At 61.4% G+C, this 57671-nt stretch carries 43 protein-coding genes and 1 pseudogene (2 of these 44 cut by a window edge); 25 read left to right on the forward strand and 19 right to left on the reverse strand.

Annotated features, from left to right (window positions below):
• From A6A03_RS01180 to A6A03_RS01190, 3 genes are all read left to right on the forward strand, one after another.
• Positions 1 to 77, forward strand: the final stretch of a protein-coding gene (locus tag A6A03_RS01180) for a hypothetical protein (RefSeq protein ID WP_066782768.1). It extends 787 nt beyond the left edge of the window; 77 of the gene's 864 nt are visible here — the last part of the coding sequence; its start codon lies beyond the left edge, outside the window; it ends in the stop codon at positions 75 to 77.
• 107 nt (positions 78 to 184) lie between these two features.
• Positions 185 to 646, forward strand: a complete 462-nt coding sequence (locus A6A03_RS01185) for a hypothetical protein (protein ID WP_066782770.1) — start codon at positions 185 to 187, stop codon at positions 644 to 646.
• 29 nt (positions 647 to 675) lie between these two features.
• The gene (locus A6A03_RS01190) at positions 676 to 1674 is read left to right on the forward strand and encodes a ribose-phosphate diphosphokinase (protein WP_066782772.1); all 999 of its coding nucleotides are present in this window, start codon (positions 676 to 678) and stop codon (positions 1672 to 1674) included.
• A gap of 87 nt (positions 1675 to 1761) precedes the next feature.
• Here A6A03_RS01190 and radC read toward each other — a convergent pair whose 3' ends face one another.
• The 3 genes from radC to A6A03_RS01205 form a co-directional block, all read right to left on the reverse strand.
• The gene (gene radC, locus A6A03_RS01195) at positions 1762 to 2451 is read right to left on the reverse strand and encodes a RadC family protein (protein ID WP_066782774.1); all 690 of its coding nucleotides are present in this window, start codon (positions 2449 to 2451) and stop codon (positions 1762 to 1764) included.
• A 440-nt stretch (positions 2452 to 2891) separates the two neighbouring features.
• Entirely contained in the window at positions 2892 to 4604 is a 1713-nt protein-coding gene (locus A6A03_RS01200; protein ID WP_066782775.1) for a universal stress protein, read from the reverse strand.
• Between the two features lie 389 nt (positions 4605 to 4993).
• A complete protein-coding gene (locus A6A03_RS01205; RefSeq protein WP_066782776.1) occupies positions 4994 to 6595 on the reverse strand; it encodes a complex I subunit 4 family protein in 1602 nt (533 codons plus the stop codon).
• A gap of 664 nt (positions 6596 to 7259) precedes the next feature.
• On the opposite strand from A6A03_RS01205, the gene A6A03_RS01210 reads away from it, so the two are divergent.
• Positions 7260 to 8060, forward strand: coding sequence for a TatD family hydrolase (locus A6A03_RS01210; RefSeq protein WP_066782781.1), 801 nt, complete (start codon positions 7260 to 7262; stop codon positions 8058 to 8060).
• A 311-nt stretch (positions 8061 to 8371) separates the two neighbouring features.
• On the forward strand, positions 8372 to 10741 hold the full coding sequence (locus tag A6A03_RS01215; RefSeq protein ID WP_066782783.1) for a DUF4129 domain-containing transglutaminase family protein: 2370 nt from the start codon (positions 8372 to 8374) through the stop codon (positions 10739 to 10741).
• A 207-nt stretch (positions 10742 to 10948) separates the two neighbouring features.
• Here A6A03_RS01215 and A6A03_RS01220 read toward each other — a convergent pair whose 3' ends face one another.
• The 3 genes from A6A03_RS01220 to A6A03_RS19915 form a co-directional block, all read right to left on the reverse strand.
• Positions 10949 to 11443: a Crp/Fnr family transcriptional regulator gene (locus tag A6A03_RS01220; protein WP_066782785.1), complete on the reverse strand. Its 495-nt coding sequence runs from the start codon at positions 11441 to 11443 to the stop codon at positions 10949 to 10951.
• Positions 11444 to 11476: 33 nt separating this feature from the next.
• Positions 11477 to 12523 carry a lysylphosphatidylglycerol synthase transmembrane domain-containing protein gene (locus tag A6A03_RS01225; RefSeq protein ID WP_066782787.1) on the reverse strand — a complete coding sequence of 349 codons (1047 nt, stop codon included), beginning with the start codon at positions 12521 to 12523 and terminating at the stop codon, positions 11477 to 11479.
• Positions 12524 to 12650: 127 nt separating this feature from the next.
• Positions 12651 to 12929 (reverse strand): acylphosphatase, encoded by a 279-nt coding sequence (locus A6A03_RS19915; protein WP_076798201.1) that lies wholly within the window; start codon positions 12927 to 12929, stop codon positions 12651 to 12653.
• Between the two features lie 252 nt (positions 12930 to 13181).
• Here A6A03_RS19915 and A6A03_RS01235 point away from each other — a divergent pair, with 252 nt between their 5' ends.
• Both A6A03_RS01235 and A6A03_RS01240 read left to right on the forward strand, forming a co-directional pair.
• Positions 13182 to 14420, forward strand: coding sequence for an MFS transporter (locus tag A6A03_RS01235; protein WP_066782791.1), 1239 nt, complete (start codon positions 13182 to 13184; stop codon positions 14418 to 14420).
• A gap of 10 nt (positions 14421 to 14430) precedes the next feature.
• Positions 14431 to 14979 carry a shikimate kinase gene (locus A6A03_RS01240; protein WP_066782793.1) on the forward strand — a complete coding sequence of 183 codons (549 nt, stop codon included), beginning with the start codon at positions 14431 to 14433 and terminating at the stop codon, positions 14977 to 14979.
• Here A6A03_RS01240 and A6A03_RS01245 read toward each other — a convergent pair.
• From A6A03_RS01245 to clpB, 3 genes are all read right to left on the reverse strand, one after another.
• Complete coding sequence (locus tag A6A03_RS01245; protein ID WP_066782795.1) at positions 14976 to 15428, reverse strand: type II toxin-antitoxin system VapC family toxin; 453 nt, start codon at positions 15426 to 15428, stop codon at positions 14976 to 14978. The two genes, A6A03_RS01240 and A6A03_RS01245, sit on opposite strands and share 4 nt — an antisense overlap.
• Positions 15425 to 15703: a hypothetical protein gene (locus A6A03_RS01250; RefSeq protein WP_066782797.1), complete on the reverse strand. Its 279-nt coding sequence runs from the start codon at positions 15701 to 15703 to the stop codon at positions 15425 to 15427. Before A6A03_RS01250 ends, A6A03_RS01245 begins: the two co-directional genes overlap by 4 nt.
• 144 nt (positions 15704 to 15847) lie before the next feature.
• Positions 15848 to 18433, reverse strand: a complete 2586-nt coding sequence (gene clpB / locus A6A03_RS01255) for an ATP-dependent chaperone ClpB (protein WP_066782799.1) — start codon at positions 18431 to 18433, stop codon at positions 15848 to 15850.
• 169 nt (positions 18434 to 18602) lie between these two features.
• On the opposite strand from clpB, the gene A6A03_RS01260 reads away from it, so the two are divergent.
• The 11 genes and pseudogenes from A6A03_RS01260 (at position 18603) to solA (ending at position 32014) form a co-directional block, all read left to right on the forward strand.
• On the forward strand, positions 18603 to 19199 hold the full coding sequence (locus tag A6A03_RS01260; protein WP_066782803.1) for a ComEA family DNA-binding protein: 597 nt from the start codon (positions 18603 to 18605) through the stop codon (positions 19197 to 19199).
• Between the two features lie 1222 nt (positions 19200 to 20421).
• Positions 20422 to 21846, forward strand: coding sequence for a pyruvate kinase (gene pyk, locus A6A03_RS01265; protein WP_066782805.1), 1425 nt, complete (start codon positions 20422 to 20424; stop codon positions 21844 to 21846).
• Positions 21847 to 21915: 69 nt separating this feature from the next.
• Positions 21916 to 22827, forward strand: a complete 912-nt coding sequence (locus A6A03_RS01270) for a cobalamin-binding protein (protein WP_066782807.1) — start codon at positions 21916 to 21918, stop codon at positions 22825 to 22827.
• A gap of 48 nt (positions 22828 to 22875) precedes the next feature.
• Positions 22876 to 24657 (forward strand): hypothetical protein, encoded by a 1782-nt coding sequence (locus A6A03_RS01275; protein ID WP_066782809.1) that lies wholly within the window; start codon positions 22876 to 22878, stop codon positions 24655 to 24657.
• 64 nt (positions 24658 to 24721) lie between these two features.
• The gene (locus A6A03_RS20230) at positions 24722 to 25420 is read left to right on the forward strand and encodes a transposase (RefSeq protein WP_172812270.1); all 699 of its coding nucleotides are present in this window, start codon (positions 24722 to 24724) and stop codon (positions 25418 to 25420) included.
• A 35-nt stretch (positions 25421 to 25455) separates the two neighbouring features.
• Entirely contained in the window at positions 25456 to 27213 is a 1758-nt protein-coding gene (locus A6A03_RS01285) for a M61 family metallopeptidase (protein ID WP_066782812.1), read from the forward strand.
• A 111-nt stretch (positions 27214 to 27324) separates the two neighbouring features.
• A pseudogene (rpiA, locus tag A6A03_RS01290) lies at positions 27325 to 28031 on the forward strand (ribose-5-phosphate isomerase RpiA); the annotation flags it as partial.
• Between the two features lie 240 nt (positions 28032 to 28271).
• On the forward strand, positions 28272 to 28943 hold the full coding sequence (gene rpe / locus A6A03_RS01295; RefSeq protein ID WP_066782817.1) for a ribulose-phosphate 3-epimerase: 672 nt from the start codon (positions 28272 to 28274) through the stop codon (positions 28941 to 28943).
• Positions 28944 to 28999: 56 nt separating this feature from the next.
• A complete protein-coding gene (gene glk, locus A6A03_RS01300) occupies positions 29000 to 29980 on the forward strand; it encodes a glucokinase (RefSeq protein WP_066782819.1) in 981 nt (326 codons plus the stop codon).
• Between the two features lie 60 nt (positions 29981 to 30040).
• On the forward strand, positions 30041 to 30760 hold the full coding sequence (locus A6A03_RS01305; protein ID WP_066782821.1) for an NUDIX hydrolase: 720 nt from the start codon (positions 30041 to 30043) through the stop codon (positions 30758 to 30760).
• Between the two features lie 96 nt (positions 30761 to 30856).
• On the forward strand, positions 30857 to 32014 hold the full coding sequence (gene solA / locus A6A03_RS01310) for an N-methyl-L-tryptophan oxidase (protein WP_076798203.1): 1158 nt from the start codon (positions 30857 to 30859) through the stop codon (positions 32012 to 32014).
• 751 nt (positions 32015 to 32765) lie between these two features.
• Here solA and A6A03_RS01315 read toward each other — a convergent pair.
• The 6 genes from A6A03_RS01315 to A6A03_RS01345 all read right to left on the reverse strand — a co-directional run bounded on the left by A6A03_RS01315 (position 32766) and on the right by A6A03_RS01345 (position 42891).
• Positions 32766 to 33146: a thiol-disulfide oxidoreductase DCC family protein gene (locus A6A03_RS01315; protein ID WP_066782826.1), complete on the reverse strand. Its 381-nt coding sequence runs from the start codon at positions 33144 to 33146 to the stop codon at positions 32766 to 32768.
• 300 nt (positions 33147 to 33446) lie between these two features.
• Positions 33447 to 34493: a serine hydrolase domain-containing protein gene (locus A6A03_RS01320; protein ID WP_066782828.1), complete on the reverse strand. Its 1047-nt coding sequence runs from the start codon at positions 34491 to 34493 to the stop codon at positions 33447 to 33449.
• Positions 34494 to 34508: 15 nt separating this feature from the next.
• The gene (locus A6A03_RS01325; protein ID WP_066782830.1) at positions 34509 to 37037 is read right to left on the reverse strand and encodes a VWA domain-containing protein; all 2529 of its coding nucleotides are present in this window, start codon (positions 37035 to 37037) and stop codon (positions 34509 to 34511) included.
• Positions 37034 to 38881: a vWA domain-containing protein gene (locus tag A6A03_RS01330; RefSeq protein WP_066782832.1), complete on the reverse strand. Its 1848-nt coding sequence runs from the start codon at positions 38879 to 38881 to the stop codon at positions 37034 to 37036. The genes A6A03_RS01325 and A6A03_RS01330 overlap by 4 nt, the downstream gene beginning before the upstream one ends.
• 1906 nt (positions 38882 to 40787) lie before the next feature.
• The gene (locus A6A03_RS01340; protein ID WP_066782836.1) at positions 40788 to 41708 is read right to left on the reverse strand and encodes a DUF58 domain-containing protein; all 921 of its coding nucleotides are present in this window, start codon (positions 41706 to 41708) and stop codon (positions 40788 to 40790) included.
• The gene (locus A6A03_RS01345; RefSeq protein WP_066782837.1) at positions 41680 to 42891 is read right to left on the reverse strand and encodes a hypothetical protein; all 1212 of its coding nucleotides are present in this window, start codon (positions 42889 to 42891) and stop codon (positions 41680 to 41682) included. Before A6A03_RS01345 ends, A6A03_RS01340 begins: the two co-directional genes overlap by 29 nt.
• 151 nt (positions 42892 to 43042) lie before the next feature.
• Between A6A03_RS01345 and A6A03_RS01350 the strand changes: the two genes are divergently transcribed.
• A complete protein-coding gene (locus A6A03_RS01350; protein ID WP_066782838.1) occupies positions 43043 to 44398 on the forward strand; it encodes an NAD(P)H-dependent oxidoreductase in 1356 nt (451 codons plus the stop codon).
• Positions 44395 to 45246, forward strand: coding sequence for an NAD(P)-dependent oxidoreductase (locus A6A03_RS01355; RefSeq protein WP_066782840.1), 852 nt, complete (start codon positions 44395 to 44397; stop codon positions 45244 to 45246). The genes A6A03_RS01350 and A6A03_RS01355 overlap by 4 nt, the downstream gene beginning before the upstream one ends.
• 27 nt (positions 45247 to 45273) lie before the next feature.
• On the opposite strand, the gene A6A03_RS01360 is transcribed toward A6A03_RS01355, so the two are convergent.
• A complete protein-coding gene (locus A6A03_RS01360) occupies positions 45274 to 45972 on the reverse strand; it encodes a response regulator transcription factor (RefSeq protein ID WP_066782842.1) in 699 nt (232 codons plus the stop codon).
• Positions 45969 to 48392: an ATP-binding protein gene (locus A6A03_RS01365; protein ID WP_245668752.1), complete on the reverse strand. Its 2424-nt coding sequence runs from the start codon at positions 48390 to 48392 to the stop codon at positions 45969 to 45971. Before A6A03_RS01365 ends, A6A03_RS01360 begins: the two co-directional genes overlap by 4 nt.
• A 215-nt stretch (positions 48393 to 48607) precedes the next feature.
• Here A6A03_RS01365 and A6A03_RS01370 point away from each other — a divergent pair, with 215 nt between their 5' ends.
• The 5 genes from A6A03_RS01370 to A6A03_RS01390 all read left to right on the forward strand — a co-directional run bounded on the left by A6A03_RS01370 (position 48608) and on the right by A6A03_RS01390 (position 52231).
• Positions 48608 to 48859, forward strand: a complete 252-nt coding sequence (locus A6A03_RS01370) for a ribbon-helix-helix protein, CopG family (RefSeq protein ID WP_066782844.1) — start codon at positions 48608 to 48610, stop codon at positions 48857 to 48859.
• Positions 48856 to 49206, forward strand: coding sequence for a type II toxin-antitoxin system PemK/MazF family toxin (locus A6A03_RS01375; protein ID WP_066782846.1), 351 nt, complete (start codon positions 48856 to 48858; stop codon positions 49204 to 49206). The genes A6A03_RS01370 and A6A03_RS01375 overlap by 4 nt, the downstream gene beginning before the upstream one ends.
• Positions 49207 to 49338: 132 nt before the next feature.
• The gene (locus tag A6A03_RS01380) at positions 49339 to 50385 is read left to right on the forward strand and encodes an amidohydrolase family protein (protein WP_066782848.1); all 1047 of its coding nucleotides are present in this window, start codon (positions 49339 to 49341) and stop codon (positions 50383 to 50385) included.
• 12 nt (positions 50386 to 50397) lie between these two features.
• Entirely contained in the window at positions 50398 to 51174 is a 777-nt protein-coding gene (locus A6A03_RS01385) for a metal-sulfur cluster assembly factor (protein WP_066782850.1), read from the forward strand.
• Between the two features lie 13 nt (positions 51175 to 51187).
• Positions 51188 to 52231, forward strand: coding sequence for an NAD(P)-dependent alcohol dehydrogenase (locus A6A03_RS01390; RefSeq protein WP_066782852.1), 1044 nt, complete (start codon positions 51188 to 51190; stop codon positions 52229 to 52231).
• Positions 52232 to 52330: 99 nt separating this feature from the next.
• Here the strand turns inward: A6A03_RS01390 and A6A03_RS01395 are convergent, their stop codons facing one another.
• Complete coding sequence (locus A6A03_RS01395; RefSeq protein WP_066782854.1) at positions 52331 to 53173, reverse strand: peptidase associated/transthyretin-like domain-containing protein; 843 nt, start codon at positions 53171 to 53173, stop codon at positions 52331 to 52333.
• Positions 53174 to 53522: 349 nt separating this feature from the next.
• A protein-coding gene (locus A6A03_RS01400; protein WP_066782856.1) for an SdrD B-like domain-containing protein crosses the window boundary here: on the reverse strand, positions 53523 to 57671 show its 3' portion. 2181 nt of this gene lie beyond the right edge of the window; 4149 of the gene's 6330 nt are visible here — the last part of the coding sequence; the start codon falls outside the window, past its right edge; its stop codon occupies positions 53523 to 53525.

A 57671-nucleotide genomic window follows, 5' to 3' on the forward strand; every position in this document is an offset into this window, starting at 1 on the left:
GCTTGTTGGGATCAGCGCTCTACTTCGGCGAGCCGCGCCCGCAAACGGTACAACCCCGGCCAACGCCGGTACCGTAGCATCCATGTTAGAGGAGTTTGGTCGATTGCGATAGAAAGACCAGAAGCGCTTGCAGCATACGATCCGCAGCCAGCGGCGATGGGTGGATGCGCGCAATGGAGGGGGTATGGCGGCAACGCAAGTTGATCTCGCAATCTTGGCCGCAGCCGTGCGACAGGCTGGCGGTGAACCGGCGCACGTAGCGCAGGTGTTAGCATCGTTCCGCCAGCGGCTTATTGCCGATGGCCAGCCTTCGCCCCAGACGCTGTATGTCTACCGCGCTACCGGCGCCGCTGCTAGTTCTGATACTCCAGCACCGGCGCCGTCTGCCCGTCCTCGCCTATTGCTTGCGTTTCTCAGCGCCGATGCTGCCGTGAGTTTCGCCCAACGCACCGGTTTGGCTCGCGTGCCGCGCTTGCTGACGCTCTCGCTGGCGCGCGTGCTGGCGATTATCTTGCAACAACCGGCGATGCGGGCACTGCATATTGCGTATGATGACATTCCGGCTGCCAACGGTTTGCCGTCTGGTTGGCATTTGTCCCGCGCCGAAGTGCTGGCGCTGTTTGCAATTGATTCGGGCGTTGTCTGAGTTGCGCCTCACAGGGTAAGGAGGAAGGAATGGGAAGCCGCTTCGACGAGATGCGGATCTTTGCCGGTAATGGAAACCCGATGCTTGCACGTGCGATTAGCGAGCGTTTGGGGGTTCCGCTCGGTGATGTGACGATTGTGAAGTTTAGCAATGAGAATATCTTTGTCAAGCTCAACGAAAGTGTGCGCGAAAAAGATGTGTTTGTGATCCAGTCGCTGGCGATGCCCGATCTCAGTGATCGGATTATGGAGCTGTTGATTATGCTCGATGCCTGCAAACGGGCATCGGCAGGCCGGATCACGGCGGTGATTCCCTATTATGCGTATGGCCGTACTGACAAGAAGGATCAGCCGCGGGTGCCGATTACGGCCCGTCTGCTGGCCGATATGATCCAAGTGGCCGGCGCCCATCAGGTGATGACGATTGATCTGCACGCCGGGCAGATACAGGGCTTTTTCTCGATCCCGATGGATGAATTGACGGCCATGAATTTGCTGGTGCGCTACTTTGCCGATAAAGGCTGGGACGACATGATCGTCGTGTCGCCCGACGTCGGCTTTGCCAAGCGCGCGCGCAACTTTGCCGAAGCGTTGAACGCACCATTGGCGATTGCCGAAAAGCGACGGGTACAGTACTTTGATCGCAAAGATGGCTCGCTCACCGCGCCCGAAGTGCTCAACCTGATCGGTGATGTGCGCGGTAAGCGTTGTATTGTGGTTGATGATGAAATCGCCACCGGCAGTTCGATCCTCGAAGTAGTGCAGTTGCTCGAACAGCAAGGAGCGCGCGAGATTTACGCCTGCTGCGTGCATCCGGTTTTCGCCGGCAATGCGGTTGAACGGCTCCGTGCCAGCTCGATTCGCGAGTTGGTCGTGACCGATACCCTGCCGGTGGCCCCGGAACGGCGCTGGCCCGGTTTGACGATCCTCTCGGTCAGTACCTTGATCGCCGAAGTGATCCAACGCATCCATAGCGGGGTCAGTGTCGATACCATCTTCCAACACCGCCGCCATCCGGCCCTCAGCTAGGGGCAACGCATCCGTTGCCCCCGTATCCGTTCACCTCACCCGCCCTTCGTCCCGGCGCATACGCTAGAGTGGCGTATGCGCCGTCTGTTATTCAAACCCTAAGCCCCGCTCGCGCAGACTGACATAATGCCCGCGCCCAATAATGAGGTGATCGAGCACCTCGATATCGAGCAAGCGACCGGCAGCCACCAATTGGCGCGTCACCTGAATATCTTCCGGCGAAGGAGTGGCCTCGCCCGATGGATGGTTGTGGACGACGATAATCGCGGCGCTATTGCGCCGCACGGCGTCTTTGAAGACTTCGCCGATGCGAATGGTGGCCGAATTAAGGCTGCCGATGTAGATCGTGCTGATCTGCTGCACTCGATTCTTGGTGTCAAGCAAAACGGTGCGCAGATGTTCTTGGTCGAGGTGGCTCATCTCAACCATCAAGAGGGCTGCGACATCGGCTGGCGAGCGGATCGGAAATCGCTCGTCAACGCTAATCCGCGCCAGCCGGCGGCCAATTTCCAGCGCCGCCTTGATGCTGGCAGCTTTGCTCGCCCCAATGCCGGCCCGCCGGCAGAGATCATTGTATTCGGCGCGCTGCAAGCCGAGCCATCCGCCATAGTCACTGAGGAGTTGTTGGGCCAGTTGCAAGACGTTGGTGCCGCTGACGCCAACCCGCATCAGGATGGCCAATAACTCGGCATCGCTCAGCGCGCCGGCGCCGAGCCGGGCTAGCCGCTCACGGGGTTGGTCGTTGGTGGGCAGTTCGTTCATGCGCAGTGACAGCATACGTTCCTCGCGCTGCAATTTCGGTTCCTATATAGATACCGCGCGAGCGCGCGAAAAGATTCGCGGTTTGTGATTGAACAGGGGCAATTGCGAAAGGGAACGAGGGGTTACGAAGCGCGGGCTGATGGCCCTCACCCCCCAACCCCCTCTCCCACCTGACAGTGGGAGAGGGGGAGCCGCTGGGTAAGCGGGAGAGGCAGTACTGGCGTGGAACAGCAGCGCCCCTCGCCTGCGCCAGCGGGAGAGGGGCTGGGGGTGAGGGCCTCCCCTCCCCCAGCGGGGGAGGGGCTAGGGGTGGGGGCAGCTCCACAACGCCTTCGCGGAGCCGGACAGCCGTCCGGCTCTACTGCGTCGTTGCGTTTGCGTCCTCTGCGGCCTTTGCGGCGCCGGACAGCCGTCTGGCTCTACTGCGCCTTTGCACCGTTCGCCTGATCCGAATTCTACTGGCAAATCAGCGTGGGCAGGCGCCGGGTGCGCAACAACGCTTCGGTGGTTGAACCAATCACCAGATCACGGAGCGGGTCGCGGTGGCCGTAGCCGCCCATCACCAGCAGGTCAGCACGGGTCTGCTCGGCGGCGTGAATGATGGCCGGCGCCGGCTCGCCGCGTTCAAGGATATAACCGGCGGCAATATTGTAGCGTTCGAGGTAGCGGAAGGCGCGCATGCGCACCGCTTCGGCGCTGGCTTTGCCATCGAGCACGGTGACAACGTTGAGCGCCAGTTGCCAACGCGCAGCTAGATAGGCGGCGAGATAGAGCGCCTCTTCAGCTTTGCGGCTGCCATCATAGGCCAGCAAGAGCCGTTCAATCCGTTCAACCGCATGCGGGACGGTCAAGACAGGCCGTACCGAACAGCGCAAAATGGTGCGCAAGCCGGAGGCAAGCCGGGCTAGCGGCGATGTTCCGGGAGGGTAATTGATCTGGATGGCAACTAAATCGACGAGCCGGGTGCGTTCGCGAATAGCGCGGTCGATCGCGCCTACCTCAATGGCGCACTCGCCGGTGACACCCGCGGCGGCGCAACGCTCGCCAAATTCGCGTACTACTGCCTGCGCCGCCGCTGAATCGCGCTGGCGGATGCTGCGCACGACGTGCAGGCCAAGCGGACGCACCGTTTCCCGTTTGGCCCACGCCAGTACCTGATCAAGCACCTGCCAGCCATCAGCCTTGCCGTTCACCGGCACCAGCACCTCACGAAACAGCCAGTGCGCCGGATCAAGCGTGCGGTTGCGCCGCCACACGCCAGCCGGCATGGCTGGTTCAAGATTATCGGGAATGACCCGTTCGATCAACTGCTCTGCCCGGCTCGGCGCTTCAGCGAGATCATCGATCGCTTGGGCAAGGCTGATGTCCCACCCGAGATGCTTGCTCAGCTCATCGCGATGGTTGCACAACCAGAGGTAGAGATCGGTTTCGGTACGGCCGGGAAAATCGCGTAACAACCCGCGCTCGCGGATCAAGTCAGCGATTGGGCGATAGATGTGGTCATACCACAGCGCAGCCGCTTCCGGCAACGATGGCGTCTGATCGGCGGTAGCTAGCCGTTGCTGCATGTGCTCGATCTGCTGGCGCAGTTGCTCATACTGGCCGGCCACTGTGACCCGCAAATCGCAGCCGGGCCGTAATTCGTCGAGGCGGGTGGCTTCGAGAAAAGCGGCGTATTCGCCGGCAATCACGATCTCTTCAAGGGTCATCGATGGATCGATCGGCGCGCGCGAGACGAGCGGCGTGACATACGCCTGAATGTGATCCATCCCCAATTGGCGCGCGACCGACACGCGGTGATTGCCATCAATGACAAAGTAGGCTTCACCAATTTGATACACCTCAATCGGTGGCCAGCCATGCATGCTATCAACCGCGGCCATGACCCGCGACCAGCGTTGCCAGTCATCATCGCGCCGGGGCAAAAAGCTGCGGTTAAAGTCGTGGTAGCGGCCAACACTGCCGACAATCGCCGCTAGCGGGATTTCACGCAACTGGCGTTCGCCGGCCATGCGCGCATTGACCCGCTTCCGCACCTCTTCAAAGGGCAACAAATCATCGGACTGGCCGCGCAAACGGGCCAGCAGATGTTCCAGATCGGCGCGCCAACGCAGCCGTTGAAAGTCGTGTAACGCCGCCACCATGCGGCCATCGGTTGGTTCATCCATCATGGGGATACTATATCACACGTTCAAGGGCGGACAGAACATGTGGAACCCGGCCCTGAAGGGCCGGGCTAGGGTTATGAAGCCCGCTGTGCGGGCTGATGCCACTCACCCCTAGTCCCTGTCCCACTGGCGCGTTCAAGGGCAGACAGAACGCATGAAGCAGATACGATTGAAGGCTTTGCGATGCACCGTTTCGCCCGCACCCCCCGCCCCTCTCCCACTGGCGCGGGAGAGGGAAGTGTAGAGCTACGCTTTGAGGCATTGCACAGCGATCAATGGTTGCACTCAACCAAACGTTCTGTCCGTCCCTCAAATCACAATCGTAGGGGCGACAGTTGCGTCGCCCCTATGAGGATCAGCAGGAATATGGTTAGGAAGAAATGCCTGCTTTACCGCCATCCGTTCAACTGGGCCGCCGCCTGCACCGCCGGCGTGAGCGCATCGACCAAGCCTTGCACCGAGCCGGTGGTGCCGCTCAGCAACAGATTGGGGAACAGACCCAGCGCAATCATCACCGCCGCCAGCGCGCCGAGCGCCAACAGTTCGCGCCGCTTCAGATCGGGCAAATCGAGGTTCGCCGTATTCCGCACTTCACCCATAAAGCCCAAGTGGAACAGGCGCAACGCATACACCGCAGCCAGAATGATCCCGATGACTGCACCCAAGGCGAATGGCCAACCCAGCAACGGCGAGGTGAAGATGCCTTGCAACATCGTAAACTCGCCGACAAAACCGCTCAGGCCGGGCAACCCCGCCAGCGCCAGCAAGGTCAGCAGCGTCAACCCGGCGTACACCGGCGTCACGCTCCACAACCCGCCGAACGAGCCAAGCTCGCGGCTATCGCGGCGCTCTTCGATGACGGCCACGATGAGCAGCAACGCCGCCATAATCACGCCGTGGCCCACCATCTGCAACAACGCGCCATTGATGCCCATTGTATTGAGGGTCATCACCCCCAGCGCAATAAAGTTCATGTGGCTGATCGAAGCATACGCGATCATGCGCTGCATATCACGCTGGGTAAAGGCGATCAACGCGCCGTAGATGATGCCGATCACGGCCAGCACGGCAATGGCCGGCGCTGCCCACGAGGCCACTTCGGGGAAGAGGGTCAGGTTGAAGCGGATCAAGCCGTACACACCGAATTTGGCCATCAACCCGGCTAGCACAATCGCGACCGGTGTGGGGGCAACGCTGTAGGCATCAGGCAACCACGTGTGGAACGGCCAGAGCGCCAATTTGATCGCAAAGGCGATAAAGAACGCGCCGAACAGCAGCCGGGCCACCATCGGATCGAGCGTAAAGATACCGGCCCGTATATCGGCGACGATTTGATTAAGCGCGAAGGTGCCAGCAAAACCCGGCTCGATGGCGGCAACGGCGTTGCGGTGCAGAATATGCAACCCGATCATCGCAAACAGCATCAACAGCGAGCCGCCAAAGGTGTAGAGGAAGAGCTTCAACGCGGCTGATGCGCGCCCATGGCTGCCCCACATCCCAACGAGGAAGACCATTGGCAGCAGCGCCAACTCGTAGAAGACGTAGAAGAGCAGCATGTCTTGGGCCAGAAACACGCCGAGGAACGCCGTCTCGGCCAGCAGCAAGAGCGCCAACAAGAGCCGCGGACTGCGCGTCTGCCGCTGCCATGTCGCGGCAATCGCAAATGGGGCGAGGAATGCCGTCAAGCCCACCAGCCACAAATTAATGCCATCAACGCCAATCAGGTAGCTAGCGCCGACAGCGGGCAACCACGCGACCGAGTCGACAAATTGCAGCGGCGGGCCAATCACCAGTCCAGCGGTAGGGCCGTAAGGGCCTGTGTAAAACAGACCAATGACTGTTCCAGCGATGAGCAATGTCGCTATCGCCACACCCATCGCCGTCCAGCGATACAGAGCGGGGCGACCACGCGGCTGCAACAGAATGACGAGCGAGCCGAGCGCCGGCAGCCAGAGCAACAATGACAGGATGGGCAAGCCGAGCAGGTTCATGGCGCTAGACCTTCTTTCGTTTGCGGTAAAAACGACAACAGCCACCATAGTGACACGTCACGTGTCACTGGTCTCGAGCAAACTTGGCCTCGTTCCCTCTTTGACGACTTTGTCAGGATGGATACCGGTATGGCCAGCGGCAGAGTGATACGTCATTCCGATCCGTGTTGCTTAGCCTGTCACGCAGGCTTGTTGCTGCCGGGCCATCACAGCGTTCGGTAAGCGCTCACCTTTGTGATAAAACTCACGTTTACATCACACATAATGTTATAGCCCGATTCCGTTTTCTTGTCAACTGCTGAAACGTCGGTTTTTTACGGATGCCTATTGTGTGAAGAAAGTTACAAAGTATCGCGTAAGGTTCTCAACGGTTCAATTATTCGTGAGATCTGTCACAGAATTTGTCGTGCTGTAACGTATGGTGGGCCAAGCAGGTGCGGTGCGCTGCGACTCGGGCGAGTATGTGCGTTGCGCAGGCAGGCCGTGTGCGCCGTCGTTTACGCGCTCAGTGCGGCTGATCGAGGTTGTAATGTTGGCGCAGTGCTGAGCGATCACCGTACATGGCGCTCTGGTTTGGATTGGGTGATTGTCATCCGATGATCGGCGTGGGTATAATACGCCTGACTCGACGAGGGCATCTGTGCTACAATGGGGTAGAATACCTATGAATACTCCTATTCGCCTAATTGACACTCATCTCCACCTCGCCTCGATGCAATTCGATGGCGATCGCAGTGACGTCGTTGCGCGTGCGTTTGATGCGGGGGTCGCGGCGCTGATTGAAATCGGCTACGATTTGGCCTCCAGCCACGCTGCGGTCGCGTTGGCGAATGCCCATCCGGCCATTTTTGCCGTGGTCGGCATTCAGCCAAACCATTTGCACGATTTGCCTGCCGATTGGATCGAACAGGTTCGCACCTTAGCCTCCCATCCGAAGGTGGTGGCGATCGGCGAGATTGGGCTTGATTACTACTGGATGAAGTCACCGCCGAGCGAACAAGAAGCGGCGTTTCGCGCTCAACTGGCGCTGGCCGGCGAGCTTGGCTTGCCGGTCGTTATCCATTCTCGCGATGCGATGGCCGAAACGATTGCTGTGCTTCGTGACGCTGCACGCGGGCCGGGAGTGATGCACTCGTTTTCCGGCGATTGGGCGGCAGCGCAGGCATGCCTTGAATTGGGTTTTTACCTCTCGTTTTCGGGGCCGCTGACCTTTCCGAAATCCACCGCTTTGCACGAGGTTGCCCGCCAAGCGCCGTCCGATCGGATCTTGATCGAGACCGACAGCCCGTATCTTAGCCCGCATCCGCACCGTGGCCAACGCAATGAACCGAGCCGTCTGATCTACATCGGGCAGAAGCTGGCCGAGCTGCGCGAGCAGTCGTTGGCCGAGCTGGCCCCCCAGCTTTGGCAGAATGCGCTTAATGCCTTCCCCCGTTTAGCCGCGGCGCTAGGGGATGGGAAGTAAGCGTCTGGACGGGCAGAGTGTCGCTCTACCCGCACTGTAGCTCTTGGGGTTGAGGAGCGGACAGAACATCGGATTGCGTATAACCGTTGATCGCTGGGCAATGCCTTCACGCTCGTTTCTGAACTCCCCTTTCCCGCACCAGTGGGAGCGGGGCAGGGAGTGAGGGGACACCAGCGCATTTCAAAGCCATAGATCATATCTGCGCGCATGCGCTCTGTCTGCCCTTGAACCTCTTAGGGGGTAGCTGGTGCGGTTAGCGTCTGGCCGGGCAGAGCATCGCTCTGCCCATACATAGGGTAAAGGCTTCTTTCATGGCCAAGTCTTCATTTGCAGCGTCATCGTCTCGCTTCCCGAATCTCTGGTGGATGCTGCCGGGGGTCATGCTGGTCTTCCTGATGACCGGCGCCGTGGTGCGCAGCTTGGCCGAGTCGGGTTGGGCGAGCGGCTTGTCGATCTTGCCGGCAGTGTCTGGCATGGCTGTGGCGGTTGGCGTGGCGCTGGCCGCTTGGCCGCGGTTGAACCGTTGGGCGGCCCATGGGTTGTCGCTGGTGCTGGCGTGGGCGTGGATCGTGCAGCAGATTGGGCCATTGCTGGATAACCGGCTGCTGGGCTGGCGCGATTGGGCGGTCGAGTTGGCGATCCGCGCGCTCACGTGGGGGCGGGTGCTGGCGAGCGGTGGGCGCGGTGAAGATATTGTGTTGTTTGTGTTGGCGTTGGCGGCTCTGTGTTGGTGGCTTTCCTATGCGACGGTATGGGCGGTGGTTCGCCAGCAACAGCCATGGCTGATGATGATTGCCAATGGCGCTGTCTTGCTGGTCAATTACACCTACGTCTTTCCCAAGCCCGATCTCGAAGCGATGGTGTTTGTGGCTAGCGCCTTGCTGTTGTTGGTCTATCACCATGTGATGCAACGCCGGGCGGCGTGGGAGACGCAGCAGATCAGTTACCCTGATCTCTTGCCGTTGCGCGCCATGTGGGCTGCTACCGTGGTCGGGGCGGCGCTGATTGCAATCACTGCCTTCTTGCCGGCGCAGATTACCGCTGAACGCGCCTTGCAGACGTGGGAATCGCTGCGGGCGCCGTTTCGGGCGGCGCGGGCAGCGTGGGAAGATGCCTTTAGTACGATTAATGCCCCTCCCGGCGCCGGCAGTATCTCGTTTACGGCGCGAGTAGCGCCGTTGGGCGGTTCGCGTTTCCTCGGTTTTGATGAGGTGATGACGGTGCGTTCGACGCGGCTCGATTATTGGCGCGCGGTTGCGTTCGATCGCTACGATGGCTCAGGCTGGTCGAATACCACCGGTGAACTAGCGCGGGCGGCGCTGGGGGTGGCAACGGCTGAACAGGCGCGCACGCCGCTGGCTGCTGGGGAAACGATCCCGCTGACTGACCGGCGGGCGCGGCAGGTGATTACCCAAACGTTCACCTTAGCCCAAGATCGGAACGATGATCTGTTGCTGGTAGGGGGCACGCCACTCCAGTTTAGCCTTCCAGCTAGTCTCGAACACGTGATTACCCGCGCTGATAGTGGCGGCATCATGCCGATCTACGATGATTTGGCGCTGGTAACTGCCGCGACCCCCTTAGTAGCCGGTACGACGTATACCGTAACGGCGTTGGTCTCGTTAGCTGATGTGCAGACGTTGCGCAACGCCGGCACTGATTATCCGCAATGGGTGCGCGAACGCTACCTGCAATTGCCGGCCAATTTGCCGGCGCGTGTGCGGGCCGAAGCGGCGCGGGTGATTGCGGCTGCAAATGCCGAAACTCCCTATGATCAAGCGATTGCCATCGAAGCGTATTTGCGCCGGCTGACCTACAGCGAAGATATTCCGCCGCCGCCAAGCAATGCCGATCTGGTTGATTGGTTTTTGTTTGAACAACAAGCCGGCTATTGCGATTATTTCGCGTCAGCAATGGTGGTGATGCTGCGCTCGGTGGGAGTGCCGGCGCGGTGGGTGCGCGGTTATGCCAGCGGCGATTTTGACCCCGAAGAGGGTGTCTATATCGTGCGCGAAAATGTGGCCCATAGCTGGCCGGAAGTCTATTTTCCCGGCGTCGGCTGGGAACGGTTCGAGCCGACGGCAGCGAGTTATACGTCGGCGCCGCAGCGACCATTGCAATCGGTCTTTGGCGAAGAGTTGGAAGACGCCGCCAGCAGCGCCAGCGGCGCGGCCTTAAATCCCGGCCGGTTTGAAGAGCCAGAAGATGAGTTGTCGGCGAGCGGCGTCAGCAGCGGGGCAGCAAGCGCGCCAGCGGCGGCGGGACGTAATCCGGCGGGCAGCGGTGAATGGTTTGGCTGGTTGCTGGCGGTGCTCGCCGTGCCGGCCAGTGTTGGGCTTGCGTTGCTCGGTGGCCGTTGGTGGCTGGCGCGTGAACTGCGGGGGTTGCGGTTGGCGGCGGCAGCGTATGCCGAAATGGGTTGGCTGGCGGCGCTCGCCGGTTTGGCCCAGCAGAGTTGGGAAACGCCGCTCGAATATGCCCACCGCTTGGCGGCGGCATTGCCGGAGCATGCGGTAACGATCCACGGCATCACTGCGGCCTATGTTGGTGAACGTTACCGGCGGGGGGCGGTCGTGCGGGTGCCGCCGGAAGCGGCGCGCCAGTTGTTGCGGCGAGCATTGCTGCGCTATGCGGTACGTCACGCCGTGCAGCGTGTATGGTCGCCGGTACGGGTGCGCTAGGATGTGGGCATGTATGAGCGTGTGAGGCTGCTCGTGAGCCACCGGAGGCGGTAAAGCAGGCATGGCTGCTCGTGTTTAGAGCAACGCACGCTGCGGTTTCGTTATGACAAAAAGGCAACACCCCATGTATCTAGTCGCGGGGTGTTGCCGTTGCCGTGATATAAGGTGCTGCTCTCGCTTAGGTTAGCTCTTACGGCTATATGCCGATCACCGCTTTCCCAACTCTCCCTGTTGCCAGCGAATATTCCCGCGCAAGAGCAGATTTGACGACCGCAACTTATAGGCGAGGTCTGCGGCCATATTTCTCATCACCAAATAGCCAATGCGCGGATTACGATCGCATAAAGCGGCAAAATCGCGCTCACGGATCACAAGGAGGACACACGGATCAACGCAACTAACTGTGGCCGACCGAGTGGCGCCGCCAAGCAGCACCATCTCGCCAAAGCTTTGCCCGCTGTAGAGCATATTGATGGTTGAAGGGGCGAAGGAACCATCGGAAGTGCGGGTATTGATGGCGATCCGGACGCATCCTTCGTGGATGATGAACAACTCGTCGCCTTCATCGCCTTCGTTAAAGACCGTTTGGCCGGCTCCTAGCCGGCGCACTTTACAGATAGTGGCTATCTGCAATAGTTCCTCGTCACTCAGACCGCTGAGCAGCTCCACTCGCCGTAAATTCTCGACGACACTCTTGTTCATACGACCCCCCCCGATTGTGTCGCGATGATCGCGTTAATCGTGCGACGGCGCTTCGATCGGCCTCGTGCGGAGCTTGCTGCTGACGAGCGGGGTAACGTGCTCGTGCATAAGCCAATGGTAGCACACTGCCGCCACCGGCGCAGCCAACCAATAGTTAAAGAGCCGGAAGATGATCGCTGCTGGTACCGCTGCCGGCCCCACTCCCATTTGGCTCAAGACCGCCACCAGCGCCGCTTCAACGGTGCCCCCGCCGCCGGGCAAGACATTGAAGGTTGATGTTACGAGCGCTACGCCAAATGCCGCCAACACCACCGCAAAGCTGACGTCAGTTCCGAGTGCGTGCAATACCAGCAACATGGCCAAGCTGTGGCCGCTCAGTGCGGTCAACTGGATCAGCACCAACAAGATCACATCGCGCCGGCGATGGATCAGTAAACTACGACCACGCGCTAAATCAGCAACGATCCGATCAATCCAAACATCACTTGACCGGCGCTTGAAGAGCCGGTTGATCGTACGGTTTATTGACTCCAACCAACGGCGTAGTGTTGCTTCTGGCCTCGTTAACACGAAGATAGCCGCTCCAATCACTGACAGGCCAACCAACCCGGCAATGTAACTGGCGCCGGCTGCTTTCAAGCCATGCCAAGCAAAGTAGGCAAGGCTAAACGAAAAGACTAGTAGCATGGCTACTACGTAGCTGAGCGTTTCGAGCGAAGCGAGCAAGGCCGATTCACCGGTACGAATGCCACGGCGGTTGAAATTACTCATCAGAAAGGCATAACTGCCGACACCGCCTGCTGGCACTGATTGGCTGATAATAATCGCGGTAAGCGCAGTAGCCCACAGGCGGAGGAGATTCATCCGGTATCCCAGCGAACGGAGCACCACGTTAAACACCTGCGCGCTCATCAAATAGCTGAGGGCGATAAGCGCGAGCGCAGCCAGTAACCAACCCGGTTTGGCATCATTCAGCAAGCTAAACGCTTCAGCGATCCAATGACGGTTGAGAATCGCCAGCGTAATAATACCGATACTGATGATCGCGCTCGTAATCAGTTTCCAGCGTTTGACGCCCATAACCGTCCTTTCGCGACGAGGCGACTCGGGAGGCTGGCCAGAATCATAGGGGTGGGCTTGCGGCGTATGCACAGGTTTACGTGACTTTTTTGCCGCAGATGCCCGTTTTATGATACGGTGGCGCTCTTTACCAGACAATGGAAAAGATCCCTTCCTTGCCGGTCGGTTCTTCCCAGTGGACCTCGACCCGCTCGACTTGAGCTTGGCTGGGGCCGCTGTAACACCAACTGATGAGTTTTTGAACGGCTGGCCGGCTCCCTTCAAAGACTGCCTCCACACGACCATCGCTCAAATTGCGTACCCATCCTTTGACTTGCGCTTCACGCGCACGGTCGCAGGTGTAGGCGCGGAAGCTTACCCCTTGGACGCGACCGGAAATAAAGACATGAGCACGAACAAGATCCACACGCCACCTGTCAATATTCAATATTAACTCTATTATACCAGCATGCTGAAACCACTACTGAGTATAGCGCACCGTGAGGCGCTCTGCAACAGCGCAACATAAAAGGTTTGTCAGAGAAGCGGGCAGATAGGGTGCAGCGGGCGGAAGGTGCGCCTTTGGTTATCGTAACGTTCGTAAACCCGTTTCCGGTGGCGCGCAAGTTGTGGTATGCTACACCCTCGGCGGCGCATGCCGAACCAGCGCGGAGCGGGTATGATTTCCGTGACATCGAATCTACGTCTTTCTCTGGCCCAAATCCCGGCGGCGGTCTGGCGCATTCTGGTACACAGTTTTCTGTATGGCTTTGCGTTGAGCATTGCCGACATTCTGTTCAATTTCTATCTGGTCAGTCAAGGCTATACCGTCAACGACGTCGGTTTGCTATCGATGGTGAGCCGGGCAGCCGGGATGCTGATGGGGCTGCCGATCGGTTGGCTGATTGACCGGCTAGGGCCGCAGCGGGCGATGATCGCCGGCGTCATTGGTTATGCGTTGGGTTGGGTGGCATTGTTGCAGGCGCCGGCGCTGCCATGGCTGATTGCGGCTCAGTTTGTGGTCGGAGCTTGCTATCTGTTAGCATCAACTGCGGTAACACCCCTGCTGGCGCTGGTGACAAAGGAGGAGCAGCGCCCGTTGGTGTTTGGCATGAATGCCTCAGCGACGCTGGTGGTGGGGTTGCTGGGCAGTGCGGTCGGCGGGGTTTTGCCGATGGTGGCCGCCAGCCTGATTGCAACCGATCCGCAATCAACGGCAGCGTACCGCTTGGCGTTAACTACCGTGATCGGCTTGAGCATCGTCGCGCTGTTGCCGGTGTTGGCACGGTTGCCGGCGGTTGTTGAAGCGAGCGACAGCGGCGGGAATAGTGCTGAAACGCCGGCCCGGCGTTCGTGGCTGATGCTGATCTGGTTGGCCACGCCGTCGTTTTTGCTCGGCGTCGGCGGTGGCGCCATTCTTCCGTTCCAAAATCTCTTCTTCCGTGATCAGTTTGGTCTCAATGATGCGAGCGTCGGCTTGGCGCTGGCATTAGCTTCACTAGGGGCCGGCATCGGTGCGTTGATTGGCGCGCCAGTGGTGCGCCGGATCGGTCTGCAACGAGGCGCGGCTTTGTTGCGGCTGGGGGCGACGCCGGCGATGCTCTTGATGCTAGCACCGTGGTTGCCGTTGGCGATTATCGGCTTCTTTGCCCGCGGCTTCTTTATTGCCGCGAGTTATCCGATGAACGATGCGTTGGTGATGGGGGCCACGCCGCCGGCGCAGCGCGGCTTGGCGATGAGCCTAATGAGTCTGCTGTGGGCCGGTGGTTGGGCGGTGTCGGCGGTGATTTGGGGGTGGGTGGCGCCGGTGTTTGGCTATGGGCCGCAAATTGTGGCGGCTGCGATTGCGTATGCCTTCTCGGCGCTGGTGATTTGGAGTTTGCGCCTACAACGAAGTGTAGGGCATGCGGCTGCATAGGAGCAGGGGTATGGTCTGGGATCCAAATTGGCTTGAGCGTCCGATTGCGTTGATCGGCTTAAGCGGTTGCGGCAAATCGACGCTGGCCCGTCTTTTGGCCCGCGCGCTCAGTTGGCCGTGGTACGACACCGATGCGGCGGTGGCGGCGGCAGCGGGGATGAGTGTGGCCGATCTGTTTCAAACCTACGGTGAAGCCGAATTCCGGGCCCGCGAGTCGGCGGCGCTGTGCGAGGCGCTGCGTGAGGCGCAGGTGATTGCGACCGGCGGCGGGATTGTGTTGCAGCCGGAAAACCGGCAGATGCTGCATGATCGAGCAACGGTGATCTGGCTCGATGCGAGCGATGCGACGATTCTGGCGCGCCTTGCCGTCGATGCCGAAGAGCGCCCGTTGTTGCGCGGCGATGCGGCGACTCGCTTGGCGGCGTTGCGCGCGGCGCGTGCGCCGCTCTATGCCGCATTGGCCGACCTGACGGTGCAGACCGATGGGGTGACGCCGATCGAACTGGTGCAGCAGATCATCACAGCGTTGCGCAAGGGGAAAGAGGAACGAGCGGGTTAGCTGCGCTGCACATCACTTGGTTGGGCAAAACGGCGCAGCCATGGCAGACGATCGAAATCGGCGTCGAAGCTAGCAATCACCGGGATGTTCCGTTCGCGGCACGCGAGCGCGATCAGCGTGTCGTGGAAGTTCAATTCGCCGCCAGAATGGCGCATGAGGTCAATGATGTCCGGGTAGAGGCGCGGTACGTCGGGTAAGATCCAAGTGATGGTATCTACCCCGATCCGCTGTTCCAAACGGTTAAACAATGAGATAATGCTGTCTACGCGCCCCTTCTCGCGCAGGCGACGTGTGGCCGTACTGAGTGCTTCGCCTATCACGCAGTCAAAGTAAATTAACTCCACGCTGTTGTCGATCAAGACGCGATGGAGTTGCTCAGCTTTTTGGTGCCAGACATCAGTTGGATTAATCAATCCAACGAGCACCGAGGAGTCAATTGCTACTCTCATTGTTCATAATCCTCATCAAATACTGCTTCCGTATCGGCGAGTGCATCCCCTTCATATCCTTCATCCAGTAAGTTGAGCCAGTTTTCTAAGCTGATGGCTGGCGCTGCAACCGTCGGATACCGCCACGGCGTGGCCGGTTGGGTGAATGATGCCATCTGCTGCGCTTGGACAAAACGGACGAACGCCTCAACGATTGGCAGGCTCTCGGCGGGTAAGGTCTGTACGAGAGCGATGATCCGCTCGCGGGTTTCATGGCTGGTAAGGGTCGTTTCCATACCTCTGGCGCCTTTCTGGTGGATGCCAACGCACTTGATGCGAAGCAGCGTGCAAACGCTATCTCATTATACCCCACCACAAACAGAAAAACCGGCGCGCAAGGGAGGTGATCCCTTCCGCGCCGGTTGCCGGCGGCGTGAGGCTTAGCTGCGCCGGAAGACGAAGTTGCCGTTCTCGACATCGACCACGATCGTGCTGCCCTCTGGGAAGGCGCCTTGCAGCAATTGCAGCGCCAGCGGGTTTTGGATCCGTTGCTGGATCACCCGCTTGAGCGGACGCGCACCGAAGACCGGGTCGTACCCCTCGGCAGCCAACTGCGCTCGCGCGGCAGTGGTCAGTTCGAGGTTGAGCTTGCGATCGGCCAGCAACTTGCGCAGCCGGTTGAGCTGGATCTCAACGATCCGGTCGATGTGCTCGCGGGTGAGCGGCGCGAAGACGATCACTTCATCGATCCGGTTCAAGAACTCTGGCCGCAACGCACTCCGCAACTCTTCCATTACCGCGGCCCGGATCTCGCTTTGCGGCGCGCCTTCACGGGCCAACTCCTGAATCGTCGCGCTGGCGATGTTGCTAGTCATAATGATGACCGTGTTCTTGAAGTTGACCACCCGGCCTTGACCGTCGGTCAACCGGCCATCGTCAAGCACTTGCAGCAAGACATTGAAGACGTCGGGATGCGCCTTCTCGATCTCGTCGAACAGCACGACGCTGTAGGGTTTGCGCCGCACCGCTTCGGTCAACTGGCCGCCCTCATCGTAGCCGACGTAGCCGGGAGGCGCGCCGATCAGGCGAGCCACCGAGTGCTTCTCCATGTACTCCGACATGTCGATCCGCACCATAGCCTGCTCATCGTCGAAGAGGAACTCGGCCAGTGCGCGGGCCAGCTCGGTCTTACCGACGCCGGTCGGGCCAAGGAACAGGAAGCTGCCCAAGGGCCGGTTAGGGTCTTGCAAGCCGGCGCGAGCGCGGCGCACCGCGTTCGACACCGCCGTGACCGCCTCGTCTTGGCCGACGACGCGCTGGTGCAGGCGCTCTTCCATATGCACCAGCTTCTCAAGCTCGCCTTCGAGCAGCTTCGTCACCGGGATGCCAGTCCACTTCGAGATAATCTCGGCAATGTCGGTCTCGGTGACTTCTTGGCGCAACAGGCGATTTTGGCCGCCCAGTTTGGCCTCGGTCTCTTGCAGCTCGCGTTCGAGGCTGACCAGCGTGCCGTATTGTAGCTCTGCCGCCTTGTTGTAGTCGTATTGGCGTTGGGCCTGCTCGATCGCAGCGCGAGTCTGCTCGATCTTCTCTTTCAGTTGCTGGATGCGCTCCAGCTCTTGCCGTTCGCGTTGAATTTGCGCTTCCAGCGCCGCCCGCTGCTCGCGCAGGTTGGCCAACTCTTGCTCAAGCTTCTCAAGCCGCTCTTTGCTGGCCTGATCCTTCTCTTTGCGCAACGCCTCGCGCTCGATCTCCAACTGCATCATCCGCCGCTTCAGATCGTCGAGCTCTTGCGGATCGGAGGTAATCTCCATGCGCAAGCGCGCCGCCGCCTCGTCGATCAGGTCGATCGCCTTGTCGGGCAGGAAGCGGTCAGAGATGTAGCGATCCGAGAGCATCGCCGCCGCGATAATCGCGCCGTCGGTGATGCGCACGCCGTGGTGGGTCTCGTAGCGCTCTTTGAGACCGCGCAAGATCGAGATGGTATCTTCGACCGACGGCGGATCGACCAGCACCGGTTGGAAGCGCCGCTCAAGCGCAGCGTCCTTCTCGATATGCTTGCGATACTCGTCGAGCGTGGTCGCGCCGACCATGTGCAGCTCGCCGCGGGCCAGCATCGGCTTCAACATATTGCCGGCATCCATCGCGCCTTCAGCCGCGCCAGCGCCGACGACGGTGTGCAGCTCGTCAACGAACAAAATCACGTCGTCGCGCTCTTGGATCTCTTTGAGCACCGCTTTCAGGCGCTCTTCAAACTCGCCGCGATACTTAGCGCCAGCGATCAGCGCGCCAAGGTCAAGCGCAATCACCCGCTTGTTCTTCAGCGCTTCGGGCACATCACCGCGCACAATGCGTTGGGCCAAGCCCTCGACAATCGCCGTCTTGCCGACACCCGGCTCGCCGATCAACACCGGGTTATTCTTGGTACGGCGCGACAAAATCTGGATCACGCGCCGGATCTCTTCATCGCGCCCGATCACCGGGTCGAGCTTATTGCGCGCGGCCAGTTCGGTCAAATCACGGCCATACTGCTCAAGCGCAGCATAGGTGCCTTCAGGGTTCGGGCTCGTCACCCGCTGCGCACCGCGTACTTCGCGCAACGCCATCAGCAGCTTATCGCGGGTCAAGCCGGCTTGCTTGAGCACGCGCTCGGCCCCGCCGCCGGCATGGTCGAGGATCGCCAGCAGCAAGTGCTCAGTGCTGACGTACTCGTCGCCAAACTGGGCCAATTCATCGTGGGCCTTGACCAGCACCGTGCGCAAGCGCGAACCGAGCTGCACCTGCGCGCCGCCGCCGCTCATGCGCGGGAAGCGGGCAATTTCGTTATTGATCTGTTGCTTAATCGCGCCGACCGGCAGGTTCAGCTTAGCCAGCACCTGCGGCACCACGCCGTCGCTCTGGTCGAGCAAGGCGAAGAGCAGGTGTTCCGGCTGCACCTCGGCGTTGCCCAGCCGTTCAGCCGCCGCCTGCGCCGCCGCGATCGCTTCGTACGATTTCTGCGTAAACCGATTGGTATTGAAGGACATACGTCCACCTCCTTACATCTTGTGCTGCTTGTACTGTAGCAGAGCGGTATCTGTGATGCGATAGCGCAGTGTTAACGTTGCGTTGGAAAATTGGGCGTTACTTTTGGCCGGTTGCTGCGGTTTCTTATATAGAGAGCAAAAATGGGGCGCAGCAGCACGGAGGCAAGCGATGGACATGGAAGGGCAGCCGTGGTACCGGCGACCGCAGCGGGTAGTGGCGGTGATCTGTGCGCTGATCGGCGGATTGCTGATCGCGTTTGGGCCGGAGGCGAAGGCGATGTGGTGGCCGGATGGGGCAGCGACGGCGGAAGCGTTTGAGGTAGAGGCATTGCCCACACCCACGGTCGCGCCGTTGGTAGTGTATGTGTCGGGGGCGGTGGTAGCGCCGGATGTCTACCGGTTAACGCCGGGAGCGCGGGTGGTTGACGCGCTGCAAGCGGCGGGTGGCTTGATTGAGCTGGCCGACGTGAGCGGGATCAATCTGGCGGCGCCGGTGCGGGATGGCGAGCACATCCGCGTGCCATACGCGGGGGAGGCAGTGGCGCAAGCGGCAGCGAGCGAGCAATCCGGGTTAATCAACCTCAACCGCGCCAGTGCGGCTGAACTGGAAGAGTTGCCGGGGATTGGGCCAACGCTGGCGGCGCGAATTATTGACCGGCGCACGGGGCAGGGGCCGTACCGCAGCGTGGAAGAACTGCGCGAGGTGCCCGGCATTGGCGAAAAGCTGTTCGGCCAGATTGCGCCGCTGGTGACAGTTGGCCCATAAGCAACAATTGCATCCACAACCTTGCACGAATCGTTGGTCTGGCATATACTCGCGGTGACACACAAGTGATAGGTGGCGAGCGCTATTGTCAGTGCGAGAAGTCGTGCTCGGTGGTCATTGCGAGGGCGCGCAGCAATCGCCTGCTTCAACGCGCAGCCTGCCTGAGCGGGTTACTCCCGTGCTCGAAGGAGATTGCTTCGCCGCGCTCTGCGCGGCTCGCAATGACACCGGGTGAGCGGGGGTGGCTCCACCCTCCCCCAGCGGGGGAGGGCTGGGGTGGGGCACGACCGATCGCGCGGCTGGCAATGACAGCAGGAGAGTGGCGGCGTCACCCTCCCCCGGCGGGGTTGAGGTGCGGACAGAACGTGTGGTTGAGCACAACGATTGATCGGTGTGCGATGCCTCGAAGGCTGGTGCTGCGCTCCCCTCTCCCACGCCAGTGGGAGAGGGGCTGGGGGTGAGGGCCAGTAGCCCGCGCAGCGGGCTTCGTAAGCCTAGCCCGGCCCTTGAGGGCCGGGTTCTGGACAGATGTTCTGTCCACCCTCCCCCAGCGGGGGAGGGCTGGGGTGGGGGCACGACCGATCGCGCGGCTGGCCATGCCAGCAGGAGAGGGGCGGCGTCACCCTCGCCCGGCGGGGTTGAGGTGCGGACAGAACGTGTGGTTGAGCACAACGATTGATCGGTGTGCGATGCCTCAAAGGCTGGTGCTGCGCTCACCTCTCCCACTGGCGTGGGAGAGGGGCTGGGGGTGAGGGCCAGTAGCCCGCGCAGCGGGCTTCGTAAGCCTAGCCCGGCCCTGAAGGGCCGGGTTCTGGAAAGATGTTCTGTCCGCCCTTGAACCCAGCGGGGGAGGGCTGGGGTGGGGCACGACCGATCGCGCGGCTGGCCATGCCAGCAGGAGAGTGGCGGCGCCACCCTCCCCCGGCGGGGTTGAGGTGCGGACAGAACGTTTGGTTGAGCACAACGATTGATCGGTGTGCGATGCCTCGAAGGCTGGTGCTGCGCTCCCCTCTCCCACTGGCGTGGGAGAGGGGCTGGGGGTGAGGGCCAGTAGCCCGCGCAGCGGGCTTCGTAAGCCTAGCCCGGCCCTTGAGGGCCGGGTTCTGGACAGATGTTCTGTCCGCCCTTGAACCCAGCGGGGGAGGGCTGGGGTGGGGGCACGACCGATCACGCGGCTCGCAATGACAATTGGGAAGCGAGATAGAGTGCAAGAGTGGAGCTTATGCGACGCACAAAAATTGTGGCAACCCTTGGGCCAGCGACGAGTACACCTGAACGGATCGCCGGATTGATTCGGGCCGGTATGAACGTAGCCCGGCTCAACTTCTCGCATGGGACGCATGCCGATCACGCAGCGCGGATTGCGATGGTGCGGCGGGCAGCGGCGGAGGCAGGCCGTCATGTTGCGATCTTGCAAGACTTGCAGGGGCCAAAGATACGCACGGGGCCGCTAGCCAACGGCCAGCCGGTTGAGTTGGTTGCCGGGCAGCGGTTTATTATCACCACTGAGCCGATTATCGGTGATGCTAATCGGGTCAGCACAACCTACCGCGCCTTGCCGCTCGATGTGCGGCCACGCGATCGCATCTTGTTGTCAGATGGGCTCATCGAGCTCGTAGTAACCAGCCATACCGACACCGAAGTCGAAACCGAAGTCGTCCATGGCGGTCGTTTGCGTGAACACCAAGGCATCAATCTGCCGGGAGTACGGGTGAGTGCGCCGGCGGCGACTGAGAAGGATTTCGTTGATCTCGCTTTTGGGCTTGAACAGGGCGTCGATTACGTTGCACTCTCGTTTGTGCGCCGGGCGAGTGACGTGCGCGAAGTGAAGGAGTTTATCCGGCGTGCAGGCAAGCAGACGCCGGTGATCGCCAAGATCGAACGGCCCGAAGCACTCGATGTCTTGCCGGAGATTTTGGCTGAGGCGGACGGGATCATGGTGGCGCGCGGCGACTTAGGGGTCGAGATGCCACCAGAGCGGGTGCCGATCGTGCAGAAGCAGATCATTGCGGCGGCCAATCAGGCGCTGTTGCCAGTGATTACGGCTACGCAGATGCTTGAGTCGATGATCCACAACCCGCGGCCCACCCGTGCCGAAGCGAGCGATGTCGCCAACGCTATCATTGACGGTACTGATGCCGTGATGCTCAGTGGCGAGACCGCCGCCGGCGCTTACCCGATCGAGGCGGTGCAAATGATGGCGTTGATTGCCGATGCGGTTGAGGCGTCGTTGAGCAGCAACCAACATCCGGCCACGCCGCGTTGGACAATCGCGCCGGCGCAGTCGACGCCACGCGCGATTGCAGCAGCAGCTTGCACCATTGCCAATACCCTGCCGGTGCGGTTTATTGCCGTCTTGACCCAAAGCGGTTCGAGCGCGCGGCTCGTTTCCCATTACCGGCCTGAGGTGCCAGTGCTCGCCTTTTGCCCAAGCGACGAGACCGCTCGTCGCACCAGTCTGTATTGGGGTGTGACGCCGATCGTCATCGAAGCCCGTGACCGGCTTGATGAACTTGAGCAGCAGATCGTCCGCATGATGCGCGATGCGGGCTATGTCCGGCGCGGTGATCTAATCGTGTTAAGCGGCGGTCACCCGGTCTACCGCTATGGGCCGACCAACTTTTTGAAAGTTATCACAATCGAATAGGATTCTTGACACTAGCCCCATCGGATGCTACGCTGTAGCTAATGGCAGACCGTGTTGGGCAGGATGACCATGCGTATTGTCTCGCTGCTGCCGGGAACAACCGAAATCGTCTGTGCGCTGGGGCTTGGCAACCATCTGGTTGCCGTGACCCACGAGTGCGACTATCCGCCGGAAGTGCGCGGGTTGCCGGTAGTGACGCGCAGTATGCTGGAGCAGGACGAGAGTTCGTCGGCTGAGATCGATGCGGCGATTCGCGAGCGTGCGCGCAACGAACTCTCGATCTACCAGCTCGACATGGGATTGATCGAGGCGCTCCAGCCCGATGTGATCTTGACGCAGGCGCTGTGTGATGTGTGCGCCGTGCCGTTACGGCAGGTGGAAGCGGCAGTCGCTAGCGGGACGGCACAGGTGTTGTCGTTTGAACCAACGAGCTTGGCCGGTATCTTCGGATCGATCAAAGCGATTGGGCGAGCATTGGGGGCGCCGGAACGGGCCGAAGCGTTGGTTGACGATCTGGCAGCGCGGGTTGAGCGGGTGCGCGCGCGGGCCGCGCAAGCGACCTATCGCCCCCGCGTTGCCTGTCTCGAATGGCTCGATCCGGTGTTTGGGCCGGGCCACTGGACGCCGGAACTGGTAGCGATTGCTGGTGGCCAGCCGGTGCTAGGGGTTGCCGGTGAGCGATCGCAACGGGTATCGTGGACGGATGTGATCGCCTGTGCGCCAGAGGTGATCATTGCGATGCCGTGCGGGTTTTCGCTCGAACGGGCCGTGGCTGAAGCCACCGCTATTTTGCCGCAGCGGGCCGGTTGGTATGCCTTGCCGGCGGTACGGGCAGGCAATGTCTTTGCGGTTGATGGCAATGCCTATTTCAGCCGTCCCGGCCCGCGTGTGGTTGATAGCCTAGAGTTATTGGCCGAACTGATCCATCCCAATCTATTTGCCGGATGGGGGCCGCAGCATGCGGCTATTGCGCTGCGTTGATCGCGGACGCTGTTATTGTTCAGCTCCAATTCGAGGGAGAATGTGCAGATGTCAAAGCCAGAGCTGACGATCCCCAAAGTCTTGCAGGCCTTAGCTGCCGAACTTGATCAGCCGGTAAGCGTTGCCCAACTGTGTGATCTGATGAAAGCGCGCTGGTCGGTAAACTACGCGGTAGCTTCAGTGCGCAGCAGCCTGCGCTGGGAAAGCATCACGCTTGGTTGGGTGAGAATCAATCGCTTGCAATATCTCCCTCTGCGGTTGGTGCTCGATGGATTGCGGTTCCGGTGTTGGCCCCGTCCGCAAGACATCGCCGAGGGCCGGTTGCCGATTGCCCATCTGCGCCCCTTTGCCGGTCTGCGCCGGCAGCCCTTGCCAATCATCTATGATGAACAGGGTGCGATATTGGCCGTGAAAGAACCACAGGCGAAAGCAACCGGTTTTGCTTCTCATGCTGCGGTTGACATGCGAAAGTGGTTTCAACGCCATCACTTCGCCGCTGGTGACAGCATTCTGGTCGAAATTCGCTATCAGAAGCGGCCAGAGTTGTATTTCACCTATGAGCCAGCCAGCGCATTTCAGGCGAGCCGCGTCGATGAACAGGATCGCGCTCTGCTGCAAGCGATTGTCAAGCAGGTCGATGCCGGTATGAAGCCGTGTGAAGAGGTTATTCTGCCGATTTTTGCCAGTGCGCCGTGGCGGACAGGATACCCCGGACGGCCATGGCAGTATCTTGTCTTGAGCGATCCGCGCTTGTATTTGATTGAAGATTCGTTGTTACAGGCATATGATCCGTATTTTGATATAGGGCGATTGTTATTGCAAGGAACATCGAGCGATGATGTGGTGTTCCATCCATCATTGGTGGAGCAAGCGCAACAGGTGCAGACTCCGGCCAAGCAGTCGGTCATCGATGAGATTACGGCCTTGCAGCAAGAGATTCAACATTCACGTACCCAAGATCAGCAGGCCGGTCTCTGGAACGGCGATCTGTCGCGTGAATCACGAGTCGCTGATGAAGAAGAGGATCATTTCTGGGATACGATGGATGAAATGATGGGTGTGGCCATCAATATGGATGAGATGACGCGGGCCGTGTTGCGCATGCAAGAAATTCTGCCGCCGGAAGTTCAGCAGCAATTGTCCGAAGCGACCCCAGAAGAAGCTGAGGTTATTCTGAGCCGCCATCTGAACTATCTGTTAGCCAAAGCGCCCGATTTATTCCCGCGGATTGATGTGCCGCCTATGTCACCGTCGAACAATTCTTGGATTACGAAACACAGCGTTGATAGCGATAGTGAGTCCCTCGATGAGCTTGATGAGAGCGCATGGATCGATGACGACGACTGGGATGATGATGATGAATTTGGTGATGAAGAATGGGATGACGATGATGAGGAAGATGCCGCATTTACCCAGAGTGTCAATCTGATAAATCAGTATAGTGATTATTTGCTCGAGATGGGGAAGAAGCGTTCGACTGCGCTCACGCAGACCCGTCTTTTGAAGCCATACGCTCAGTTTTTGGCTTCGTTTTACCAGCGATCGCTGCATGAAGGCGACTATGCGACACTTGACGAGTTTCTGTTTTACTACTACCCCAATCACCACGATGGCTCAGAACGACATATCCGTGATATGTGCGGCGCGCTCAAGCAGTTTTACGCCTTTTTGCGCGAGCGCGGCGTGATCGAAGACGATCGCTTTGCGCAGGCGATCTGGAAACGGCGCGATCAGGCTGCGCGTTTGATGGCGCTGTGCCAGAAGTTAGAGCGCGATTATCCCGATCAGCCAGACTTGCTTGCAATGCTGTTTAAGCCGTACATGTCATAGCAACCATTATTTTGTTAGCTGCCGTATGCGCCTCTTTAGGCGCATTTTTCTTTACGATGCATCGATGAATGCCTATCAACCTCACCAACATCATCGCCGGAGCATCCGCTTACGTGGATTTGATTATACGCAGGAGGGTGGGTATTTTATAACGATCATGACCCAACGTGGCGAGCATTTGTTTGGAACAGTCGTCCATGGCGTGGTTCAGTTAAGTGAAATGGGAGCAATCGCTCATCAGTGTTGGCTAGATATTCCAAAGCATTTCTCCCGTGCTGTATTAGATGAATTTGTGGTGATGCCTAATCATATCCACGGCATTATTTTTTTGACCAATGATTCATCCGTGACAAAGCCGGTGGATGCCAAGGCAACGAACGGGGTAACGAACGGGGCAACGAACGGGGTAACGAACGGGGCAACGAACGGGGTAACGAACGGGGTAACGAACGGGGTAACGAACGGGGTAACGAACGGGGTAACGAACGGGGTAACGAACGGGGCCGCGGTAGGGGCGACGCATGCGTCGCCCCTACCGCGGCCGTCGCCACGCGGCCCCCAACCCCATTCCGTTGGCGCCATCGTTGGTTCGTTCAAATCTGCCGTAACCCGTCACATCAATGCGTTGAACCGCACCCCCGGCATCACGGTTTGGCAACGGAATTATTACGAACACATCATCCGCTCGGAACAGGCGCTCAACCGCATTCGTCATTATATTCTGGCAAATCCAAGCCGTTGGCAACGCGATCGCTACCGATAACGACGCGGGAACGGCATTGTCTTTGAGGAACGATCATGATCACCTACACTATCTCAATGCCAGCCCCTCATTCGCATTTGTTTCATGTGCGGATCGAAATTGCGCGCGCCGAAACTGGCGATGTGCAGTTGTCATTGCCGGCGTGGACTCCCGGTTCGTATATGATCCGTGAATTTGCCCGTCACGTGCAAGAATTTCAGGCTGCTGACGGCGAGGGGCGACCATTGCCGTGGCGTAAAGTTCGTAAAGATGGTTGGTTGGTGGCGGCAGGCCCGGCGACGGGCGTGGTCGTCTCGTATAAGGTCTATGCGTTTGATCTGACGGTGCGCACCAGCCATCTTGATGGCACCCACGGCTATTTCAACGGCGCGAACGTCTTGATGTACGTTCACGGCCATACCCGCGAGCCGCTGATACTGCACGTCGATCCGCCGTCCGGTTGGCAGGTGACGACCGGCTTGACGCCGCTGCCACCTGATCCCGCTTACCCGCACCGCGCATCGTTTCAGGCCGCCGATTACGATGAGCTGGTGGATTGCCCGGTTGAGTGCGGCACCCACCGGCTGTTGTCATTCACGGTTGATGGCGTGCCGCACCGGATTGCGATCTGGGGACGCGGGAACGAAGATGAAGCGCGCTTGCTTGCCGATACGCAGCGAATCGTCGAGGTGCAGCGGGCGATGTTTGGCGGGTTGCCGTACCGCGATTACACCTTCATTCTCCATCTGACCGATGGGCGCGGCGGCGGGCTTGAACATCGCAACAGCGCAACCAATATGGTTGATCGCTGGACGTTCGCCGATCAGTATGAACGCTATCTGAGCCTGACCTCGCACGAGCTGTTTCATGCGTGGAATGTGAAGCGGTTGCGTCCAGCGCCGCTTGGCCCGTTCGATTATCAAAACGAGAACTATACCCGCCTGCTCTGGTTGATGGAGGGAGCGACCAGCTATTACGACGATCTGCTGCTGGTGCGAGCCGGCCTGATGAGTGAAGAGCGGTATCTGCAAAAATTGGCCGATGAGATCGTGCAATTGCAGAGCCAACCCGGTCGCCGTCTGCAAAGTCTGGAGCAGAGCAGTTTTGATGCGTGGATCAAGTTCTACCGGCCTGACGAAAATAGCATCAATACCAGCATCTCGTACTATCTGAAGGGGGCGCTCGTCTGCTGGATGTTTGATATGGCGATCCGCGCGCGCACCAATGGCGAGCGGAGTTTCGACGATGTGATGCGCTATCTCTACCAACGTTACCCGATTGAGGGGCCGGGTATTCCCGAAGAGGGAGCGGTACTGGCGGCCATCGAGGCGATCGGCGGCGCTGATGGCGGCCTGCGCGAGTTGTACGAGCGATATGTGACCGGGGTTGAAGAACTCGACTATGCGGCGGCGCTGGCCGTGGTGGGCCTCGAACCGCGCTGGCAGCACCGGCGTCCGCGGCCAGACGGGCAACCGCCGGCGTGGTTGGGGGTCAATTGGCGGAAGCAAGGTGAACGCACGCTGGTGGCTGCGGTGCGGAGTGACGGCCCGGCATACGAGGCGGGGGTGTATGCCGATGACGAGCTGATCGCGATTGACGGCTGGCGGGTCAATGAAGAGCGGCTCAACCAGCGCCTGCTCGAACGGCGACCCGGCGATACGGTACGGTTGACGCTCTTCCGTGGCGATGCGTTGATTGAAGTGCCGGTGATATTGGCCGTCGCGCCGTATGATATGCTATCGCTGGTGCCGGTGGCGGCACCAACGGCGCAGCAAGTGCAAATGCGGGCTGCGTGGTTGGGGCGAATCGTGTAGGTACAAGTGCAAGGTATGGCGTGTGGCAGTCACACTGCCGCCATCAGCCTATGGCGTGCGGCAGTCACACAGCCGCTTTGAGCAAGAATCGTTTGACAGCAAGGTGCGACAATGACTTCCGTCGAAACCCTGAAAGCAATGGCGGCGGCGGCGGCGGTTGCGCTCGTGCAGCCGGGGATGGTGATCGGGTTGGGGTTCGGCAGCACAGCGGCGCATGCTACGCGCCTGATCGGCGAGCGATTGGCCAGTGGCGCGTTGCGCGATATTGTGGGAGTGCCGTGCGCTGAAGGGACGGCGACGCTGGCCCGTGAGATGGGCATCCCGCTTACCACGCTTGATGAGGTGAATGCGGTCGATCTGACGATTGACGGCGCTGATGAGGTTGATCCGCAGATGGCGCTGATCAAGGGCGGCGGCGGCGCTTTGTTACGCGAGAAGATGGTGGCGCAGGCCAGCCGCCGGGTGGCGATTATCGTTGATGAAAGCAAGCTCTCGCCGGCACTAGGGACACGCTTTTACCTCCCGATTGAGGTGGTTGATTTTGGTTATCGGGCAACGGCGCGCTGGCTCGAAGCGCAAGGCGGCAGTGTGCGTCTCCGTGTGCGCACCGATGGCCAACCCTTTCGCACCGATCAAGGCAACCTGATCCTCGATTGGGCCTGCGGCCCGATTACTGACCCGGCGGCGCTGGCGGCGCGGCTGGCGGCGCGGGCCGGCATCGTCGAGCACGGTCTGTTTGTCGGTTTGGCGACCGATCTCTTTGTCGCCGGCGCTTCAGGTGTGCGCCATCTCACGCGCTAAGATGCGGTACAATAGCGCGGTACTGTAGCGACATACGATGGCGTTCTCGCGTTCTTGAACCGAATGGCAGCTTGGTTCCTTGCAGATGGGTTATCGCGCTCACTGAGGGGATTGTCGCGCCGCCTTGCGGCGGCTCACCGTAACAGAAGCTAGGAAAGAATGCGCGAACTGCGTTGGTAGTGTCTCAGTGATCTATGGGGAAAGTTAACGTGCTGCTGACCAAGCCGTTGGTCTTGTGAATACGTTGGATGCATGATATGCGGCTGGCGCCTTCAATTCTCACCGCTGACTTTACCCGCTTGGGTGAACAAATTGCTGCGGCCTGTGACGCAGGCATTGATTGGATCCACCTCGATGTGATGGATGGCCGGTTTGTGCCGAATATTAGCTTTGGCCCGCTGGTGGTGCGCGCCTTGCGCCCGCTGGCCGATCGCTACGGTGCGATGCTCGATACGCATCTGATGATCGTCGAGCCAGAGCGGTATGTGGCCGATTTCGCCGCTGCCGGGGCCGACCTGATCACGGTTCATGCCGAAGCTACGCCGCATGTGCATCGAGCCGTGCAGATGATCCACGATCTGGGCAAGAAGGCGGGTGTGGCTATTAATCCGGCGACGCCGCTCAGCATGATCGAAGAGATGATCGATCAGGTCGAGTTGATCTTGCTCATGACAGTGAATCCCGGTTTTGGCGGCCAAACCCTGATTCCCTCGGTGTTAGGCAAAGTGCAACGATTAGCCGCGCTGGTAGGCGATCGGCCAGTCGAGATTATGGTTGACGGCGGGGTGCATCCATCGACGATCGCTGCCTGCGCCGCTGCGGGTGCGACCGTGGCTGTGGTTGGTTCGGCAGTGTTTGGTCCGCAGCCGATCCCTGACGCCATTGCCGCCTTGCGCGCCGCGCTGGCCGAAGCGCCGCCGGTGCGCTAAAAACCGCTCGCTTGTGTTGTTGTGACCGTTATCCTCAATTCGTTGACAGGTGATGTATGTATCTAGCCGGCGATATTGGCGGCACCAAAACCATCCTTGCCTTGTTCGATCAATCTGCCGGGCCGCACCATCCGCTGGTCGAGCAAACCTTTCCCAGCGCTCGCTATCCGAGTCTGCAGGCGATCATTGCCGAGTTTCTGGCCCAACACCCGGCGGCGATCGCCGGCGCCGCTTTCGGCGTTGCTGGCCCCGTGGTGGCCGGACGGGCCACCATTACCAATCTCACGTGGACGATCGATGCCGCTGAGTTGAGCAGCGCACTGGGAGGCGCGCCGGTTCGCTTGCTCAACGACCTTGAGGCTATCGCGCAGGCGGTGCCGATCCTTGAGCCCGACGATCTCGCGACCCTCACCCCCGGCGCACCGGTAGCCGGTGGCGCGATTGGCGTGATTGCGCCGGGCACCGGCTTGGGTGAGGCGTTCCTGACGTGGGATGGCACGCGCTACCGTCCGCACCCCTCTGAAGGCGGGCATACAACCTTTGCGCCCCGCAATCAGGTGGAAAAAGACCTGCTCGATTATCTCCACCAACGTTTCAGCCACGTCAGCTACGAGCGTGTCTGTTCGGGGATCGGCATCCCGAATCTGTACGCCTTCGTGCGCGATCGGCTACTCCAGCGCGAAACGCCGGCGGTTGCTGAACAACTGGCCGCCGCAACTGATCCGACGCCGATCATTGTACAGGCGGGGATGGCAACCGACGGGATGTGTCTGGTGGCGCGCACGGCGCTCGAGTTATTTGTGGATATTCTCGCCGCCGAAGCCGGTAATTTGGCGTTGAAGGTGTTGGCGACCGGCGGGGTGTATATCGGTGGCGGCTTACCGCCACGGGTGCTCTCGTTGATCAAACGCGAACGCTTCTTGCAGATCTTCCGCGATAAAGGTCGCTTTAGCGACCTGCTGGCCCACGTGCCGGTGCATGTCATCCTTGAGCCAAAAGCCGGCTTGCTCGGCGCAGCAGCCGCAGCGATGACTTGACATAGCGGTTATTTTAGTGTATAAATAACACTAAATCGTAACCGGAAGAGAGGCTCGATCATGCAGGATGAACGCCCAGCTCTCTACGATGTCAGCAAATACCAATTACCGGCAGTAACGGTTGATGTCGTCATCTTCAGCTTGATCAATCGCACCTTGCATGTGTTATTGGTGCAACGCAAACGCTGGCCATTCGAGGGGCGCTGGGCGATTCCGGGGGGGTTCATCCGGCTCGATGAGTCGTTGGAAGAGGCGGCGCGGCGCGAGCTCGAAGAAGAGACCGGGGTGCGCGATGTGTACCTCGAACAACTGTATACCTTCGGCGATGTCCAACGCGATCCGCGCCACCGCGTGATCAGCGTCGCCTACATCGCGTTGGTGCGCGCCGATGCCCAGACGATCCGCGCCAGCGATGAGAATAGCGATGTGCGCTGGTTTCCGGTCGATCATGTGCCGGCGCCGCTGGCCTTCGATCATGACCAGATTCTGGCTTATGCCCTCTCGCGCTTGCGCTCGAAGCTCGAATATACGACACTGGCATTCCAATTATTGCCCGAACTCTTCTCGATCCTTGAATTAAAGCACATTTACGAGCAAATTCTGGGTGAGAAGCTCGATAAAGGCAACTTCTACCGCAAAATCAAAGAGGCCGGCATCCTCGAAGAGACCCCCTATATGCGCGAGGGGCGCGGTCGCCCGACCCGCCTGTGGCGCTTCCGCCGCGATCGGCCCGGCGATAAGCAGTTTGTCTTTCGCTGGCGCGAAGACCGCCGCGAGTAAGCTGGCTCGCCGACCCGGCGTGCTATGACACCCCCTGTAACGCAAGGTGGTATGATTCAAATAGACAACTAGCAGCTCCGCGAAGCGAGGCGCGTTATGCGTATGCTCGAAGTGTTGATTGTAGGCGGCGGGGTGATGGGCGCGGCGACAGCGTATGCGCTCGCCCGGCGCGGACGGCGGGTGCTGCTGCTCGAACAGTTTGCCATCGGGCATGCGCGCGGGAGTTCGCACGGGTTGTCGCGTTTGATCAGCTATGCCTATCCCCAACTGCACTATACGCAACTGGCCATCGCCTCCCGGCAGGCTTGGTCTGATCTCGAAGCCGATGCTGGCCAACGCCTGCTCATCAAGACTGGGGCGCTCGATCTTGGCCTAGCCGGCCTGCCACATCTGCGAGCATGCGCCGCCAATTTGGCGGCTGCCGGGGTGACGTTCGAGCAGGTATCGGCGCCTGAACTGCGCGCCCGCTTTCCCCAGCTCTCGATCGCTGATCAGACCATGGGTTTGTACCAGCCTGATGGCGGGGTGTTGCCGGCTTCGCGCTGTGTGGCGACATTCATCGAACAGGCGCGCCGTTATGGCGCTGCCATTGCAGTGGGGGTGCGGGTCGATCGGATTGTGCCGGATGGGGCAGGCGTGCGGGTTGATGCTGCCGGGGCTACCTACCGGGCGCAGCGGGTGGTGATTGCAGCCGGCTCGTATACGCCGGTGCTGTTGCGCAGTCTCGGCGTGTCATTTCCATTGCTTGTCACCCGCGAGCAAACCGCTTGTTTTCTGCCGCGTGACCGGGTGTTGAGCAAAGTCGGCTATCTGCCGGTGGTGATCGATCACGACAATGGCACTGAACCACCGCTTGTCTGTTTCCCCGATCTCGGTGAAGGGGTGAAGGCTGAGCGCCACGGTGTTGGCCCGCTGGTGCATAACCCCTACGAACCGCCGCCACTCCCCGATCCGGCTGAGAATGAACGGATCGCGCGCCGGCTCGAACAGACGCTGCCCGGCTTCGCGACCCGGCTGGTACGCGCCGAGACGTGTCGCTATACCCATACGCCTGATGGCGACTTCCTGATTGATCGTCATCCTGAATATAGCCAAATCATTATTGCCGTTCCCTGCGCCGGCCACGGCTTTAAGTTCGCCCCGTTAATCGGCGAGATTGTCGCCGATCTGGCCCTGCAAGGCGCAACGCAGTACGATATTGCCCCGTTTCGGTTCGACCGGCTCCGCAAGCGGTATCCGGTAGAATTGGCGTAAGCGGCTGTATGTCAGTGCGAGTGCGCGGAGCGCCCGCAACAATCGCGCCTTTGCCCCACCCCAACCCCCCCCCGCTGGGGGAGGGATTCTAACCCCGGCCCTGAAGGGCCGGGCGAGAGGTACGAAGCTCGCTGCGCGGGCTGCTGGCCCTCATCCCCCCGGCCCTTCTCCCACCTGACGGCGGGAGAAGGGCCGGGGGTGAGGGCGAAACGGTGCATCTCAAAGCTATCAACCATATCTACGCTCATGTGTTCTGTTCGCGCCTGAGTGCTGCTGGGGGAGGGAGTCGTTCGATGGGTCAAGCACCATCATCCGCTTTCTTCATGTCATTGCGAGGGCGCGAAGCGCCCGAAGCAATCTCCTGCTTCAGCGCAAAGCATGCCTGAGCGGGTGCCAACGGCCAATTGCCCCCACCCCAACCCCCCCCCGCTGGGGGAGGGATTCTAACCCCGGCCCTGAAGGGCCGGGCGAGAGGTACGAAGCTCGCTGCGCGGGCTGATACCCCACCCCTTGCCCCTCCCCCGCTGGGGGAGGGGTGATGGGGAGCGCAGCATCGGGCTTTGAGGCATCGCACAGCGATCAACCGTTGTAATCAATCAAATGGGCTATTCCCCTAAAATCCCTTTGCGCCCTCTGCGATCTTCGCGCCTTTGCGTTACAAGCCTTTGCGATCTTTGCGTTACAAGTCTTTGCGTCGTTGCTGGTTTTGCGGCGCCGTTGGGTGGGTAGCAACGACCTTGCTCTGGCGGAACTATGCCCGCCGGCACGATCCGTCGTCGCAGGCGGGGTTGCCGCCAAAGAGGTAGCGGTTGCGGGCGACAAAGTCGTAGATTGGCCCGGCCACCATCAGCGCGCCGGGCAATCGCATCAATTCCCCCAACCCGCGCAAAGCCGGCAGCCGCAACAAGAGTTCGCGCACCGCTTCCGCTCCGCGGTAAATTGTTCCGTCCGGCCCAACGACGTGCAGTTGCCCCATCGCTTCCTCGTGGCTGATCTGCGGAAACCGCTCGCGGGCAGCCGGGCTGTTAGCGTCAAGCAATTCGATTTGGCGCTGCTCGTCATACGCCGCGACCCACTCGGCTTGTTGGCGGCACATCCGGCAGTTGCCATCGTAGAGCATGGTGTAGGGCATGTGGGCAATCCTTTCCGCATTAATATGGCACAATGGCCGTCACCACCAGCGCCAGCACGAGGATGCCGATGATCACTGCGCTCAAGATGCGAAACCATTGTTGGTAGCGTTTGCGGCTCATCTCAATGCCTCCGTGTGCGATATTGCAAGGCTCTGCTTGTATTATAGCAATTCTGCGATCCATAGGTATGTGCGGCAGTTTGACTGCCGCACTCCACACGAGAGTAGGCCGCGTGAGCGTCGCCAAGCATGGGTAGTAGGTATGTTGCGGCAGGGTGGCTGCCGCACTCTACACAAGGGTTAGCTGGCGGTCGCTTGCAAGACCGCTTGGATGACTGCTGCCACCACTGTATGATGCCGGTATGGCGGTGGGGTGCGGCGCGGGTAGGTGCGGTTGCACAACACGACGATGGCGAGTTGTTTGTCCGGAATCCCAACCATGATTGGGCCGGTAAACCCGCTATGGCCAAAACCGGTCGTGATGGCTGGCCCCAGATATGGTCGCCGGAGCATCCATCCCAACCCGCTGACCGGTTGCCCGGCGCGCTCGGTTTGCGGTGTTAGCGCGGTGCGCGCGGTTTCTGCGCGCACAAGTTGCTGGCCTTCCCATACCCCTTCGCGCAAGAAGAGGTGTACAAGGCGCAGCGTTTCGCTGGCGACGCCGAACATGCCGGCATGGCCAGCGACGCCGCCGAGCGCGTAGGCGCTCTCGTCGTGGGTGACGCCGTGGACGAGACCGCCGCGCCATGCCTCGTCCCACTCGGTGGGGGCAATGCGTGGCTGCCATTCCGCTGGCGGGCGGAAACGGGTCGCTTCCATGCCGAGCGGCGCACTGACGATCTCGCTGATCGCTTGGTCAAGCGGGCCGCCGTAGATCGTCGCCACCAGCTCGCCGAGCAGGAAGGTGTTGAGGTTGGCGTATTCGGTTACGCTGCCGGGTGGGTGCTTGGGTGTTGCCGTATAGACCGCTTGCCGGATCGCATAGACGCCGGCGCGGGCCAGCGGCGCCATTTGCACGGCTAACCCGCTCTGATGGCTGAGCAGGTGGCGCACAGTGATACCGCCGGCCTGTAGCTCCGGTAGCCAGTATTGCACGGGCCGGTCAAGCGGCAGCATGCCGGCGTCGTGCAAGCGCAGCGCCGCGGTCGCGGTGAAGACTTTGGTCAGCGAGGCGAGATCGTAGATGGTATCGAGCGTCACCGGCTTCGAGCCGGGATCGTCGTACATAGTCGTGCCGTAGGCGGCGGTGTGGATGAGGCGATCGTCCTGTGTGACCAAAACGACCGCGCCGGGGAAGATGCGTTCGTGAATGGCAGTCGTGATAATGGTGTCGATAGCTGGGATCATAGCAAGGCTTACGTTTCATAACGCGAATCGGTTCCGCCGCAGCGCAATTTCCACCAGCCAGAGCGCCAAGGCGAGCCCTGCCAGCAGCGGCCAGAGTGAGGTGACGGTGGATGAAACTGGCAGCGGAGAGGTCTCGGCCAGCGCCGGTTCCAGACTGCCGCCGGTGATGGCGGCGATCTGTTGCAAGAGGGCTTCTCCCTGCGCTGGATCGGTAAGCGTATATTCAGCCGGCGGCGGCAACACGTAGCCGATGCTGCGCTGTAGCGTCTGCCCGCCGGCGAACAAGGCAACGGTGATCTGGTACGGCCCAATTGTGGCCAAGGCCAGTTCACGCGCATACGTGCCCGGCGCGATCTGCGACAAACTAACGCTCTGTTCGCTGCCGTCGGGCAGGGTGACGCGCGCGCTGGCTTGCGCCAAATCGATCGGCGCTCCTCCCGCGGTTTGCGCTGCAACCACCAGCCGCGCGCCGGCAGCCGTTGGTTCCACCCGCACCTGCAACGGCCCGCTATCGGGTGTGGGCAGCGTATAGCGCACGATCTGGCTCCAGAACCGGTCGTATTCGGGCCATCCCGGCCACGTCGTAGCCCACGGTGCAGCAGCGCTGGCCGTCCATGCCACGCTGCGACCCAAGCCATATTGCCAGACCGCCAGCAATGGATCGTCGGCCGGGCTTTCGAGCACGATGGTAGCTTCAGGACGCGGTTGCAGCGCGATATAGCCGTCAAGGGTCGGCAGCGCGCGTGGATCGAGGTTGCGCACTAACGGATGCGGTTGCTTGAGCAAGACCGGTACCGGTTGTTCTACCGTGAGTTCAGCGCCGGCAATTTCACTCTCTTGCAGGGTGATGCGCGGCAAGTCGGCGGCGTCAGCCACAAAATAGTAACGTCCATTGCCCCATTGCGCCAATTGTTCGAGCAGCTCGGTGTCGGCGTCCAGCCCAATTGCGATGGTGGAAAGGGTGATCTGCGCGGCGCGGGCAGTCTCGATCAATTGCTGATAACGCGGATAGTTATTAAAGTAACTGCGCCCGTCGGTTAACAAGACGGCGTGGCGCGCGCTGTGCGGCTCGGCGGCCAGCGCCGGCAACCCGACTGCCAGTGACCGTTCGATGTTGGTGCCGCCGCCGAGCGGCATGGTCGCGATTTGCGTTTGCAAGGCGGCAACGTTCGCGCCTTCCCCTACCGCTTGGAATGGCACTGTCCACAAGGTGTCGGTGTCGAAGGCCAGCACCCCGATCCGGTCGTCTGGTTGCAGCGCGGTAAGGGCAAGGATGGCCGCTTCTTTGGCCATGTCAAATTTACTCACGCCAAACGCGGCGCTCATGCTGGCCGAGCGGTCGATGATCAGCAAGAGCGATACCGGCGCGCGTTGCGGGCGCGGCGGCGGCGTCATCGCCAGCGGCAGCGCCTCGGCCAGCGGTGTCTCGGCGTAGCCGCCGAGGGTGAACGACTGGTTGCCGCCGAGCACCGTTAGCCCCTTGCCTTCGCTGCGCACGATTTCGCGCAAGGCAACCATCTGCTCGAACGACAACTGGCTGGCCGGCACATCCACCAGCACAATGCCGTCATAGGCGGCGAGCTGGTCGAGATTGGCCGGCAATGCGGCTGCCGGCAGGCGTTCCACGAGCATACCCGACTGGCGCAGGGTTGCGGCGAGCACAGCGCCGCCATCGCGATAGCCTTCAACCAGTAGGATCGTAGGCGGCGGTATCACCAGCGCCGTCGCCGCGGCAGTGTTGTTGGCGGTGAAGGTGTCGTTGCCCGCCGGGATCACTTCCGCGCGGAGACGCACGATTCCCGGTTCGCCGGCGGTATGGGTGATGGTAAACTGGTGCTGGTCGGGTGGAATAACGATCGGTTCTTCGCCGAGCAGTTGCTCGCCAGCCCATACCCGCAGCCGGGCGGCGAGCGGTTCGGCGCTGTTTAGAGCGCGGTAGGCGGTTGTGATGGTGAGTTCAAATACCTCACCGCTGCGGAGCAAGGCCGGCAGGTCGAGCCGGGTGATGGCAACTTCCGGTAGATTGGGTGGGGCAACGTAACGCACATCGATCTGGATGCCGGCCTGCACGGCGCGGTGCGCTTCAGCTAAAACATTGCCGCCGGTATCCTGCCCGTCGCTGATTACAATCACTCTGCCGCCGGAAGGCAACAGTTGGCGCGCCATCCGTAACGCCGCGGTGAGATCGCTGCCGGCGCTATCGGGCAACCGATCTCCGCCAGCCACCACATTGGCGCCAAACGCTAGCAAGCGCGTGGCCGGGCCGGCGGCATCGGCAATAGCTTGCGCCTCGGCGCGGATGGCCGCCTGCCCCTCCGCGGTGAGGCTCGCCGACTGATCGTAGAGCACAAGCAGCGGGCCGGCGGCTGGTGCGCCAGCCTGCCGCCAGACCGGATCGGCCAATGCGCTGATCAGCAGCGCGATGATCAGCATTCTGATCCCGACGACCAGCCATGGCAAGCGCCGGCCTGCTCGCCGCCAGATCAACACCAATGCCGGCAACGCCAGCAAGAGCCAGAATAGATGAGGAGATTGCCACATCATCGCGCCTCCGCTGGGGGCCAGCGTTGGATGTACAGCCATTCGCCAATCAAAACGATGATCGCGCCAATGATGAGCCACGACCACAACGGTTGCGGTGTCGCAGCGCGGGTGACCGGCGTCTGGGCCGGCGCTGCGCCGATGGCGGCGCTGGCAACGCGCGGCGTTGGATCAGTTTCGCCGATGGCGCCGGCATTCACCGGGAGCTGCGTTTCGCGCAAGAGTTGGTCGCCGGCCCACTCTTGCACGCGGTAGAGACCGGCTTGGTTTGGCTCGATCGTCGCCGGAATGGCTGGTTGGACGGCGAGCGTCGTTTGGTTGCCGCTGGGGTCAATCACTGCCAATTGCGTGGCTCGAATATCGGCTTGGTAAATCAACGGTGCGCCGAGTGTTACTGCCGCCGGCGTGGGAGGCGGGGTCAGGTCGCGCACGGTGCGGGCAACCAGCAGCGGAAAGGCTAACCGCGTTGTGAGCGGATTGTTTGCGAGATCGAAGTTCCACACCGCTACCTCGCTGCGCTCGAATCGCCCGCGCAGAATGAGCGGAATACCATCACTTAGTGCGAGCGGGGTTAACCACGCTGGCGGATCGATCGCGGCAATGCGCCCCCACGCGATCCCGCCTAGATTGACATCGCGCAACAATGCTTCACCGGCCGGGGTGAGGGTGAGCGTTGTTCCAGCAGGCGTGAGGCCGTTGCTGGGGAGTAACTCGCCGGGTGGAGGATTGATGATCAGCATCGCTCCTGCCAGCCAGCGCCGAGGTTGCGTGTTCACAAAGATCGTCAGATCGGCAGCGGGATCGGGCACAAACGCCGCCGGATCAACGGTAGTCAACGACACTTCCGGCATCGCCTGCAAGGCCCGCACCAACGCCGGCGCGTCGTCAGCAACCAGTACAACGTTGATCGGGCGCTGGCCGCTGACATTCACCACCGCCGCATCGTCGAGCGGCAAGCCGTCGTTGCCGTTCAATTCCAACCGGATCTGTTGCGCCGGGCCGGGTAATGTCCATGCCAATTCCAAGGCTGCGTTGGGGCGGATGTTGACCGGTTCAGTGCGGCTGAGCTGTTCGTCAACCAGCAACCGCACATTGCCGCGGAACGGTTGATTGCCGTGGTTCGCCAGCCGGGCGTAGACATGCACCGCGCCGGCGTTGCCCGTTCGCGCAGCAAGGGTGACGACAGCGCGGTTCGGTTGGGCCGTGCCGAGTACTTCGATCTGCACCGGCAGTCGCAAAGTGGTGAGATCGGGTTGCGGTACAGCGCCGTCGGTCAACCAGACCACCCGCGCGCCGGGTTGGTCGAGCAGAAACGTTTCAGCGATGGTCAGCGCGCCGGTGACATCACTGCCGGCGCCTTCGATCGTGATCTGCTCGACCGCCGCCAATAAACGGGCCGCATCGGCGCTGCCGCCGCGGTCAATCAGGCGCGCTTGCGGCCCGGCGCTGATCAGCACGACCTGATCGGCGCCGCGCATCTGCCGAATGAACGTTGCGGCGTGCTGGCGCGCGCGTTCGAGCCGGGTATTGCCGCCTTCGCGCATTGCCATACTGGTAGAGGTATCGATCAGGATTGCGGTCGTGCGTGCTGAACCCAGCCACGGCAAGGAGAATTGGGGTTGGGCCAAGGCCAACCCGATCAGCAACGCTGCCAACAGGTGCAACGCCAGCAACAGCGTCCACCGCAGCCGCCGGCGACGGCGGGCCGCCGGACGAGGCGGGATCTGTTGCCAGATCAAGAGCGAAGGCACGACTGTGCGCCGCCGGCGCGCTTGCCACAAGTGCAGTATGACGATCACCGGCAGCGCCAGTAGGGCGAGTAATCCTAGCGGGGCGAGTAATGTCATAGGTTTCCTGAGATCAATATATTAACCCTCACCCCCGTCCCCTCTCCCGCAACGCGGGAGAGGGGCGCTGCTGCCTTCCGCGCGAGCAGTGCCTGTCTCTCCCAATCGGCGGCTCCTCCTCTCCCGCCGTCAGGTGGGAGAGGGGGCCGGGGGGTGAGGGAAAACCAGCGCATCGCAAAGCCTTCAACTATATCTACGCTCATGCGTTCTGTCTACCCTTGAACCCGCTGGGAGCGAGGTAAGCGCTCTCCTATGATCATTGCGCACCGCCGCTCTCCATTTGTCATTACGAGCCGCCGGACGGCGGTAAAGCAATCTCCCGCGAGCACGGTCGATGCTGGCCCCCACCCCCAACCCCTCCCCCGCTGGGGGAGGGGCTAGCATCCCCGCTCTTCAGTTATCATTGCGCACCGCTGCTCTCCGTTTGTCATTGCGAGGGAGTGGCGGCGCCTAGCAAAGCTAGGTACCGCCCGACCGAAGCAATCTCCCCCTTTGGCGGAATGGGTGACTGAGCGCACCACTCCCGTGCTCGGAGGAGATTGCTGCGCTGCGCTCGCAATGACAGCGGTTGATGGCTGGGCGAGGGGCCAGTTCACCCTCACCCCCGTCCCCTCTCCCGCAACGCGGGAGAGGGGCGCTGCTGCCTTCCGCGCGAGCAGTGCCTGTCTCTCCCAATCGGCGGCTCCTCCTCTCCCGCCGTCAGGTGGGAGAGGGGGCCGGGGGGTGAGGGAAAACCAGCGCATCGCAAAGCCTTCAACTATATCTACGCTCATGCGTTCTGTCTACCCTTGAACCCGCTGGGAGCGAGGTAAGCGCTCTCCTATGATCATTGCGCACCGCCGCTCTCCATTTGTCATTACGAGCCGCCGGACGGCGGTAAAGCAATCTCCCGCGAGCACGGTCGATGCTGGCCCCCACCCCCAACCCCTCCCCCGCTGGGGGAGGGGCTAGCATCCCCGCTCTTCAGTTATCATTGCGCACCGCTGCTCTCCGTTTGTCATTGCGAGGGAGTGGCGGCGCCTAGCAAAGCTAGGTACCGCCCGACCGAAGCAATCTCCCCCTTTGGCGGAATGGGTGACTGAGCGCACCACTCCCGTGCTCGGAGGAGATTGCTGCGCTGCGCTCGCAATGACAGCGGTTGATGGCTGGGCGAGGGGCCAGTTCACCCTCACCCCCGTCCCCTCTCCCGCAACGCGGGAGAGGGGCGCTGCTCCCTTCCGCGCGAGCAGTGCCTGTCTCTCCCACTCCGCGGCTCCCCCGCTCCCGCCGTCAGGTGGGAGCGGGGGCCGGGGGGTGAGGAAAAACCAGCGCATCGCAACGCCTTCAACCATATCTACGCTCATGCGTTCTGTCCGCCCTTGAACCCGCTAGGGTGCGGGGCAAGCGCCGCCACTCTCCATTCGTCATTGCGAGCCGCCGGATGGCGGCGAAGCGATCTCCCGCGAGCACAGTCGATGCTGGCCCCCACCCCCAACCCCTCCCCCGCTGGGGGAGGGGCTAGCACCCCCGCTCTTCAGTTATCATTGCGCACCGCTGCTCTCCGTTTGTCATTGCGAGGGAGTGGCGGCACCTAGCAAAGCTAGGTACCGCCCGACCGAAGCAATCTCCCCCTTTGGCAGAATGGGTGGCTGAGCGCACCACTCCCGTGCTCGCAGGAGATTGCTTCGCTCCGCTGCGCTGCGCTCGCAATGACAACCGCACACCCGCTCCCCGCTGAAATGTACCCCTCCCTCCCCCGGAGGGGGAGGGCTGGGGTGGGGGCTTATGTTGGGGCGCAGGGAATGCAGCGGGTGAAGGACGAGCAAAAGATCCTGCAATTCCCTGCACCTTTGCGCCTCTTTGCGCCCTCTGCGTCTTTGCGTGTTGGCCTTAGCCCCTCCCCCGCCGGGTGAGGGCCAGCACCTCCCTACCCCAAAAACCGGCGCATCCGCAAAAACGGGATGATTTGCCGTTCGAGCGGCCAATCCACCATCACTGGCGCGTAGGCGATCCCGCTGGCGGCGCAACGCTGGGCTAGCGCGGCCCGCCATGCTTGCGCCGCTGCCCGGTATGACGCCAGCGTCTCGTCGTCGAGATCGAGCGCCAGCCGTTCACCAGTCTCGCTATCGACCAGCTCGAGCGGGCCGTGCAGGTTGGGCGCGACTTCGGCTGGGCTCAGCAGGTGCAGCGCCATAACTTGCCAGCGTGGGGCCGGTAGATACTGGGCAATCGTTTCGATGGGCATCGGGGTTAGGAGATCGGAGATCACCAACGCTAACCCGCCTTGTGGCCGTCGCTGTGCCACTTGCTGCGCCGCCTGCGCTAAATCGGTCTGGTGGCCCGGCGCCAGTGCGCGCAGGCTGCGAAACAATCCCACTGCCAGCGCTTTGCCGCGGGCCGGCCCAAAGACCGGCGTTGCTGGCGCGCCGGCTACGACCGTGACTTGATCGCCGTGCGCCAATGCCAGATACCCGATCGCGCCGGCTAGTTGGATCGCCAACCGCAGCCGGGCCGGTTCGCCCGTCACCATGCTGCGCGACGTGTCAACGAGCACGCTCACCGCCACCTCTTGCTCGATCTCGCCCAACCGCACCAGCAGGTGCTCTTGGCGGGCGTAGGCATGCCAATCGAGATAGCGCGGGTCGTCGCCATGCACGTAGGGGCGATGGTCGTTGAAAATGGTAGCCGGCATCTGCTGGCGGCTGGGGTGTTGGCCCACGATCGGCGTGCCGCGCAGCGTGCGCTGCGCTTGCAGACTCAGCCGTTCGAGCCGGCGCAAGAAGGCTTCGTCAAACAGCGGCGGCTCGGTGGCAGCCAGTTTACGGCGAAAAATAGTTGCGAACCACATCGCGTACATCCGTGGGAATGCGTAGCGGATCGTCGGCGGCTTGCACAGGGCCGCTGGCGCTGCCGCCGCTCGACCGGATCGACAATCCACCCGGTTGGTTGCTGCCGGGTTGGCCCGTGCTCGTCCCCTCAGCCGGCACTTGGCCATCACCGCTGCTTTCGAGCTCGAACGGCCTGCCATCGGTGCCGAGCGGGCTAAACGCTTGCTCGCGGCGCTGGCTGCCGGGAGCATTGCCGGCCCCGCCGCCGCCGCCATCAGCCACCGGCGCGGCTGGTTGGCGTTCAAGCGCATCAGCCAGTGCCTCAACTCCAGCAGCGCCGGCCAGCGCATCGCCGAATTGCAGCGCGTCAGCCGTGGCCCGCATCTGATCGGCTAGATCGGGCCGCGCCTGCGCTATTTCGCGCGCCGCTTCGCGCAACGCTTCAGCGATCGCTTCCCGCGCTGCCGGCGAAATCTCGCCCATCTGATCGGCCAGTTCGCGCAACGCATCAGCCGCGCCGCTGATGTCACCCCGATCCAACGCCTCAGCCGCCGGGCGGGTGATGCTCTGATCGCGCAACGCATCGGCCAGTGCCGACAGCACTCCCGGATCAGTCCCGCTGGCAGCGATTGGCTCCCCGGCGGGGGGTGGCGGCTCTGGTGAGGGCGCTTCGACCACTGGATCGGGCTGGTTTAAGGCCGGCAACGGCTCGGCGCTGCCGACCGGCGGGATCGGTGGACTGACCAGCGCCTGCAAGCCGGCCAGTACTAGCAGTAACGCACCCAACATGAACGCATCCGGCCAGAGCGGTCGCCGGGTTCGTTTGACATAATGTTGAATGCGGTTGGTACTCTCTAGGGCTTGCTGCGCGAGTTGGGCCGCGACCCCGCTTGGCGCGCCGTTCAATTCCAGCGCGGTACTCAATTGCTCCTGCAACTGAAACCGGCGATCGAGCCGCCGGGCCGCGATCGGGGGCGTTAAGCGGAAAAGCAGCGCCTGCATACCGCCAATCACGGCGCTGCCGGCAATGATCCAGCCGAGGAGTGCCGGCGGTAGTGACGGGAGGCCCAACACGGGCAAGATGGCGCCAATACAGGCGATGATGAAGCCGGCGCTGACAACGCGCACCAGCGTTTCGATTGCGTGCTGGCGCCAGCGTTGGGCGCTGAGTTGGCGGAGCTGTTGCGCAAGTTGGTGTTGCATACTGGCAGTGTACCACAATCTGATCGGGTACAATATGACACGCCGATGAGTTTTTGGGAGGGGGGGAATAGGGAGTAGGGATGTGGGGGAGATGGTTCATTTCCGCCGGTCTCTTTTTCCTGCGCTGCTGTCATGAATGAGGAGAAGCGATATGAATGATCTGCTCGCGCTGCTGGCCCGCCGGGTGGCCGAGGGTCGCCCGTTGCGGGTGGGCTTGATCGGGGCCGGGAAGTTTGGCACGATGTTTTTGGCGCAGGCCCGCCGGGTGGCCGGGTTGCACGTGCTGGGGGTGGCCGATCTGGCGCCCGATCGGGCGCGGGCGGCGTTGGCGCGCGCTGGCTGGCCTGCCGAACAGTACGCAGCCGCGTCGCTGGCCGATGCGCTGAAGACTGGCGCGACATACGTGGGTGATGATGCGGCGGCCTTGATCGCTGCCGATGGCCTCGATGTGATTGTAGAGGCGACCGGCGCGCCGGCGGCGGGAGTGGCGCATTGTTTGCTTGCAATCGAGCACCGCCGCCACATTGTGATGGTGAATGTCGAAGCCGATGCGCTGGTGGGCCCCTTGCTCGCTCGCCGCGCCGCCGAGGCCGGGGTGGTCTATTCGCTGGCCTACGGCGATCAGCCGGCCCTGATCGCCGAACAGGTGGAGTGGGCGCGGGCTTGTGGCTTCGAGGTGGTTTGCGCCGGCAAAGGCACCCGCTATCTGCCTCATTACCACCACAGCACGCCAGAGACGGTCTGGCAGTATTACGGCTTGAGCGCCGAGCAAGCGGCGGCTGGCGGCATGAATCCGCAGATGTTCAATTCCTTCCTCGACGGCACCAAATCGGCGATCGAGATGGCGGCGGTGGCGAATGCCTGCCATCTGCCCCCGCAGCCGCACGGCCTTGCCTTCCCGCCGTGCGGGGTCGATGATTTGCCCCACGTCTTGCGTCCGCGTGAGGCGGGTGGTCAACTCACCCACGCCGGCACCGTCGAGGTGGTCTCGTCGCTCGAACGCGATGGCCGTCCGGTCTTCCGCGATCTGCGCTGGGGCGTCTATGTGGTCTTTGCCGCGCCCGACGACTACGTGCGGCGTTGTTTTGCCGAATATGGTCTCGTCACCGATTCGAGCGGCGTCTACAGTGCGCTCTACCGGCCTTACCACTTGATCGGCCTTGAGTTGCCGATCTCGGTGTTGCGGGTGGGCTTGCGCCATGAGGCGACCGGTTGCCCGCAGGCGTTTTTGGGTGATGTGGTAGCGGTCGCCAAGCGTGATCTCGCCGAGGGCGAGGCGCTCGATGGCGAGGGGGGCTATACCGTCTACGGCAAGCTGATGCCGGCGGCGGATTCGGTGGCTGCCGGCGCGTTGCCGATCGGTCTCGCTCACGGCATCCGCACTCTGCGCCCGATTCCGGCTGGGGCCGTCGTGCGCTGGGATGATGTCGCTTACGAAACGAACCATCCGACCGTGCGCTTGCGCCGGTTAATGGAGCGCACGATGGCGCCGGGGGTGACCCAATGACAGTGGCGTTGCTTGGTCTTGGCTTGATGGGCCGGCCCATGGCCCGCACCTTGCTGGCCGCCGGCTGGCCGGTGATCGGCTGGAATCGCTCACCGCTCGATCCCGCCCTCACCGCCGGGATTCCGCTCGCGGCGACGCTGGCCGAGGCCGCGCAAGCCGAGACGCTCATCCTGATGCTGAGCGATTCGGCAGCGGTTGACGACATGCTCGCGCGGCTCGATCCGCTGTTGTGGGCCGGCCAGTTGGTGATCGATATGGGCAGCTCCGATCCGCTCCGTTCGCCAGCGCATGCGGCGGCGTTGGCGGCGCGCGGGATTGGCTGGGTGGATGCGCCGGTGTCGGGCGGCCCGGAAGGGGCGGCGGCGGGTACGCTGGCAATTATGGTTGGTGGCGCCGAGGCGGACGTGGCGCGGGCATGGCCGATCTTGAGCGCGTTGGGCCGCCCGACCCACGTTGGCCCGGCTGGGGCCGGCCACACGGCCAAAGTGATTAACCAGTTGATCGTTGGGCTAACGATCCAAGCGGTCGCCGAAGCGACGGCGCTGGCCGAGGCGTATGGCCTCGATCCGGCGCTGCTCCGCGCCGCGCTGGCCGGCGGCTTTGCCGACTCGAAGGTGTTGCAGATCCACGGCGCGCGCATGGCGGCCCGGCGCTACATCCCCGGCGGCAAAGTGACGACGCAGCTCAAGGATCTGCGCATGGCGGCGGCGATGGCGGCGGCGGCGGAGATCGATCTGCCCCACCTGCGCGATACCATCACCCGTTACGAGACGTTGGTCGCCGGCGGGTACGGCGACCTTGACCATTCGGCCTTGCACATGTTGCTAGCGCAAAAGACGACCTCGTAGGGACATTGCAGCGCAATGTCCCTACCGTCACGACGGCGACGATACCGCGCCGGAGGCGTCGTTGAACCGGTAGCCGACGTGCGGTTCGGTGATGATGTAGCGCGGGTGGGCGGGATCGGGTTCGAGTTTGACCCGCAGCCGCCGGATGACGCCTTTGACGTAATCGGTTGCGTCGGCGTATTGCGGCCCCCACACCCGCTGCACAATTTGGCGCGCTGTGACCACGCCGTTGCGGTGCGCCACTAGTTCGGCCAGCACGGCGTATTCGATCGGGGTTAAGCTCACCGGTTGGCCTTGCCGCAAGACGATCCGCCGGGTGGTGTCGATCACCAGATCGGCGCATTCGATCAGCGGCTGCGGGGTGCGGCCGCGCCGTAACACGGCCCGAATCCGGGCCAGCAATTCGCTCAGCCGGAAGGGTTTGACCAGATAATCATCGGCCCCGTTGTCGAGCGCAGTGACAATATCGGCTTCCGCGCCTTTGACACTCACGACGATGATCGGCGTTGCGCTCTGCTGGCGAATCTGCTGGCAGACGCCAATCCCGCCCAATTTCGGCATCACCAGATCGAGCAGCACCAGATGCGGTTCTACCTGCCGGAACGCCGCCAGCGCCAGCTCGCCGTCGTGCGCAGCGGCTACCTCGTAGCCTTGCGCCCGCAGCGCTGGCGTGATCGCGGCGACAATCCCCGGATCATCATCGACAATCAGAATGCGCTGTTTCATGCTGGCCTGTCCTCACCCAGCCACGCTGGCGGTTCGTCGTTCACCAGCGGTAACACGATCCGGAACACGCTCCCGCCTCCCGGCCGGTCGTCAACCCAAATCTTGCCGCCATGAGCGGTGACGATGCCGTGGCAGATCGCCAACCCAAGCCCGCTGCCGCTGCGGTGGCTGCGCCGGTCGCGTTCGAGCCGGTAAAACCGTTCAAAGATGCGCTGCCGCTCGGCTGGCGGAATCCCCGGCCCGCGATCGCTGACGCTGATTACCAATTGGGTGCTGGTGCAGAAGGCTTCCACCGCGATCGGCCCCGCCGGCGGGCCATAGTTGTGCGCGTTTTCGATCAGATTCCACAGCACTTGCGTCAATAAGATCGGATCAATGTAGAGCAGCGGCAAGGTGGGCGAGATGAAGGTTTCGATGCGGCACGCCGGATCGTGCTGGCCGAAACTCGTCACCACATCCTTCACCAGTACCGCCAGCTCAACCCACTCGCGGTCAATCGGCAAGGCGCCGGCTTCGATCCGCGACAGATCGAGCAGTTGATCGACAAACCGGCTGAGGCGGGCGGTTTCGCGAGCGATATTGCACAGCAAGGCCCGGTTTTCGGTCACTGAAACGGCGTGCTGGCGGTCGAGCAGATCCTCAACTGAGGCGCGGATGGCGGTCAGCGGCGAGCGCAGATCGTGCGAGACGCTGGCCAGAAAGGCGCTCTTGAGCTGGTTGGCTTGCCGCAAGGCTTCGTTCTCGCTTGCCATTTGTCGCAGGCGCGCATTGCTCAGCGCCAACCCCAATTGTTGCGCGATGGTGAGCAGCAAGCTCAAATCTTCGCCGCTGATATGGCGGTGTGCGCGGCTGCCGATTACCAGCACGCCGGCGCTAGTGGCATTCACTACCAGCGGCAGCGCCACCAGATCGCAAAAATCGGCTAACGGCCACGGCAGTGGTTCGGGTGCGGCGTGGCGCCGGCAGAGCCACACCGGCTGGCCGGTGGCGAAGACGGTCTCGATCAGGGCTGACATCTGCGCCTGATCGATGGCGCTTGGCGGCGGGCCGGCAACGGTGAGGCGCTGGTCTTCTTTCAGTGCGATCAAGCCGGCATCGAGCCGGGTGAGGGCAAGGATGCGTTGGACAACCGCGTCAAGTTGCCGTACCGGATCGAGCAGGGTGCTGAGGAAAAAGACCAGCGAGTTCATGACCTCGGTTTGGGCGGCATAGGCTTGCAAGTCGGTGTAGAGCCGGGCGTAGCGCAGCATTGCCGCGCCGTGCGCCGCTAACGTTGCGCCGCATTGTTGCTCCGTCGCCGGCCATGCTTGGGCCGGGCGCGTCACCAGTATGACCCCGCCAATATCATGGAGTGGAAATCCGGCCAGTTGTGGTAGCAGATGCGGCATGTGAACAAACGGTTCGGGGCACGAACGCCATGCTAACGCGACCGGATCACGCACCGCCGTTTGCAAGAGTGCCAGCGCCTGCTCTCCCGCTTCTCCCGGTACAGTCCAGAAATAGGCTTGCGGGCGATCAATCGATGCGCCTTCAACCAACGCCACCCCAGTGGCGTCGAGCAGGCGGCCCATCTGTTCGGTGATCACCGCCGGCGTGTACAGCGGATCAAAGGCGTTGCTGATGGCGCGCATCGCCGCCGCGAGCCGGGTGGCGCGATCAGGCCGGGCAGCCGCCGTCTGAGCGTGGGTCTCGCTCGCGCTGGGTGGCGTCCAGCCGGGGAAGGTGCGCGGGGGGCGGGCCGGTTGTCTGGCCCATTCCAAGCGGTAGCGGCGCTGCACTTCGGCGGCGGCAGCCGCGAGTACGCCGGTGAGGAATGGCCGCGCCAAGCGGTAATCGCCGGTAATATCGAGCACGCCGATCAGCTTGCCGTCATCAGGATGAATGACCGGCGCGGCGGTGCAGGTGACATCTTGCCAGCCGCTACAGTAGTGTTCGGCCCCCACCAATTGCACCACCCGTCCGGTTGCCAGCGCGACCCCGATCGCGTTGGTGCCGGCCACCGCTTCGCTCCAGTTGCTGCCGGGCAGCAACCCTTTGCGCGCCAGCCGCCGGCGGCAGTGCGGATCGCCGTCCACGTCCAGCAAGGTGCCTTCGGCGTCACTGAGTGCAATCACATACCCGGCATCGCCGAGCGTGACCCGCAGCCGGGCGAGGATCGGGCTCGCTGCGCGCAACAAGGTGGTGTGCCGCTCACGGAGCTCGGCCAATTGCCGATCGCTGGCCGTGGCAAAGCGGGCGAGCTGCACCTCGGCATTGACCGCCAGCGTCCGGCAACGCTGCCACGAATCGCGGATCACCGCGCGCATCGGCGAGAGATCAACCTCGCCGCTGGCGAGGAATTGCTCGCGCAACGCAGCCATCCGCCAAACCAGCGTCTCAAGGTCTCCCGGAGCGGCAATGTGCAGCGGTGCTTCGCTCATAGCGCCTCCCTGCGCCAGTGCGTTTGATGCCAGCGTGGATACTCTGGTTATACCATGCCGCACCCGCACCCGTCTACTCATGCCGCCGGTTTTTTCACCGCTTTTTCACCGCGCAACCAGTTGGGTCGAAAGTGACGCGCTGCATTGACAAGAAGCGCCAGCAATGCTACAGTGTAGATAGATCAGTAAACAAGAATGTAGAGGGATGTGTTGCCATGTCTACGACAACTATTCGTATTTCGTCCGCAACTCATGCCTTGCTTCGTGATCTCGCTCAGCAGCGTGGGGTTTCGATGCAAGCTGTGCTTGAAGCGGCGCTTGAACACTATCGCCGCCAACAGTTGCTTGCCGCAACCAATGCGGCCTATGCAGCATTGCGCACCGATCCGGCGCAATGGGCTGAATTGGAACGCGAACGGGCAGTGTGGGATCAAACCATTGCTGATGGCTTAGCGGATCGCGTATGACCATACTCTTGCCACATCGCGGCGAAATCTGGCTGGCTGATCTGAATCCGACTCGTGGTCACGAGCAAGCAGGCCAACGGCCCGTATTAATTGTCTCAACCAATCTGTTCAACCACGGGCCGGCTGGATTGGTGCTCGTTCTACCCCTTACTCGCACTGATCGCCGCATTCCGCTGCACATTCCGATTGATCCGCCAGAAGGCGGCGTCGTGGCGCGCAGTTTTATCTTGTGCGACGCTATCCGCTCAATCGCGAAAGATCGGCTTGGCCCGCGCCCATGGGGAACTGTCTCGGCTGCGACATTGCGGAAAGTGGATGATGCGCTGCGGATCCTGCTCGAATTGTAGGCCGCCGGTTTTTTCACCGCTTTTTCACCGCGCCCCCGCCCTTCTCCTGTTACGATGCTCTCAACCCCACATGCAGCCAATCAACCGTCACGATGGTGGTGACCGGCATGTCATCGGAGACAGGAGGAGTGTATGTACCGCACTGCTGATGGCCGCGAGATCTTCGTCATTGATGCCCATACCCATCTGTGGGACGCTAGCCCGGAGAATCAGCGCGGCAAGTTGGGCAAGGGTTGGATCGACTGTTTCTACGCTTACCATAAGAATCTCTCGCCGCCCGATAAGGTGTGGACGCTCGAACACTACGAGCGCTATTCGGTCGAAGATATGGCTCGCGACCTCTTTGTCGAGGGCTATGTCGATATGTGCATCTTGCAATCGACCAATCTGTTCGAGTTCTACCACACCGGTTTCAACCCGATCGAGCGCAATGCCCAGCTCAAAGAAGCCTTCCCGGAGCGTGTCATTCTCAATGGCTCGTTTGACCCGCGCCACGGCGAAGACGGCCCGCTCGGCCTGAATGCGTTGCGCCAAGCCAAGCAACAATACGGCATTCAAGGCGTCAAGCTGTATACCGCCGAGTGGCATAACGGCTCGCGGGGGTGGAAGCTGAATACCCCCGAAGCCTACCGCTTCTTTGAAGAGTGCGAAAAGCTCGGCATCACCAATATTCATATTCACAAAGGGCCGACCATCTGGCCGCTCGACCGCGACTCGTTCGATGTGGCCGATGTTGACTATGCGGCCACCGACTTCCCCGGCCTCACCTTTATCATCGAGCATTGCGGCCTGCCGCGCCTCGAAGACTTCTGCTGGATCGCGACCCAAGAGACGAATGTCTGGGGCGGTCTGGCCGTGGCCCTGCCCTTTATCCATTCCCGTCCGCGCTATTTCGCCGAAGTGATGGCAAACCTGCTCTACTGGCTCGGCCCCGACAAGTTGACCTTCGCCAGCGATTACGCGCTGTGGACGCCGGGTTGGCTGGTTGAGAAGTTTATGGCCTTTGAGCTGCCGGAAGACCTTGAGGCCGAGTTTGGCGTCAAGCTGACGATGGAGACCAAAGAGAAGATTCTCGGCCTGAATGCGGCTCGCCTCTACGGGATTGACGTGGCAGCGAAGAAGGAGCAGTTGCGGAATATGCCGGTTGTGCTCGACGGCGCCGCGCCGGCTACCGTCTGAAAGGAATTGCCGATGCCGACCCTTGCCGAGATCAATCGCGCGCTGAACGAGGTCTATGATCCCGAACTCGACACGCCGATCACCGAATTGGGCTTTGTCAACGAGGTGCAAATCGCTGACGGGCACGTCACCGTTACCTACACTGTCCCTACCTTTTGGTGTGCGCCCAATTTCGTCTTTATGATGTCGCAAGACATTCGTGATGAAGTCGGGCGGGTGCCGGGGGTCACACAGGTGACGGTGATCGTCCGCAACAACTGCCTCGAAGACGAGATCAACCGGGGTGTCAATGCCGGGCGCAGCTTTGCCGAGACCTTCCCCGCCGATGTCGATCAGAACGCTGATCTGGAAGCATTGCGCCACACCTTCACTGTCAAGGGTTTTCTGGCCCGGCAAGATGTCTTGATCCGCCGGATGCGCCAAGCCGGTTTGGCCGATAGCGCGATCTTGGCGCTGCGGATCAGCGATGTGATGGTGCAAGGCGACGATCTTTTCCTGCAAACGACGCCACTACAGTGGGTGCCGCTAGCGGCTGCCGATCTGCTCCGTTACCTGCACAAACGCCGGCGCTTGCAGCTTCCGGTGAGCGCAGATACACCGCTCTTCACGACCGTTGACGGGCAACCGATCGCTGAAGCGGAATTGGCCGCCTACCTACGCTACTCGCGCTCGGCCCGCCTCAACATCGCCTTCAACACTAGTCTGTGTGAAGGCTTGTTGCGCGCGCAGTTCTTCCCCGAACGGCAACACGACTATTCGAGCGTTGGCGACCGCCTGATGATTGGATAGAGAGGACAAACCTATGCGCGCTGCTCGTCTGCACGAGTACGATGAACATCTCAACGTCCAGCTCCAACTCGACGATGTGCCGCTGCCCAAGATTACCAAACCCGGCGAAGTGATTGTGCGCGTCGGCGCGGCGGGCCTATGCCGCACCGATCTGCACATTATCGAAGGGGTGTGGAAAGACATCCAAGACCCGCAACGCACCTTGCTGCCCTACATCCTCGGCCACGAGAATGCGGGTTGGGTGGAAGAGGTCGGCCCCGGCGTCACCTCGGTCAAAGTCGGCGATCCGGTGATCTGCCATCCGTTGCGTTCGTGCGGCGTCTGTCTCGGTTGCCGGCGCGGTGAGGACATGTACTGCGAGCACGGCAGCTTTCCCGGCCTCAACTGCGATGGCGGCTTTGCCGAGTACATGCTGACCAACGAACGGGCGCTGATCAAGCTCAACCCCAACGTAGCGCCGGTCGAGGTCGCGCCGCTGGCCGATGCCGGCATTACCGCCTACCGGGTCGCCAAGAAAGCGGCCCGCAAGCTCACCCCCGGCCAATATTGCGTCATTCTCGGCGTTGGCGGCCTTGGCCACATCGCGCTGCAATCGGTGCGTGAACTGTGCGGGGCGCGGATTATCGCGGTTGACCGGTCAGAAGCGGCCCGCAAGCTAGCCCGCGATCTCGGTGCGCACTACGTGCTCGACGGCGGCGACACGATTGTGCAAGAGGTGAAAGATCTGACGCGCGGCGGGGCGCATGTGGTGATCGACTTCGTGGGTGAATTGGGGGCCGAGCAGGTCTCGTGGCAGATGCTGCGCCAAGGCGGCACCCATTATGTGGTCGGCTACGGCGGCGCGGTGCATGTGCCCACCGTTCACATGATCATCACCGAAATCGCGATCGAGGGCAGCCTTGTCGGCAACTACGTCGAACTGGTTGAACTGATGGAACTGAATGCCGAAGGGCGGGTCAAGCTGCACGGCCAGCAATACCGGCTGGATCAGATCAATCAAGCGATCGACGACTTCAAGAACCGGCGGATTGCCGGGCGGGCGGTGATTGTGCCGTAAACAAGATGATATGGCATACGGCGGCGTAGCTGCCGTATGCCTCGCTTCGCAACAGACGGGCAGGTGTACAACCTGCCCGTCCACGCTGCCCATCCTCTTTTACTTGTCAGACGAACCTTTCCCTGTCAACAACGCGTGCAGCAACTCCTCATCGGTCGCTGGCGGCGGGGTACTGAGCAGCTTGGCAAGGAATTGCTCATCTGCCGGCGCCGGGGTTGCTTGCCGCCGGCTAGGCCAGAACTGCAGCCCAAGCCCGCCCGCGAGCAAGAGGAACCCAACCACAAACCAGAACTGGGCGTTAAACGGGATCGTGGTCGCTGTGCGCGGCAAGTGGGCGGGTTGCTGGCTCGTGGCGGCAGCGGGGTCATCGACAACACCAGTATATGGTAGCTTGGGCGGAATCACCGCCGGCAGTTCAGGCGCCACCGCTACTGGCGCAATGGTCGGCACGGCGGTTGGCACTGCGGTCGGCGCTTCGATAGTGAAGGCCGGCGCTGCTGGTTCGGCTTGACCCGGACTCGTAAAGAACAGGTGGGCAACCACCGTATCGCCGGGGCCAACCGCAATCGTCAACGGCGCCTGCGCTGGTGATCCTTGCTCGTCGGTGAGTTGCAATGCGAGGGTGTAGAAACCGGACTCGACCCAACGATCGTAATTGCCATTTTGATCGCTATACACAACCGCATCACTGATCTTGACCGCAATCTGGGCCGCTGGCGCGTTTGTACGCAGATCGATAATCGTGCCGGTGACACGACCCATCGGGACGGGGGGGGGTGAACTGGCCGGTACAATCGTCACCGGTGCAATGGTCGGGCGCGGCGACGGTTGCAGCGCTGGCGCGGCGGTTGATGGCGTCGGCAGCGGCAAGAGGGTAAACCCAATGACCATCGCAATCACACCGCAGATCATCATGCTATAGCTCATCATTCGACGTTGCATACGCAACTCCTTGCGTGTTTTGCGCAATTTCTACTTCAGCGAACGCACCCAACCATTACCACGATCACCATTATAGCAAAGAATATCTTCGCTTCACACGATCATAATGATGTTGCCAAATCATCTATCGTGCGAGTGGCATCATAGTTTTATCGCTATCATCAAGCGCAACGCGCACCTGAGCGCGATAAAACCATGCTGCAAGTATGCTAAGGCGTAAAACTTGCTGCCCTTTCTTGGAGTGCGGCAGGAGCCTACCGCACTCCATCCGAGATAATGATGGTGAGAGTGAAACCAGCGCGATGGTCTAGTCATTGTTCACTGCTGGCATCACGCTACCGATCGCCGATCAATCACCGATCAAGACCGTTACTTGAGCCCGGTTGTTGGTTTCATTCGCCTCTTCCACGGCACCGAATGGACTGCGTTCACCACCATCAGGGCTCCGGTTCCAGCTATCGGCATAGACATAGATGGTGTTGACGCCACGTGGTAGCCGTCCACTCCACGTTGGTGAGCTGGCCGCCGGATCGTAGCCAAAGGGATTCGTTGGGCTACGGGGGAAGCTGTTTAGCGTCACACTCTCACCGGGTTGGAGCGTGCCTTCAATGTACCATGCCACCCCTTGCCGTGATAGCTCATTCCACGGTTCGTTGACTTCTGGCGGGCGCGACGGATTGACATAGAGATCAACCCAGAACTTGCTAGCCGGTTCGCGCCCAATGTTCGTGACCGTCACTTGGAAGCGCACCGGTGTGTCGGCGTTTGTTCTAGCCGGGATGGCTTGAATGCTGACGATCAGATCCGGTGGAATTTGGGCAACGGTCATAGGCAAGAAGACCAGCACCCGCTGATAGTAGCCCATATCAACGACTGCCTGTTGTCCGGCAGCAAGGGTCAAGGTCGCAACTGGGCCATCGCTATCAGTGGCATCGTCGCCGATGTTGGGTTGGGCCGGTAAGTAACCGCGCCGGTCGGTGAAGGTGACAGTTACCTCACCCGGCGGCAATCCGGTTACGCTATATGCGCCGTTGACATCAGTCGTGGTTTGCACCGTTTGCGGATTGCCGGGCAGCAACGTAGGTGTATACGTGACCGTCACTTGCACGCCGGCGAGCCGTCCGGTTTCGCTTGGATCGCGCTGGTTATTCTCGTTGGTGTCGAACCACGCAATCCCGCTGACCCCGCCGGTGCCGCGCAGACCGGCATCAACGCTGCCAAGCGCCTGTCCGCTGAGGATAGTGAAGGTTGCAGTTGTGCCGTCGCTGCGGAAATCGTTGTCATTATCGGTCGTCAGTGATCCGCTACCGTTATTGGTCGTTGTATAGCCAGCCGGCAACGTGAGTAGCAGCGAGTAGGTTCCCGGTGTTACGGCATTGAAGGCATAGCTGCCATTGGCCAGCGTTTGGGTGGTCGTGATCGTGTTGCCGCCGCTGTCGCGCAGCGCAATCGTCAATCCCGGAATACCCGGTTCTTCTGCATCGCGCAGGCCATTGCCGTTGGCATCGAACCAGACCGTATCGCCGATCGCAGTGGTGCGGTAGAGACCGAAGTCAACTGCGGTTGTGCTTGCGCTGAGGGTGAAGCTCTCGCCGGCGGCATTGCTATCGGTTGCCGGGTTGCTACCCTGATTGGCAGGTGAGAGCAGATAGCCAAACCGGCTCACCGACTGGATCGTGACCGTGCTGCCCGGCGGGATGTTGCCGATGGTGTAGTTGGGGCTCAAGCCGCTAGCAGCGGTTGAAACGGCGCTGAAGGTAAATGACGGATTCGTCGAGTTGATCACGCCGCCACTTGTTGCCACCTGCACCGTCACCGTCACCCCATCGAGCGCTTGCTCACCGCTCTCTTGGATACCGTTGGCGTTTGTATCTTCCCACACCAAATCGCCAATTGACAACGCGCCGCGCAGGCCAGCATCGATATAGGTCATCGTTGCATTCGATGCGACGGTGAAACCGGCTGTACAGCTTGTGGTTGGATCGACATCGCTGTTATTGTCGTCGATCAAGGTTGTGCCGCGGGTGGTGAAGACAAAGCCGGTTGGCGCCGTGACGCAGAGCTGATAGCTCGCGTTGGTCAGTCCAGTCGGTTCGATATTGGTGATCGAGAACGCGCCGTTGGCATCGGTGGTGACCGGCGCGCTCGGCCCGCTGCTGCTGCCGACCAATCGCACGCTGACGTTTTCCATCCCCGGCTCGCCGCTATCGAGCAAGCCGTTGCTATTCGTGTCAAACCAGACCGTACCGGTGATTTGAGCCGGACGGTAATAGCCGAAGGGAACCGGATCGGGCGTTTCACCGCTCAAAACTAAGCCAGTGCTAGCAGTGCCGGTATTGCCCGGCGAGCGGCTGAAACCGCTCGGATCGGTGGGAATGGTGAAGGTGTAGGTGCCGGGAGGCCCGCTGAATTCGACGATACCGCTCAGGTTGGTGATCTGGGTATCAGTAATGGGCCCGCTCACATTCACTGTCACTAAGCGCAGGCCCGGCTCGCCACTCTCAAAGCTGTTATTGACCGTCACCGTCTCATTGAAGACGCGGGCGCGCACAGTGACGTTCTGATAGTAGCCTTGGTCGCGGCTGGCGGTGGCGCCGGGTGCAAGGGGTTGGTTGGTCAGTTCGGTTAGGCCATCGCTGTCGGTCGCATTAGCTCCCACATCGGCCAGCGTCACTTGATACGGCGGCGTTGCAGCGGGTGGGGTAAAGGTGAGCGAGAAGCTCACTTCACTTGCCGCGCCGCCGGGGAGGCCGGCAAAGCTGTACGCGCCGGCGCTATCGGTGGTTGCCGTGCGGGTGATGGTTGTATTCAGATTGGTGAGATTAATAGTCGCGCTCAGGTTGACCGTCACCCCAGCCAAGCCCGGATCGCCGGTGCTTTGGCCGTCATACGCCCGATCAACGAAGGCAATGCCATTCACCGTGCTACGGCCAACCATCGCCGCCCGGCGCGTTGTGGTCGAGCCATCGGTCACAGTAAAGAGATCAGTGCGGCCATTGTCACTTACAATCGCGGCCACATTGTTATCGCCAGTATTGGCAGCCACAAAGCTGAAGTTGGCTGGCGCCGGGTTGACAAACTCCAGCCGGTAGCTGCCGCCCTCAACGTTGGTGATCGTGAAATTACCGCTGCTATCAGTGGTCGTCGTCGCAACGACTGCATCCGATGCGTTGAGCAGCCGCACCGTCACCCCGTTCATCCCCGGTTCACCGGTGGCGAGATTATCAGCCGGCCCATTCACGCCATCAAAGAAGACGCGCCCGCTAACCCTGCCAAAGGTGTAGAAGCCGAAGACATTGGTTGAGCCGGGAGGGCTCGTTTCGGTCAGCGAGCTGCCACCGCTGCTCAATGGCGAGCCGGCGACCGCCACGGCCGCGGTTGAGCCGGATGACGGCAACAAGCCGCTGAGCGCCGTCGAGCTTTCATCCACATTCAACCGGTAATCGCCGGGGCGGACGGTAAAGGTCACGAGGCCGCCAGTGGTGGTGGTGCCGGTCAGCACACGGGTGCTATCGGGCCGTTCGAGCCAGACGCGCACGCCGGTGATACCGTTTTCGCCATCGTCCCACACATTGTTCCGCCCAGCCGACGGTTCGCGGAAGACACGGGCGCGAATGGTGACATTGCGGAAATAGCCTTGATCGAAGTCGAGCGTGCCGCCGGGAGCCGGCCCTGCCACGGTGACAGTGGGGCCATCGCTATCGATGGTATCATCGCTGCCCACATTCGCGTCGCTGGCAACGTAGCCGCCGGCTGGCGGAGCAAAGGCGATGGTGTAGGTGATCGACCCAGTGCTGCCGCCCGGCAAACCGGTAAATTGGTAGTTCGGCGGTGTTGCCGCGAGGGTTGCCTGATAGGTCGCCACAAGGTTCGGCAGGTTAGCCGTGACCGTCAACGTCACCGTTGCGCCGGGTAGATCAACATCGCCGGCGTCTTGCAGGTTATCAGCATTGTTATCCTCAAAAATCCGCCCGCTGACCGTGGTTTGGCCACGGAAGCCGGCGTCAATGTTGGTCAGCGAACCGTCATACGGCACCGTAAGCGTACCGGTGCTGCTGGTTGCCACGTTCCCGGCAGTGGTGACATCACTATCGCCGCCGGTGATGAACACATAGTTGGCGGTACTTGGGTTCGTGAAGCGCACCGTATAATCACCGGGGAAGATGTTGGTGAAGCTGTACGAACCACTGGTTGACGTTGTGGTGGTCGCGACAACGGCACTCGATGAATCAAGCAGCTCCACTGTCACATTGCGCATACGCGGCTCGCCACTGTTGGCCAGCCCATCGTCGTTCGCGTCGAAGAAGGCAACGCCGCTGATCCGGCCCGGCCGATAGTAGCCGAAACTCGCATCACGGATATCGCGGCTAACGAGATCGGTAAAGATCAGGCTGCCGCTATTGCCGGGGGAAGCAACGTAGCCGGAAGGCGTTGTCACCGTCACGGTATACGAACCGGGGCGCAAGTTGAAGATCGCAGTGCCGCCGATGTTGGTAGT

Source organism: Chloroflexus islandicus (assembly GCF_001650695.1).
Lineage (GTDB): Bacteria > Chloroflexota > Chloroflexia > Chloroflexales > Chloroflexaceae > Chloroflexus > Chloroflexus islandicus.

Coding starts and splice junctions, on each gene's coding strand:
- A6A03_RS01185 (WP_066782770.1), top strand. CDS start 185: ATGGCGGCAACGCAAGTTGATCTCGCAATCTTGGCCGCAGCCGTGCGA.
- A6A03_RS01190 (WP_066782772.1), top strand. CDS start 676: ATGGGAAGCCGCTTCGACGAGATGCGGATCTTTGCCGGTAATGGAAAC.
- radC (WP_066782774.1), bottom strand. CDS start 2,451: ATGCTGTCACTGCGCATGAACGAACTGCCCACCAACGACCAACCCCGT.
- A6A03_RS01200 (WP_066782775.1), bottom strand. CDS start 4,604: ATGGATGAACCAACCGATGGCCGCATGGTGGCGGCGTTACACGACTTT.
- A6A03_RS01205 (WP_066782776.1), bottom strand. CDS start 6,595: ATGAACCTGCTCGGCTTGCCCATCCTGTCATTGTTGCTCTGGCTGCCG.
- A6A03_RS01210 (WP_066782781.1), top strand. CDS start 7,260: ATGAATACTCCTATTCGCCTAATTGACACTCATCTCCACCTCGCCTCG.
- A6A03_RS01215 (WP_066782783.1), top strand. CDS start 8,372: ATGGCCAAGTCTTCATTTGCAGCGTCATCGTCTCGCTTCCCGAATCTC.
- A6A03_RS01220 (WP_066782785.1), bottom strand. CDS start 11,443: ATGAACAAGAGTGTCGTCGAGAATTTACGGCGAGTGGAGCTGCTCAGC.
- A6A03_RS01225 (WP_066782787.1), bottom strand. CDS start 12,523: ATGGGCGTCAAACGCTGGAAACTGATTACGAGCGCGATCATCAGTATC.
- A6A03_RS01235 (WP_066782791.1), top strand. CDS start 13,182: ATGATTTCCGTGACATCGAATCTACGTCTTTCTCTGGCCCAAATCCCG.
- A6A03_RS01240 (WP_066782793.1), top strand. CDS start 14,431: ATGGTCTGGGATCCAAATTGGCTTGAGCGTCCGATTGCGTTGATCGGC.
- A6A03_RS01245 (WP_066782795.1), bottom strand. CDS start 15,428: ATGAGAGTAGCAATTGACTCCTCGGTGCTCGTTGGATTGATTAATCCA.
- A6A03_RS01250 (WP_066782797.1), bottom strand. CDS start 15,703: ATGGAAACGACCCTTACCAGCCATGAAACCCGCGAGCGGATCATCGCT.
- clpB (WP_066782799.1), bottom strand. CDS start 18,433: ATGTCCTTCAATACCAATCGGTTTACGCAGAAATCGTACGAAGCGATC.
- A6A03_RS01260 (WP_066782803.1), top strand. CDS start 18,603: ATGGACATGGAAGGGCAGCCGTGGTACCGGCGACCGCAGCGGGTAGTG.
- pyk (WP_066782805.1), top strand. CDS start 20,422: ATGCGACGCACAAAAATTGTGGCAACCCTTGGGCCAGCGACGAGTACA.
- A6A03_RS01270 (WP_066782807.1), top strand. CDS start 21,916: ATGCGTATTGTCTCGCTGCTGCCGGGAACAACCGAAATCGTCTGTGCG.
- A6A03_RS01275 (WP_066782809.1), top strand. CDS start 22,876: ATGTCAAAGCCAGAGCTGACGATCCCCAAAGTCTTGCAGGCCTTAGCT.
- A6A03_RS20230 (WP_172812270.1), top strand. CDS start 24,722: ATGAATGCCTATCAACCTCACCAACATCATCGCCGGAGCATCCGCTTA.
- A6A03_RS01285 (WP_066782812.1), top strand. CDS start 25,456: ATGATCACCTACACTATCTCAATGCCAGCCCCTCATTCGCATTTGTTT.
- rpe (WP_066782817.1), top strand. CDS start 28,272: ATGCGGCTGGCGCCTTCAATTCTCACCGCTGACTTTACCCGCTTGGGT.
- glk (WP_066782819.1), top strand. CDS start 29,000: ATGTATCTAGCCGGCGATATTGGCGGCACCAAAACCATCCTTGCCTTG.
- A6A03_RS01305 (WP_066782821.1), top strand. CDS start 30,041: ATGCAGGATGAACGCCCAGCTCTCTACGATGTCAGCAAATACCAATTA.
- solA (WP_076798203.1), top strand. CDS start 30,857: ATGCGTATGCTCGAAGTGTTGATTGTAGGCGGCGGGGTGATGGGCGCG.
- A6A03_RS01315 (WP_066782826.1), bottom strand. CDS start 33,146: ATGCCCTACACCATGCTCTACGATGGCAACTGCCGGATGTGCCGCCAA.
- A6A03_RS01320 (WP_066782828.1), bottom strand. CDS start 34,493: ATGATCCCAGCTATCGACACCATTATCACGACTGCCATTCACGAACGC.
- A6A03_RS01325 (WP_066782830.1), bottom strand. CDS start 37,037: ATGATGTGGCAATCTCCTCATCTATTCTGGCTCTTGCTGGCGTTGCCG.
- A6A03_RS01330 (WP_066782832.1), bottom strand. CDS start 38,881: ATGACATTACTCGCCCCGCTAGGATTACTCGCCCTACTGGCGCTGCCG.
- A6A03_RS01340 (WP_066782836.1), bottom strand. CDS start 41,708: ATGTGGTTCGCAACTATTTTTCGCCGTAAACTGGCTGCCACCGAGCCG.
- A6A03_RS01345 (WP_066782837.1), bottom strand. CDS start 42,891: ATGCAACACCAACTTGCGCAACAGCTCCGCCAACTCAGCGCCCAACGC.
- A6A03_RS01350 (WP_066782838.1), top strand. CDS start 43,043: ATGAATGATCTGCTCGCGCTGCTGGCCCGCCGGGTGGCCGAGGGTCGC.
- A6A03_RS01355 (WP_066782840.1), top strand. CDS start 44,395: ATGACAGTGGCGTTGCTTGGTCTTGGCTTGATGGGCCGGCCCATGGCC.
- A6A03_RS01360 (WP_066782842.1), bottom strand. CDS start 45,972: ATGAAACAGCGCATTCTGATTGTCGATGATGATCCGGGGATTGTCGCC.
- A6A03_RS01365 (WP_245668752.1), bottom strand. CDS start 48,392: ATGAGCGAAGCACCGCTGCACATTGCCGCTCCGGGAGACCTTGAGACG.
- A6A03_RS01370 (WP_066782844.1), top strand. CDS start 48,608: ATGTCTACGACAACTATTCGTATTTCGTCCGCAACTCATGCCTTGCTT.
- A6A03_RS01375 (WP_066782846.1), top strand. CDS start 48,856: ATGACCATACTCTTGCCACATCGCGGCGAAATCTGGCTGGCTGATCTG.
- A6A03_RS01380 (WP_066782848.1), top strand. CDS start 49,339: ATGTACCGCACTGCTGATGGCCGCGAGATCTTCGTCATTGATGCCCAT.
- A6A03_RS01385 (WP_066782850.1), top strand. CDS start 50,398: ATGCCGACCCTTGCCGAGATCAATCGCGCGCTGAACGAGGTCTATGAT.
- A6A03_RS01390 (WP_066782852.1), top strand. CDS start 51,188: ATGCGCGCTGCTCGTCTGCACGAGTACGATGAACATCTCAACGTCCAG.
- A6A03_RS01395 (WP_066782854.1), bottom strand. CDS start 53,173: ATGCAACGTCGAATGATGAGCTATAGCATGATGATCTGCGGTGTGATT.